Consider the following 57,671-nt stretch of genomic DNA (forward strand, 5'->3'; position numbering starts at 1 on the left):
ACAGCTTAAATGTGAAATTAAACAATACATGACTTATTATAATAACTATAGATATCAGTGGGGATTAAAGAAGATGACTCCTGTCCAATACAGAAATCATCTTCTTAATGTAGCATAGTCTTTTTTAAATTGTCCTTTACAGAGGGTACAGATTAGGTAAATACTATTTTTCATAACTTAAATAAACCAAAAAGAATTTTTTAAGAGTTTTTGTAAATAATAATTGTATGAAAAGGGGGATTTAAGGTGGAAATATATTTAAAACCTAAGAAGGATTTGAAGTTTGAGAAGAATATAAAGGATTTGTATTTGAAGGATTTATTTTATATATATCCTTCACAAAATGAATATTTGGTCAAGGATATAATAGTTGATCATGTAAATGGAGTTAGTAAGGATTATGAGATTATAGAGCTTGGAGATATTATAAGCAGAATAAATAGTCAAAATAGCTATATTAAAGTTAATTTTTTGGAATTTGACGATTTATTAGTACATTTTGAAAATCCCAAAAAAGATAATATGTTGTTTATAAGAGTTTTATTTGTCTGTGTGGTATTGTTTTTAGGATCTGGAATGGCAATAATTAATTTTCATTCAGACGTAGATATGGCTACATCTCATAAGACAATACTCAGAGTATTAACAGGAAGTGAGACTAAGAACTTGTTATTGTTTCAAATAGCATATTCGCTAGGAATAGGATCGGGTGTTGCTGTATTTTACAATAAAATTATACCGAATTTCTCAAAGTCTGAACCAAGTCCACTAGAACTAGAAGTATCTACTTTTAAAAATGAGGTACAATCTTATATCATTGAAAATAATAAGCAATAAGGAGGCAGGTTTGAAGCTAATATTTATAACTGTATTAGGATTTTCAGAAGGTGTAGTTGTTGGATCTGGTATAGTTGCTCTTCTTACTTTACTAGATATAATTCCAAGACTTTGTCAGATAACTAATACTTATGATTATTTAGGAAGATATGAGCACATGTTGATATCAGGAGCTTTCTTTGGAGCTCTATTTTCACTCATAGACATATCTTTTAATTTTGGAATTGTATGTGTAATATTATTTGGGTGTATCTACGGAATTTTTATAGGAATGTTAGCATCTGCTCTTGCAGAAGCAGTAGATGTTATACCAGTTATGGAAAGAAGACTTAATATACAAGGAATGGTGAAATTTATAATAGTAGTTTTATTAATAGGTAAGATGACAGGTTCTATAATCAATTGGACAATATTAAAATAGAGGTGGTTAAATGGATTACAAAAAATACGTTGACGATAAAAGTCCTAAGCCTACATATGTTAAAAATTGTGTATGGGCATTTATTGTAGGCGGTCTGATATGTGATTTAGGTCAATTTATACTAAATAGTTATATAAAGTATGGTCTTGATAAAAAAATGGCATCTACTGCAACATCTATAACTCTTATATTTTTAGGTGCATTTTTTACAGGTATAGGAGTATATGATTTACTTGGAAAAAGAGCTGGAGCAGGTTCGATTGTTCCTATAACTGGCTTTTCTAACGCTATAGTATCTCCAGCTATGGAGTATAAGAGGGAAGGGTATGTACTAGGTGTTGCAGGAAAAATGTTTACAATAGCAGGTCCTGTTCTTGTTTATGGAATAGGAAGCTCTGTAATACTTGGACTAATCTATTATTTCCTAGGTATTAGTTAGAAAGGAGGGTATTATGGCAAAGAAAAGATTAGGAAATCAAACTGTGCAGTTATCAAATAACCCTGTTATAATTTCAACTGGATCTATAGTTGGACCAAAAGAAGGGAAGGGACCACTAAAGGATTATTTTGATATGATTTTAAAGGATGATTTATTTGGAGAAGATAGTTGGGAATTTGGTGAGAGTAAGATGATAACAGAAGTTATAAAAATGGCTGTAGGAAGAACTGATTATGTACTGAATCAGGTTGATTATATAGTAGCAGGAGATTTATTAAATCAACTTATGTCTACATCTTTTGCTGCAAGAGATTTAAAAAGACCATTCTTTGGCGTTTATGGAGCGTGTTCTACAATGTCAGAATCTATGAGTCTTGCTTCTATGATTGTAGATGGAGGCTTTTCTGATTTAGTAGTAGCTGGAACTTCAAGTCATTTTTGCACGGCAGAGAGGCAGTTTAGATTTCCTTTAGAACTTGGAAATCAAAGACCTATGACTGCTCAGTGGACAGTTACAGGAGCAGGAGCAAGTGTTATATCGTCAAAAGGAGAAGGGCCTAAGATAAAAAGAATAACTACTGGTAAGGTTATAGATAAGGGAATAACTGACGTAAATAATATGGGACCAGCGATGGCTCCTGCAGCAGTAGATACAATAAAATCATACTTTGATGATACCAAAGATGATATAGATAGTTTTGACATAATAGCAACAGGTGATTTAGGAATAGTTGGAGGAGAAATTCTTCTAGACTTTATAAATAAAGAAGGTTATGACATATCTAGTGTATATATGGATTGTGGAATAGAAATATTTGACCATAAAAAACAAGACACTCATTCTGGTGGAAGTGGATGTGGATGTTCAGCTAGTGTGTTCAATGGATACATATACAAAAAACTAAAAAGTAAAGAAATAAATAAAGTTATGCTAGTATCAACAGGAGCACTAATGTCTCCTACGAGTACACTTCAAAAGCAAAGCATACCATCCATAGCTCATGCAGTAATTATAGAAAATTAGGAGGTGGAATTGTGGAGTATTTAAGAGCTTTTATAGTTGGAGGAACTATATGTCTTATAGGTCAAATACTTATGGATTTTTTCAAAATGCCATCTCCATATGTACTTGTAAGCTTTGTAACTGTAGGAGTTATATTAACAGGTCTTGGAATATATGAACCAATTGTAAAGTTTGGAGGTGCTGGTGCAACTGTACCTCTTACAGGATTTGGATACGGACTTGGAAAAGGTGTTATAGAAGAGGTGGGTAAAGAAGGTTTGTTAGGTGTATTTATAGGAGGAACAGCTGCAAATGCAGGTGGGATAGCAGCTGCTGTATTATTTGGATACTTAATGCCTGTAATATTCACACCAAAAACAAAACCGTAAGAAAAAAGAGAGCATTAATTGCTCTCTATTATTTCTGATTCATTTTCAGGTTTTGTATTTTGCTCATCTTCCTTTTTAAATAAGGTATTCTCTATATTAGTATTATTTTCAGTTGTATTTTGTGAATCTTTTTTAGAATCAATTACTTTTTCATCAGTTTTATTAGCTTCTTCTTCATTAGTGTTTTTGTCATCTTTTTTATTAGAATCAAATAACCAATCATTTATTATATCCGATGCATCTGGACTTTCTTCTATCTCTATACTTTCATCTTTAGTATGCAACTCACAATATTTTTTAGGTTCTGTACCTGCTACGAATTTTTCAGTTGTAGTTTTTTCGCAAAAATGAGTTGGAAGTTGACCACTTTCTAAACAAATATTTTGCTGTACGATTCCGCTAGGTCTTTTAAATGATTTTCTTGGAAGATCCTTATGAACTTTAGTCATAACTTTTGACCAAAGTGCTGATGACATAGAACTTCCTTTTTTAAGCTTTTGATTCCAGTCATTTCCTATCCATGTTGCTCCAACATAATAAGGAGTATATCCTGCAAACCAAGCATCATTATTATCACTAGTAGTACCTGTTTTTCCTGCTACAGGCATATTAGATATTCTAGCACGACCTCCAGTACCATAATTTACAACAGATGTTAATATATCAGTCAATATATAAGCATTTTGAGGCGTTGTAATTGAATGTTTAACAGTTTTACTATTTAATATTACATTTCCACTTGAATCTTCTATTTTAGTAAATAACATAGGCTTGATATAAGTTCCATCATTCGCTACTGCTCCATATGCGGCAGTCATTTCAAGTGGAGTTATGCCCTTAGTCATACCTCCAAGAGTTAAGGCTGAGAAGTTTTTATCATTATGCCCTGGAGTTTTGACTATAGTAGATATACCCATGTTTTCTAAGAAGTCAACCATAACTTCAACAGAAGAATAAGGGCTTGAAGAAAGCATTTCAGCAGTTTTTACAGCTCCTACATTTGAAGAATGTTGAACAGCTTGTCTTATAGTTATAGGACCTCTATATTTATGACCATAGTTTTTAGGTTTCCATTTTTCATTAGATGAATATTTGTATCCTGTTGGTGAATCATCTACTATAGTACCAGCAGTCATTCCGCTATCAATTGCAGATAAGTATACAGCAAGTGGTTTTATAGAAGAACCAGGCTGTCTAGGGTTAACAGCTCTATTATAGAGCTTTTTACCACCTATCATTCTTCCGCCGACTAAGGCTTTAACTTGACCTGTACGATAATCCATTATAACCATAGCTGATTGAGGCTGTATGTTACCATTTTTATCAGTAAATGTTCCTGGAAAGTTAGAATTCTTTTGATATTCAGTCTCTAGTATCTTTTGAATTTGAACATCCATAGTAGAATATATTCTAAGTCCTCCGTTATAAAGCATATCTCTAGCTTCATCTTCTGTTTTACCTTCTTTAACTAGAGCATCTATTACATCGTCTTTAACTAAATCTACAAAATAAGAAGAAACATTATTTTGAGTCTTACTTCCAACTTTTATAACTATTTCTTCGTTTTTAGCTTGATTATGTTCAGATTGAGATATATGTCCAAGTTCTAGCATCTTGTATAATACAAGTTCTTGTCTTTTTTTTGCGTTAGGATTAATTACAGCTTTTCTACCTACGATTTGTTCTTTTTTTAATTGATCATATTGATAATTATCTATTAGTCCTTTGTTATGTAGTTTTTCAAACATACCTTTTTCTATATCAGAAGCAGGGTCCGTATTAGCTGTTTTAGGATAAAATACTAATAAGTTTTTTAGCTCATCTAAATTCTCAGTTCCATTAAGTCTTTGAGTAGTATACGGAGAATATTTAGATGGATTTTTAGTTATACCCGCTATCATTGAAGATTCTGCTAAAGTTAATTCACCTACATCTTTAGAAAAATAAGTTTGAGCTGCGGCTTGTACTCCAATAGCACCTCTACCTAGATAGAAAGTATTTAAGTAAGTTTCAAGTATTTCGTCTTTAGAAATAGTTTTTTCTAGCTGAAGAGCATAATAAGTATCTTTAATTTTTCTTGTAATTGTTTTTTCATTAGAAGTATACATATTCTTAGCAAGCTGTTGAGTTATTGTACTCGCTCCTTGAGCCTTACTCATAGTTTTTAAGTCGTACCAAAGTGCACCAAATAATCTTTTTATATCTACACCGTGGTGATCTTCAAATCTCTCATCTTCTATAGATATAACTGCATTTTGTAAATTTTTTGGTATTTTATCTAATGTTACTAAACTTCTAAAATTTGATCCATGAACCTTTTCTATTAATTGTCCATTAGAATCGTATATGAAAGAACTTTCATACATTTCAATATTGTGGGGGTCTATAGGTGGTGCGTTTTTTATAACTCCTACTATAAGTCCCATTACACATGCCGTACCAACTATAGATAATATAATAAAAGTAATAAGTATTATTCTAAAAATGCTTATTTTTTTCTTTTTTTCTTTTTCACTAGATTTACTTTTATCATTATTTTTATCACTGCGCATTTATCATTACCTCCTTATTCAATATATTATATCATAGAAAAAAAAGTTCAATCTATATAAATTTATTAACTACAAAAATTATCGTTATTTGTAATAAAAAAATGAATATAATTTTTTGGTAATTATAAAAATGATATATAATTATTGCAAAAAAAGTTATATTTATGATAGAATAGGATATTATATTTAATAATAGGTGTTGAAGGAGATTAGTAATCCTCATGGTTACAAAATTAGAGAGTAAATCGGGTGGTGAAAGATTTATAGTACATGATTAAGATGAAATACACTCTGGAGCTTTGGAACTAAAAATTCCAACGTTTTCCATACGTTACAATGGATAAGAGGCATTTTTATGCAAATTAAGGTGGTACCACGGGTTTTCTCGTCCTTTACAGGATGAGGAAACCCTTTTTTATATAAAGAAGAAATATTAGGAGGATTTTAAATGAACGTATTTGATATTTTAAAACAACGTGGATTTATAAAGCAAACTACACACGAAGATGAAATTCGTGAACTGTTAGGAAAAGAGGCTGTAACTTTTTATATAGGATTTGATGCAACTGCTGATAGTTTACATGTAGGACATTTTCTTCAGTTAATGGCGATGGCTCATCTTCAAAGAGCAGGGCATAGACCAATAGCTCTTTTAGGTGGAGGAACTACTATGGTAGGTGATCCAACAGGAAAGACTGATATGAGAAAAATGTTAACAGTTGAAGCAATACAACATAATGCAGAATGCTTTAAAGGTCAAATGGAAAGATTCTTAGACTTTTCAGATGATAAAGCTATAATGGAAAATAACGCTAATTGGCTTATGAATTTAGAGTATATACCTTTTCTAAGAGAGGTTGGAAGACATTTCTCTGTTAATAGAATGTTAACAGCTGAGTGCTTTAAAAGCCGTATGGAAAAAGGATTATCTTTCCTTGAGTTCAACTATATGATAATGCAGGCATATGACTTTGTAGAGCTTCATAAGAGATATGGATGTAAATTACAATTAGGTGGAGATGATCAATGGTCTAATATAATAGCAGGAGCAGACCTTATAAGACGTGTTGAAGGTGAGGCAGCTTATGGTATGACATTCACACTTTTAACTAACAGTGAAGGAAAGAAAATGGGTAAAACGGAATCAGGAGCAGTTTGGCTTGATGCTGAAAAATTCTCTCCATACGAGTTTTATCAATACTGGAGAAATGTTGCAGATGCAGATGTTAGAAACTGCTTAGCACTTTTAACTTTCATTGAAATGGATGAGGTGGAAAGACTTGGTTCATTAGAAGGTTCAGAAATAAACAAAGCTAAGGAAATTTTAGCTTACGAGGTTACTAAGATAGTTCATGGTGAAGAAGAAGCTAAGAAGGCTGAAGAAGCAGCTAAAGCTTTATTTGGAAAAGGGGCTATGGCTGGATCAATTCCTTGTACTGAAATAGCTAAAGCTGATATAGCTGATGGAATGGATATATTAACTGTACTTACAACTACTAAGCTTGCATCTTCAAGAAGTGAAGCAAGACGATTAGTACAACAAGGTGGAGTATCTATAAATGATGAAAAAATAAAAGAGATAGATTTTAAAATAACTGAAGATAATTTTGAAGATGATACTTTAATGATTAAAAAAGGTAAGAAGGTATATCATCAAGTTAAATTAGGTTAATAAATATATTTAGGTGTTTAAGCAAAAAGATGCTTATTAAAATACCGCTACTTAAATCAACATTTTTATAAAACTAAAGATTACGCCTTATGAAATATACTAAAACTTTTAAACTCCCTTATGGTCAGACAAAAAAGTTTCTTAATGCATATTTCAACGTCGTAATCTAAGTTTTATAGAAAAATGTTAATCAAAAAGTAGCTAACATTTTAATAAGCATATTTTTTAGTTTAGAAATTAATCAATAGGATGAATACAAGAGCATATAAATAGCTAATTTTTCAGATAGATCGAGTAAAATAATGATACAACTATTTACAAAATATGTAATCGGCTGTATTATTATTTTTGAGGAGTTGGTAAAATGAGTTATATGCAGATAATACTTGTTGTGATTATAGTTGGAAGTACTTTAAAGTTAATAGAAAACATGAGGTCATTTGTGGTTGATAACGAGATTTTGTTGAGATTTAGTGGATTTAGTATGTTATGGATAATACCTGCTAGTATTGTGCAAATGCTTATAATATATTTAACTTTAGCTGATGAAAATAATATGGATTATAGGATTAAGGGAGTTATCTTAGGCATTTTGATATGGGATATAGTAGTTTCATTATATTATGAAAAAACTATAACATATAAGGGGATAATAATTAATACTAAATTGTATAAGTGGAAGGAAATAAAATTTTACTCATATGATAAATATAATTCTAATATTATATTAATTAAAACTAAAAAAGATGATGAAGTAGAGCTTAAACTAAAAGAGTCAAATATTAAAGATGTAGAAAAATTGTTGAAAAAGAAGATACAGAAGAAAGAAATCAGTAACCAAATATAAATGCCCCTCATATTATAATATGGGGGGTATTATCTTGAAAAAATTGCTTAAGGTTCATAAAAAAAAGAAAAAGAAAAAAGCATTAACTGCAATGATATTAATATTGATATTTAGTATGTGTTTAGGTTCGTTTATATTTGTAGATAGAAAGATAAAACCCGTAGTTCAAGCAATAGCTGAATCAAAAGCACAAGAGCTTGCAAATAGATCTATAAATAAAGCTGTTGGGGAGATATTAAAGGAAAAGATAAAATATGAGGAACTTATAAGCTTAAAGAGTGATGTAGATGGAAATGTTACCATGATACAAGCAAATACTATACTAATGAATAAAATAGCATCTGATGTTGCTATTGAAGTACAGCAACAACTAAAGCAAATAAAAACTACATCTGCAAATATACCTTTAGGTACTGCATTTAAAAGCTCTATATTAGCTAAATATGGACCAAAATTAAAGATAGGTGTTCAGCCTGTAGGTATAGTTAATGTAGATTTTAAGACAGAGTTTGATTCATCAGGGATAAATCAGACTAGACATAGGATATATTTAATAATAAAGACGAAAGTTAGAGTTATAATTCCATTCACATCATCATATAAAGAAGTTTTAAGTCAAATGCCAGTATGTGAGACTATAGTAGTGGGTAAGGTACCTCAAAACTATGTAAACATTCCTAAGGAAGAGGTTGGGAATATAGTTGATACTAGTGCTGAATAGATAGTTGCTTCTTTTTTGTGATATTAAACAGAAACATGATATAATGAAGAAGTGAGTGAACATATACAAGACGTTTTAAAAAATACTAGTGGCATGGAGGTTGATAATATGACTAGTAATTTAGGAAAAAATATTGAAAAACATTTTAAGGCTGCAAGAGAAGATGGTATAAATAAGGGTATAAAGCAAGGCATAAAACAAGGCATAAAACAAGGCATAAAACAAGAAAAAATAGAAACAGCTAAAAATTTATTAAATTTAGGTATGGATATTGATCTAGTAAAACAAGCTACAAAACTATCTGAAAAAGAGATATACGATTTGAAAGAAGAAATAGATAAAGATAAAAATTAGATTTCAAGATACTTATAGCATTTGATTTACTGGGTTGCGAGAGTATATATGAGTATCATAAGAATGATAATTTAAAAAGATTTATATAAATTAAAAGAGCCGTGGCTATAAGATTAATATCTTGAGCCACGGCTCTTACATTAAGGTTAATTTACAGCATATCTAAAAAAGAGCAAGGAGAATGGATAGAATGAAGATAATTTAACTGAATTAATAAAATTATTAAACTGGAATTTACCGGATGATGAAATAAAAAATTCTATTAATGAATTGCTTTTAATAGATAAAGAAAAAGTTGAACTTTTACTACAGCCAATTGATAAATGTTATTGGGAAAATTCAGCAATAGTTTTAAATAAAATAGGATATCCACATAATAAATTAGCAATATCAGGGTTGTTAGAATGGCTACAAGATATGAATTGGCCAGGAGCTATGACAGCTAGAAAAACACTTATGAATATTGATAAGAAAATACTTATTCCCTATATTGAAGATAGCTTAAGCAAAGCTAAAAATGAAAATGATACAATATGGATAACAGAGATAAAAGAGTTAGTAGAAGATATGAATATATCAGAAATAGATTTCTTAAATGAAAATATATATGAAATAATAAGTTTAAGTGAGTGGTAGTATATATCATTAAAAATAGATGTGTATGGAATTATACTGTATAATATCTTATATAGGGATAGAATAAGTTATATTAGAGATTGGAGGGTGATCTTGTGAGTGAGAATAAGAGAAAAAAGCTTCCAATAGGTGAAGATAATTTTAAGAAATTAATAGAAGGTGGATATTATTTTGTTGATAAGAGTGAATTTATAATAGATATACTAAGAGAGGATAGTTCTGTTGTTTTAATAACTAGACCTAGAAGATTTGGTAAGACTTTAAATATAAGTATGTTGAAGTATTTTCTAGATATAAGTCAAGATTACAGATACTTATTTAAAGACTTAAAAATATCTAAAAGACAAACAAAAGATATAGAAGATATGAGAAATAATACACCTATAATATATTTAACTTTCAAAGATTGTAAATCAATTGATAAAGATGGTTTGATAAATAGTATTCAGAATGAAATAGTAAGGGAATGTACTAAATTATTTACATCAGAAGAAATAAAACTGTATGAATTAGATAAACTTATAAATACAACAAAAGATTTAAAGTATGCAATAGTAAATATGAGTAAAGCTTTATATACAAAGTATAATAAAGAGGTAGTTGTATTAATAGATGAATATGATACACCTATTCTAAGTGCATATGAATACGGATACTATAGAGATTTGTTACCTTTTTTCTCGGTGTTATATGGTTCGGGTTTAAAAGGAAATGAATATTTAAAGAGAGCTCTTTTAACAGGTATAAATAGAGTAGCCAAAAATAATATATTTTCTGGTTTAAATAATTTAACTGTATACACAGTAAATTCATCTAAGTTTTCAAATAGATTTGGATTAGTAGAAAGAGAAGTAAAAAAATTATTTAAGCATTTTGGAATAGATTATTCTTTAGAGATTAAAAAGTATTATAACGGATATAAATTTGGAAGTAATAGAGTATTCAATCCTTGGTCAATATTAAGCTACATTCATAAATCAAGTTTAGATCCTTATTGGGTAAATACTGCTAACCCTGAAATATTAAAAGATAAGATACTAAACTTGGGAGAAGATGCTATAGTTTTATTGAATGATGTTTTATTAAAAGACAGTGTATTAATTAATTATGATGTAGATAATATGATATTTGAAGAATCAAACTTAGACACTTTTATAGGGCTCATGGTCAATTCTGGATATTTAACTGTAGAACAAAAAATTTCTTATAATGAAGGTTATATTAAAATACCAAATGAAGAAGTAAGAATAGCAATAAATAAATTATTAAATTCTTGCTTACTTTCAGATGGTAGAAGTACTATAACTAAAATGAGACAATCTTTAATAAATCAGGATTTTGACATGTTTAATAAAATACTAGAAAAAATGTTAATAGATAACTTTAGTTATCATGATATGAAAGAATATGCCTATCATGTGTTTATGAATACTCTTATGCTAAATATTACAGATATATATGCTCTACATTCAAATTTAGAAATGGGATTAGGTAGAAGTGATATTTATTTAAAACCTAAAATATCTGGATTAAAACCTATAATATTTGAGCTTAAAAAGTCTAAGTATGATAAAGATTTACAAAGAGATGCTCAAGAAGGACTTAATCAAATAAGTAAGAAAAAGTACGATTATGATATTAAGGATTGTGTTCATATAGGTATGGCTTTTTATGGTAAGACTGTATGCATGGCTAGAAAAGTTTAGAAAGTAGATAAATTTAGATTTAATAAGTAATGTACCTTTAAGCTATAGAAAAAATTATATTTTCATTACCAAAATGGATAATACTCAAATAACCTAAAGAAGTAGATTCTTTAGGTTATTTTTTGTGTAGGTTATACATAATCATCTTCTTATCTCCATATATTTTTTCCCAATCATGTATAAATTTATCAACACTCCAATCAGTAAGAGGGTGTTTTAGTAAATCATCTATTAAATCAGGATTAGCTGTGATTGAATGTCCGCCAACTAATGCTACATTATGTATTTGTTGAACATTTTTAAAAGAAGCTGCTAAAACTTTTGTATCTAAATTATAATTATTTAATAATAGTACTATTTCTTTAACAACATTAAATCCATCACAAGATATATTATCTATTCTATTTACATAGGGTGCAACATAATGCGCACCAGCTACAGCTGCCATAAGTGCTTGTTGAGGTGTAAATATTGCTGTGGCAGTAATTTTCATTCCTTTAGATTTTAGAATTTTTATAGCTTTTATACCTTCAGGTATAACGGGAATTTTAATATATAGATTTCCTCCAATAACTTCTTTAAGAAACTCTGCTTCTTTAATCATAGTTTCTGCATTAGTACTAAGCGTTTGTACATGAAGCATAGATTCATCTCCAATTACATTTCTAATATCTCGCAGAATCTCCAAATAATCCCTATTTTCGTTAGAGATAATAGTTGGGTTTGTGGTAACTCCACTTATAGGGTAAAGTTCGTATAATCTAGCAATTGCTTTTATATCTGCAGTGTCTAAGAAATATTTCATTTACATCACTCCTTATTTTTTAATTGAGTTATTTAATTCTACAAATATAGTACTATAGATTAAATATATTTGAAATAGATATATACCAAAGTTGATTATATTTTATGGGAATATAAGGTTAGGATTGATTTTAATGGTTTGAAAGATGTTATTTGACAAAACAAATAATATTTGATAACATTGTTATGAAACATAACGATGTTATCAAAGAGGAGTGAAAGGATGAGTTATAGCTCAAAACTTACGTATAAGTCGATATTAAAATGTGCCAAGGAAGAGTTTTTGGATAAAGGATTTCAGAAAGCTAGTATGAGAAAAATAGCTCAAAGAGCTAATGTAACTACGGGTGCTATGTATAATTATTTTAAAAATAAAGAAATTTTATTTGATGAATTAGTAAAAAAAGAAGCTAATGAGCTTATTGAGCATTTTAAAGAAGAACATGATAAGTGTGATAAAATTAAGTCTTACAAGGATGATAATGCTTATGAAGAGATAAGTAGTAGTACAGACAGTGTGTTGGATTATATTTATGATAACTTTGAAATAATTAAGCTTATAGTTTGCTGTTCTCAAGGAACTAAGTATGAAAACTTTGTTGAAGAACTTATTGATATAGAAGAATTGGCAACAAGAAAAACACTTATTAAATCTGGATTTGAGATAAAACCAAAGGATGATTTTTTTATTCATGTTATGGCTTCATCAGGTATGTATAACACCTTTGAGGCTGTTAAACATGATTTATCAAAAGAAGATGCTATGCATTATATGAATAAAATAAAGCATTTCTATTATGCTGGATGGAATGAAATTTTGGATTTATAGCATAAGAATACGCTTATTTTTTTGGAATACAGCGATAATGATTATTTATATCAAATATAAAAAATTGAATGAGGTGAAATAATGAATCAAAAAAAATCTTTATTATCAAATTTATTTGCTTTTGCAGGAAGACATAAGTATTTGACTATAATGGGTATGATTTTGTCTGGAGTAAGTTCAGTTATAAGTATTTTTCCTATAGTGTGTATATGGCTTTGTGTTTTAGAAATCTTTAAAAGCTGGCCAAATATAACATCAGCTAGTAATATAACTTATTATGCATGGATGTCTTTAGCATATTCTATTCTAAGTATGCTTATTTATTTTGCAGCCCTTTTATGCACACACTTTGCAGCTTTTAGGATTGCCAAGAATATGAGAATAAAGAGTTTAAATCATCTTATGAGATTACCGCTTGGATATTTCAATGCATCAGGAAGTGGTAAACTTAGAAGAGTAGTTGATGAAAGTGCTGGATTGACAGAAACTTATCTTGCTCATCAATTGCCAGACTTGGTTGGAGCGATTATAACGCCTATTGCTACTGTTATTATTTTATTCACATTTAATTGGAAATTAGGAATAATTAGTATTCTTCCAATTGCATTTAGCATCTTATTCTTGATGCAAATGGTAGGACCAAGTCAAGCGGAGGGAATGAAAAATTATCAAAGTGCTTTGGAGAAGATGAATAATGAAGCAGTTGAATATGTAAGAGGTATACCTGTTGTTAAAACTTTTGGACAAAGTATATTTTCATTTAAGAAATTTTATGAGTCTATTGTAACGTATAGAGATTTTGCAGTTAATTATTCAATTCGACTTAGAAATCCTATGTGCTGCTATACAGTTACAATCAATTCAATACCTATATTTTTAGCTTTAGGTGGAGTAGTTCTAATGACAATGACTTCATCTTATAAAGAGCTACTTATAGATTTTATATTCTATTTATTCTTCACACCTATCTGTTTTAACATGATGAATAAAATAATGTGGGTAAGTGAGGAAATAGTTGTAGCATCTGATTCAATTAAAAGAATCAATAACTTGTTAGATGAAAAGCCATTACCTCAAACTAAGCAACCTAAACACATTGATAATTTTGATATTTGTATTGAAAATGTAGATTTTACTTATCCGAATTCAAACTACAAGGCATTAAAAAATGTTTCAATAAATATAAAGCAGGGAACAACAACAGCACTTGTAGGACCATCAGGAGGAGGTAAATCAACAACAGCAGCATTAGTTGCTAGATTCTTTGATGTTAATAAAGGAAGAATTACCATTGGAGGAGTAGATATAAGAGAAATAAGTGAAGATGAATTAATGGACAATATATCATTTGTATTTCAAAATAATCGCTTATTTAAAGCAAGTATATTAGAAAATATAAAAAAAGGTAGACCAAATGCTACAATAGATGAAGTAAATAAGGCTATTGAGGGTGCTCATTGTAAGGATATTATTGATAAGTTTGAAAAAGGGCTAGATACTGTAGTTGGTACAAAAGGTGTGTACTTATCAGGTGGAGAAGCACAAAGAATAGCTCTTGCAAGGGCAATTTTAAAAGATGCCCCTATTATCTTACTAGATGAAGCAACTGCATTTGCAGACCCTGAAAATGAGTATAAAATACAAAAGGCACTTGAGGCTTTAACAAAAAATAAAACGGTACTTATTATAGCTCATAGACTCTCAACTATAAAAAATGCGGATAATATACATGTTTTATCAAGTGGAGAACTTGTAGAAACTGGTAAGCATCAAGAGTTGATTGATAAAAAAGGTGTATATAATGATATGTGGAATGAGTATGAAAAAGCTGCTTCATGGAAATTAAAGGAGGTTGTATATAATGACTAAAACATTTAAAAAAACCTTTGCTTTAAGCGATCAAGGAGCAAAAGATTTAACAAGTGCATCTATAGCTTGCTTTTTGATGAATATAGCTATTATGGGAACTGTAGGTATATTATATATGTTTTTAAAAGAATCAATAATTCCAATACTAGAGGGTAAAACTCCAGAGTATAATTTATTAAGTTACTTTATATACAGTGCTGTTATATTAACTGTTTTGTACATTTGTATATACAGACAATATAATTCAACCTTTATAGCTTCGTATAAGGAAAGTGCTAATAAACGTATAGGATTAGGTGAAAAGTTAAAATTATTGCCATTATCATTCTTTGGAAAGAAAGATCTTTCAGATTTAACAACTACTATTATGACTGATACTGCTGGACTAGAAACTGCATTTTCACACTTTATACCACAATTATTTGGGGCTGTAGCATCTACATGTATTGTAAGTGTAAGCTTGTTGTTTTTTAACTTAAAGATGGCTCTTTCGTTAATCTGGGTTATACCAGTATCGTTTTTACTAGTGATTTTAACAAAGAAATTTCAAGAAAGATTCAATTTGAAGAATAAAGCGATACAACTTGTATATGCGGATGGGATTCAAGAAAGTATTGATAATGTTAAAGATATTAAGGCTAATAATCAGATTGAAGCACATATGAAAATGATGGATGAAAAATTGACTGCATTTGAAAAGCAGGCGATAAAAACAGAGGTTGTTACTGGTATATTTATTACAGCAGCTCAGATGGTTTTAAAAATAGGAGTAACTACATCTGTGATTATGGGAGTAAGTTTAGTATTAAAAAATGAAATGGATATTTTTACTTTTATTGTATTTATGATGGTTGCAACTAGGATATTTGATCCGTTGAATAATGCTTTAATCAATCTAGCTGCCATATACGGTGCTTCAATTAAAGTCAATAGAATGAAGTTAATTGAAAATCATGAAATTCAAAGCGGAAATAAATGTAGTGATTATAAGGGATGGGATATTGAGTTTAATAATGTTAAATTTTCATATAATGAAGATACATCTGTTTTAAATGGGGTATCATTCGTAGCTAAACAAGGAGAAGTTACAGCACTTGTTGGACCATCAGGTGGAGGAAAATCTACAGTAGCAAAATTAGCTTCACGCTTTTGGGATATTGATAAAGGAAGTATAACTCTTGGAGGTATAGATATTAAAGAAGTTGAACCAGAAGATTTGATGAAGCAGTATTCGATTGTTTTCCAAGATGTAATGCTTTTTAATAATACGGTCATGGAAAATATAAGAATTGGGAAAAAAGATGCAACAGACGAGGAAGTTTATGCAGTTGCAAAGGCTGCAAGATGTGATGTTTTCATTAATCAAATGGAAAATGGATATCAAACTCTTATAGGAGAGAATGGTTGTACATTATCAGGAGGCGAAAGACAGAGATTATCTATAGCTAGAGCCCTTTTAAAGGATGCACCTGTAGTACTTCTAGATGAAGCAACAGCTTCACTTGATATTGAGAATGAATCATTAATTCAAGAAGCCATTTCTCGTCTTATAAAAGATAAAACAGTTATTGTTATTGCTCATAGAATGAGAACTATTGCAAGTGCTGATAATATTGTAGTTTTAGAAAATGGCAAGGTTGTTGAGCAAGGAAAGCACAGTAAGTTGATAGATAATAATAAATTGTACAAAAAAATGTTAGACCTACAAGTAAAAAGTAAGGATTGGGTACTGGATTAGGAAAAAATAAGACCTATTGATATAAAATAGGTCTTATTTTTTTCAAGATGATTTGGTACATCTATTGTGCTTAAGTAATTTTTGTAATAAGCTATTTATAGATAAAGCTCTAAATACTTAGACACTGATAAATCAAACTTATTTTAATTCTCATGAACAATTAGGTATTTAATATTATATTTTAAAAGGAGGAAAATATGATTATTAATAACGACATAAGTTTTGAAGAATTTGTAAGTATTGTAGATCAAGCATATGATGAGATTCTTATATATGATAATAATTATAATATTGTATATATTAATAAAGCATGTGAGAGACACTATGGAATATCTCAAGAGGATATGATAAATTTTAGTTTTTATGATTTTTCAGATGAATACTGGTCTACATCGGTACTTCCGTATGTTTATAGAACTAAAAAAGCAGTGCAACAAAAACAAGAAACAGTTTTAGGGGCAAAGTTACTTACTATTGCAGTACCAATCTTTGATGAGAATAATGAAGTTAAGTATGTTGTTATGAGTGTTAGAGATGATACACTAGATGAAACGACTCAAACTCATAAGTTATTAGAAGATGTTATTCCAACAAATATGAAAAATGTTGAAAAAAGAGTTATTTTTAATAGTGAAAAAATGAAAAAACTTATAGGCTTAGTAAATGAAATTACAAATTTAGATTGCCCTATTTTAATAACAGGAGAGTCAGGAGTAGGAAAGACCTTAATAGGAAAATATATTCATGAGAATAGTGAAAGAAAAGAGAAGCCTTTTGTTCATATCAACTGTGCAGCCATTAGTAATACATTGTTTGAATCAGAACTTTACGGATATGAAAAAGGGAGTTTTACAGGTGCTAGGTCTAATGGAAAAAAGGGACTAGCAACACAAGCTCATGGAGGTACATTATTTTTAGATGAAATATCTGAGATACCGTATGAGATGCAGGCTAAATTATTACAATTTATTCAGGAAAAAAAGTTTTATCCTGTAGGAAGTCTAAAACCTGTAGAGGTTGATGTAAGGATAATTACTGCAACTAATAGAAATCTTGAGCAAATGGTTGAAATGGGAACCTTTAGACAAGACTTATATTATAGATTAAATGTATTTGAAATAGACATACCATCTATAAGAGATAGAAAAGAAGATATATTATTAATCTGTGATTATTTCTTGAATATATATTGTCATAAATATAATAAGACACATAGATTATCTAAAGAAGTAAAAGAAATTTTTATGAATTATTCATGGAAAGGCAATGTAAGAGAAATTTCACATATAATAGAGAGACTTGTAGTAGTTACTAAAGAAGTAGTTATAAAGCCTATAAATTTACCAAAGCATTTATATGAACTCACAGTAAACTCTAAACATAATAATGGCATAGACGAATTAATCAAGGAAGGTCAGACTTTGAAAGAAATTTTAGAAAATTATGAAGGTGAAATTATAAAAAAAATATATAATGAATGTAAATCTACACGAAAACTTGGAGAAAAATTAGGTATAAGTCAAACTAAAGCCTCGAAACTATATAGAAAATATGTAAAAAACGAGTTCGATTAAACTCATAGAGTTTGATTGAACTCGTTTTTGTATATTCTAAATTTATAGTATTTTCAGTAATTGGAGTTTAAAAAAATGAGTTAAAATGAACTCGATATATATATATAAATATAGATTAAAAAAGATGAAAAGGTAGTTAAAAACAGCTATTCATATTTTGGCATAATAATTGCTTAATATATAAGTGTCGACATTAAAATCTATTAAAATGAAGGAGGAAAACGTTTTATGAAAATAACAGATATAGAAGTGATATGTTTAAGAGTTCCTAAAATTGGAACAAGATGTGTATGGGGAGAAGATGCAGTTATTGTAAAGGTGCATACAGATGAAGGTATAGTTGGTATAGGAGAAACGGATTCATCACCTTTAGTTGTTAAAAGTATTATAGAAACACCTAATTCAAATTTAGCATGTTTTGGATTAAAAGAGATTTTAATAGGAGAGAATCCTTTAGATATTGAGAGATTATGGAACAAAATGTATAACATGTCTAATTACTTAGGAAGAAGAGGTGCTGGAATTCATGCAATTAGTGCCATAGATATTGCACTTTGGGATATTGCAGGAAAATATCATAATGTACCAGTATATGAGTTGTTGGGTGGAAAGTATAGAGATAAGATAAGAGCTTATGGGACTTTTATTCCGGCTGATACACCTGGTGAAAATAAAAAAATAGTAAAAGATTTAATAAATAAAGGGTTTACTAGCTTAAAGTTCGGAGGAGGAATTTTAGGAGATGACCCTGATACTGATTATGAAATAATAAAAGCTGTTAGAGAAGAAGCAGGCGAAGAATTTGAATTACAAATTGATTTAGCCGCTAAATGGAAAACACCAGAACATACTCTTTATATGGCAGAAAGACTTAAAGATTTAAATTTAAATTGGATTGAAGAGCCTATAGGATCAGATGATTTAATAGGATATAAAAATTTAGTGAATTCTATAAAACCTATGATTGCTGGTGGAGAAACATTAACTACAACTCATGAGTTCATTCAATTTTTAGAAATAGGAGAACCGGATTTAGTTCAGCCAGATGTAACTAGATGCGGAGGTATAACTGAATCTATGAAGATATATGAACTTTCTAAACAATATGGAGTAAAATTAGTTCCTCATGGCTTTAGTACAGGAATATTAATAGCTGCTACAGTACATTTCTTAGCAGCATGTGAGACTACAGATTTAATAGAGTATTCTCAAAGCACTAGTCCACTTTTTAAAGATTTGGTAAAAAATAAAATACCTTTTAAAGATGGTTTTGTTAAAGTTCCTAATGGACCTGGTTTAGGAATAGAACTTGACGAAGAAGTTATAAATAAATATAGAATATTCTAGAAATAAAAATAAACTTTATACAGGAGGAATGTTTAATGAATATTGAAAAAAAACGTGTAAAATACGATAAGCTATTGATATCTATTAGTATGGCTCTAGTTTTAATCATAGTTGCTTTTTTAGCACTTAAGCCAGAGGCATCACAAAATGTTGCTAGTAAGATATTTGGATTATTTACAGATATATTTGGATCAGGAGTATTACTATTTACATTTTTAGGTATATTACTTCTTATAGGAATTACATTGAGTAAATACGGTAGTATAAGGCTCGGAACAGAAAAGCCTGAATACTCAACTTTTAAATGGGTAGCAATGATGATATGCTGTGGACTTGGTGCTGCTACAGTTTATTGGGCCTTTATGGAATGGGCATATTATATTGGAACACCAGGTATAGGAATAGAACCAGGTTCAACTCTTGCTTATGAAATGAGTGTTACTTACACTATGTTTCATTGGGGTGTAAGTGCATGGACATTGTATGCTCTAGCAGCTATACCTGTATGTTATCATTTCTATGTTAGAAAAAATGGTGGACTTAGCTTTAGCTCAGTCGTAAGTTCTATGACAGGAATTAAGGCTGATGGTATTTTAGGAAGAATAATAGACGTTATATTTATATTTACTTGTTTTGGAGGATTAAGTATAACATTAGGAGTTTCAGTTCCTCTAGTTACACAGGTAATTTGTAGTGTTATTGGAATGACACCAACATTTACTATGAATATAATTCTTATAGTTATTATCTCAGTTATTTATTCGTTTAGTTCATATATTGGTATTCAAAAAGGTATGAGTAAGCTAGCTGATTGGAATACAAAACTTGCAATTTTGTTCTGTATTTTAATATTACTTATGGGACCAACTTTATTCATTATGAAAAATTGTGTAAACTCATTTGGATTAATGATACAAAATTTTGTAAGAATGAGCTTATATACAGATCCAGTACAAAATAATGGATTTCCAGAATCTTGGACAATATTCTATTGGTTGTATTGGATTGCGTATGCACCGTTCACGGCTTTATTCATAGCAAAGGTTTCAAAGGGTAGAACAATTCGTTCGGTAATTATAAATACTCTTGTAAGTGGTAGTTGTGGATGCTTTTTCTTCTTTGGGATATTAGGAAGTTTTGCAATGGAAAGACAAGTTTCTTCAGTAATACCTGTAGTGGATATGCTTAGCAATGGACTTGATAAAGAGGCAATTGTTGAGATGTTACAATCATTACCAGGTGGAAATATATTATTGATATTATTTGCGATAATAACAATATTCTTCCTTGCTACAACATTAGATGGAGCAGCATTCACAATGGCATCAACAGCTACTCCAGGACTTAAAAATAATGAAGAACCTCATCCGATACATCGTTTGTTCTGGTGTGCAATGCTTGCTTTAGTTCCTCTTACAATGATTATGATAGGAGCAAACCTAAACACAATTAAAACATGTGCTGTTGCAACAGCAGTACCCCTTGTATTTATAATGATAGTAATGTTGCATGGATGGTTGAAATGGATGATGGAAGATTATGCAAATAAAAATTCTATTGAAATAGCCGAAGAGTTTAAGTTAAAAAAAGATGATTTATAACCCATATTTTGCAACCATAAAATTCCATACAAATAAAACAAGATAATAACTAACAATTGAATAAATCCACCTATTAAATGGAAATATAATAATAATTCCACAAATGAGGAGGTTTTATACATGGATGATATAGCACATAAAGTTAAAATGTATGTAGATGGAGCTCTTCCATTACTTTCTGCGATATTGGATAAAATAAATTTTGTACAAAGAATAGACAATCAAATAAATCAGAACCAAGAAAATCGTATTATCTCAACAGGAAATGCAATAAAATCAATGGGAAAAGAAAAACCTATACACCCACAGGAATTTCAATATTAGAAGCTTTAGAAAATATACAAGTAATAATGTTTTATGATACAGATTTAGGCGTATGGGAAAGAACTTGTAGGCTTAGTGATAATTTAAAAAGATTACTAGTATTGGCAGGGTTTGACGAAAGTATATATACAAATACTTTCAAAGAAATAGCTTAATAAAATAGGGTAAACTAGAAGTAATTAATGGTAAGTTTTACATATAGCTAAATGTGTATACTTAAAATAAAACTTGAGAAAACTATATGATTAATTTCATTTTACTTATTCAACTAAAAAAGATTTATATAATAAATTTATACATTAAACTTTAAGTTTTTAACTCCAAAACTATACAAAAGGTACCAATGAGTATTTTGGATATGTTTGGTAGCGAAATATGGGTTATAATTAAAAGCCTTAGCTTTGCTAAGGCTTATTTTTTTGGTTCTAGACTTTCTCTTAATAAGTTTCCTAAAATATTAAAGCTTAATACCGTTAATAAAATAAACATACCTGGAAAAATACATAAATATGATGCATCTTCAATATATTGCTGTGATTTGCTGAGCATACTTCCCCAAGAAGCACTAGGAGATTTAATACCCATACCTAAAAAGCTTAATGCTGATTCTGTTAAAATAGCACTTGCAATACTTATAGAAGATGCTGTTATTATTGTAGGCATAATATTAGGCATAATATGCTTGATAATTATTTTTCTAGAAGATATTCCTAAGGTTTTTGCATATAATACATATTCTTGCTTTTTTACACTAAGTGTTTGAGCACGAACTAATCTAGCTGTTTGCATCCATCCTAAGCAGCCTATTACAAAGATTATAGTTGATATACCAGGTTTTAGATAGGCGTTTAAAACTAGTATAACAAAGAAACTAGGGATACAAGTTAATATATCAACAATACGCATTAAAATAGAATCTAAATTTCCTTCGTAATATCCACATATAGAACCAATAAAAGAGCCTATTGATGTAGATATAATCATAGAAAGAAAACCGACACTAAGAGAAATTCGTCCTCCATATAATATTCTTGTAAAATAATCTCTACCCATAATATCAGTACCAAAGAAATGTGATAGATTAGGGGGTTGTAATCTATTAGCCATGTCTATTCCATTAGAGTCATATGGAGATAAAAAAGCAAATATAGATAAAATAGAGAATAAACAAACTGTTAATATTGATATTTTTCCTAATTTAGAACTTTTGATTTCATTTTTTAATTTTAAAAATAAATAATTGCTCAAATAAATCACCTCATATTCGAAATTCTAGGGTCTATTATAGAATATAGTATATCTGCAAGTAGATTCCCAACTATTAAAAGTATAGAAGTGAGCATAGTAATTGACATAATTACAGGATAATCATAATTGAATATAGCATTTACACCAAGTCTACCCATACCAGGCCATGCAAAAACAGTTTCGGTTACAAAAGCACCAGTAAGAAGACTAGGAAGATTCATACAAAAAATTGTTATGATAGGAAGAAGAATATTTTTTAGAACATATTTCATCATAATAAATTTGTTAGAAAATCCATAAGCATATGCTGTTCTTACATAGTTCTGCTTAAGCTCGGATATTGTGCTAGAGCGTATGTACCTTGTATAAATAGAAATATTATAAAAACTTAATACAGTACAAGGCATAATCATGTGTTGAAAAATATCCAACAATGAGTTTTCTTTTCCGACTGTATGCATACCAACGCTTGGTAAGAGATGAAGTTTTAATGAAAATATGTATATTAAAATTATTCCAAACCAAAAGCTAGGAATAGAAATACCTATAAAGGAAACTGTACTTATTATATTATCTATTAATGTATTTTTCTTAAATCCTGTAAATAATCCTATAGGAATAGATAAAATAAGAGAAATTAATAAAGACGTTCCCATAAGAGATAATGTTGCAGGAATTCTTTCTATAAGTATTGTAGATACAGGACGAAAGTCTATTAAGGAGAATCCTAAATCACCTTTTAAAACATTTTTAATCCACTTCATATATTGAATGTGAATTGGGGCGTTTAAACCAAGTCTTTCTTTTATTATTTGAATTTGCTCTGCATTCATTTTGGGTGTTATATAAGCAGCAGAAGGATCACCAGGAGCCATTTGCATAAGACAAAACGAAATAATTGAAATAATTATAAGCATTGGAATTGACTGAATAGTTCGCTTGAATATATATTTAACCATAATAAATATCATCCTTTAACATTATAAATTTAAATAATAAAAAGCGGCATTGCCGCTTTTTATCTACTTTGATATATATATTTTTGATAAATCATCAAACATATGAATTGGAGCTGGTTTTGCATCTTCTAATCCTTCAAACTTAGGATTTACGACTACAATAGCATATCCATATGATATTGGGAATATAGGAGCATCATCCATTATTTTCTTTTGTATATCCTTATAAATCAATTCTCTTTTAGAAGAATCTATTTCTGTAGCAGCATTATCCCATAATTTATCAATTTCAGGATTGCTATATTTTAATAAATTATTAGGGCTATCTGTTTTAAATACTTGAGCATAATCAGAAGGATCTTTACCATAAATGTATCCGTTTAAAGCTAAATCAAATACATCATTTGTATCAGGGCTATATAGTGCATTAAAGAAAGCTCCAGCATCCATTGGTTTTAATTCAACTTCAATACCAACGTCATTCAAATATTTTTGAATTAATAGACCTTCAGTATCATTTTTTCCAATAAAAGCTAAATTGAATTTAATATTTTTCAATCCACTATTTTTTATTAATTCTTTTGATTTTTCAGGATTATAAGCATAATCATTAACTTCATCATTTAAATATAAAGCTTTTTCAGCTAAAAACGTTTTTGCTGGATGAGCATATTCAGTAGAAATATATCGAGCTTTTAACAATTCAAGTCTATCAATAGCATAACATATAGCTTGTCTAATTTCTTTGTTCTTTAAAGCTTCATTATTTTGATTCATGAAGATGTATCCAACTCTATCTTCATCAAATGCAAGAATCTTAGCACCATCTTTTTTAAATGTATCAACATCTTCTGGATAAATATATTTCACATCAATCTCTTTATTCTTAAAGGCTGCTGTAGATGTATTTGAATCAGGTAAAACTCTGTAAATAATTTTTTCTAAATGAGGCTGTCCTTTAAAGTAGTCATCAAAGCGAGTTAATGTAATACTTTCACCAGATTTTCTAGAGTCCCATTTATAAGGACCAGATCCGATAGGAGTTTGATTTACATCACTTGTTTGTATATTTTCAATTCCTCCATATATATGCTTAGGGAATATTCTTAAATCTCCTATTTTTCCTAAAAAAGATATGTCAACTTCAGGTAAAGTTAATTTAACTGTTAAATCATCTACTTTCTCAAATTTAACTGGACCAGATGAAGTAACAAAATTGTCTCTACTAAGACTTGCTTGTTTTTCATCTAATATAGTTTCTAATGAAAATATAATATCATCAGAAGTTATTTTTTTATCATCATGCCATTTTAAGTTATCTTTAAGTTTTAAAGTATATTCTAAATAATCATCACTTCTTTCAACCTTTTCAGCTAGATTATATTCAATATTTTCGCCGTTAACATCAAATAAAGTTGAAAAAATATTGTTTATAAGTGTTAATGTAGTTCTATCATCACCGTATAAAGGATGTATTACTCTAGAGTCATCTCTAACACCAATTACCATTGTATTGTTTTCTGTAGATTCTTGGTTAGTTGAATCAGTATTAGCATCTGCATTGTCTTTAGTACTACCACAACCAACGGAAGTAATTATTATTAACATGCATAAAAGTAAAGCTAAAAGTTTTTTTCTGAACATAATATTCCTCCTATTAATAAATTTAATAACAAAAATACAAAAAATGTATTATAATGTGAAATTATATCATAAAAGCATTTTATATATAAAAAAATATATTATGATAAAAAAAAACAATAAGGTATAGAGTTTTCATTGAAAAAATCTATACATAAAACAATGGATTTTTATTGGGTGAAAATCTATAATATTAAGTAATTTTGAATACTACACAATAAAGTATAGAGGTGAACTAATGTCAGAACAATTATTAAAAATTAGAGATTTAGAAACTTCATTTTTTACTAAAGAAGGAGAAATTAAAGCGGTAAGAAAAGTAAACTTTAGTTTAAATGAAGGAGAAATTATTGGCATAGTAGGAGAATCTGGAAGCGGTAAAAGTGTTACTTCAATGTCAATAATGAGATTAATAAAAGAGCCAGGTAAGATTAAGAGTGGAGATATTATTTTTAAAGGAAAGAGTCTTTTAGAAAAGTCTAATAAAGAGATTATGAATATAAGAGGAAATGATATTGCTATGATATTTCAAGATCCTATGACATCGTTAAATCCTGTATATACTATTGGGGAACAAATGATTGATGTTTTGAGAAAACATAAAAAATTAAACAAAAAACTTGCTAGGAAAAAATCGATTGAAATGTTGTCCTTAGTTGGTATACCATCTCCTGAAAAGAGAATTGATTGTTATTCACATGAATTTAGTGGTGGTATGAGGCAAAGAGCTATGATAGCTATGGCATTAAGTTGTGAGCCAGATTTATTAATAGCAGATGAACCAACTACAGCATTGGATGTGACTATTCAAGCTCAAATACTAGACCTTATGAGGAATTTAAATAGAAAAACTAATACATCAATAATTCTTATTACACATGATTTAGGAATTGTAGCTGAGTTATGTTCTAAAGTTATAGTTATGTATGGAGGAATGATTATGGAAGAAGGAAGTACAAGGGATATTTTTTATAATCCAAAACATCCATATACAAAAAGTCTTTTAAAATCAATACCTAGATTAGAACAAGGCAAAAATCAGAAATTAATACCTATAAAAGGAGTACCATTCAATTTGTTAAATCCTCACGATGGATGTCCTTTTTCTGATAGGTGTTCATATTCAGAAAAAATATGTACTGAAAAATGTCCATCTTACAAAAACATACATGAAAATCACAAGGTAATGTGCTGGAAAGCATAAAAAGGAGAGAATAATATGAGTAGTGAGCCTTTAATAGAAGTTAAAAATCTAAAAAAGTATTTTTGGGTTAAGAATAATGTACTTGGTAAAGTAAAGCAGCACCTTAAAGCAGTTGATGATATAAGTTTTCATATTAACAAAGGAGAAACTTTTGGTTTGGTAGGGGAATCAGGATGTGGGAAATCAACAACAGGAAGAACAATAATGAGATTATATGATCCCACTGATGGAGAAATATATTTTGATGGTACAGAAATAGGCAAATTAAATGAGAAAAAGCTGAAGCCATTCAGAAAAAGAATGCAGATAATACTTCAAGATCCTTTTGCATCATTAAATCCACATATGCCTATTAAAGAGATTATCAGTGAACCTTTAAGCACTTTTAAAAATATTGGACTAAAGGAAAAGGATGAATTAGTATATGATATTTTACATAAGGTTGGATTAAATAAAAGCCAAGCTAATAGATATCCACATGAGTTTAGTGGAGGTCAAAGACAGCGTGTTGGAATAGCTAGAGCCTTAGTGGTTAAACCAGAATTTGTTTTATGTGATGAGCCTATTTCAGCATTAGATGTATCTATACAAGCACAAATTATAAATATGCTAGAAGAATTTCAAGATGAGTTTGGGCTTACATACTTATTTATAGCTCATGATTTATCAATGGTTAGACATATTTCTGATAGAATAGGAGTTATGTATTTGGGTGAAATAGTTGAAATAGCTACAAGTGATGAACTATATACTAATCCTCTTCATCCATATACAAAAGCTTTGTTATCTTCAATTCCAATACCTGATCCAGATATAGCTTTATCAAGGGAGAAGTATATAATAACAGGAGATATTCCAAGTCCATTAAATCCACCACCAGGATGTAGATTTAGAACAAGATGTAAATATGTATCAGAAAAATGCTCTAAAACAAAACCTAAAATGAAGGAAGTATCATCAGGTCATGTAGTTAGCTGCCATTTATTTTATTGAAAAAATTACAATTATTAAACATTACCATATTTATTAAAATATTGTGTTTATACACCGATAATTAGATAGAACATTGAATTATAAAAATGACAAAAGGAAGGAGTAAGACAGAATGCATAAAAGAATAGTAACTTTAATTTTAGCAGGAGTACTAATGCTTCCAACTAGTTCTTTTGCTATGGAGAATAATAAACAAGGTTCAACTAATGGAAATGTTAATGTTAAGAAGGTAAGTGCTAGACAAGATACAAAAGAAAAAATGAAAAAAGAAATGCAAGAAAAGTTAAAATACGAATATGAAATGAAAGATAGAATGAAAAAAGAAATGCAAGAAAAGTTAAAATATGAAAATGAAATGAAGGATAAAATGAAAATAGAAGTAAAGAATAGCCTTGAAAAAGAAATAAAAGAAAAAACTAAGCCTGAAATGATTAAAAAAGTAAGAGAAAGAATAAAAACAAGAGAAGAAGTAAAAAAAGAAATAAATGAAAAGATAAAAAAAGAAATGGTTGAAGAAATAAAAAAAGAAATGCAAGAAGAATTAAAGAAAGAAATAAAACAAGAGTTAAGAGAAGAGGAAAAAGAAGCAATTAAAGAAAAAATAAGAAAAAAAATGATTCAAAAAATGAAAGAAGATATGAGAAAAAAGCTAAAACAAGAAGTAAAAAAAGAGAGAAGAGAACAAATAAAAGCTTTAAAAGAAGCAGCTAAAGAAGCTTATGATAAAGAAGAACTTATTAAAATAGAGGAAAGAATTAAGACATTAAAAGAAGAATACCCAAATATGAGAGTTTTACCTGTACAAAATATAATTTCAAAGAAAATGAATTTTAAATTTGATACTCCACCAGTTGTTAAGGAAGGAAGAACTCTACTTCCAGTAAGAGGTATAGCTGAGGGATTAAAAGCTGATATTTCATGGGATGGAGAAACCAATGAAGTTACTATAACAAAAGATGGTAAGAATATAGTATTAAAAATAGATAGTAATGTAGCTATAGTAGATGGAAAAGAAGTTGAACTTGACTCAAAAGCTGAAATAATGAATGGAAGAACTGTTATTCCAGTAAGATTTGTAGCTGAAAATTTAGGTCTTAAAGTTAAATGGGATTCAGAAGAAGAATCAATTGAGATAGAAGAAGAAGGATCTGAAACTATAGATGAGACTATTACTGAAGAAGATATTGAAAAAGAATTAGAAACAGAAATAGAAACTGAAGTAGAAAGTGAAGAAGTAGAGAATAATGAAGTAGAAGCAAATTAATAAGTAAGTTACATTGACAAGAGTGTAAATATAAAAATATTAAAGAGATACCCTATAAGAGTAGATAATAAAAAAGCTTACTCTTATAGGGTATTTTGTATATAATTAAATAATAGATAGTATTAGCAAGAGGATAAATATGGAGGAATTAAATTATGGGAATTTTAAATCGTTTAAATACTATTATAAAAGCGAAGGCTAATAGCTTAATTTCAAAAGCTGAAGACCCAGAGAAAATGCTTAATCAACTGATTATTGATATGACTGATCAATATAATAAAGCAAAGACGCAAGTTGCATCATCGATAGTTTATGAAAAGAAAATAAAGAAAGAATTACAAGAACAAGAAGCTAAATGTGAACAATGGGAAAAAAAAGTAAAAGTAGCTGTACAAAGAGGGGATGATGAAATTGCAATTCAAGCTCTTATTCGAAAGAAAGAATGCGAGAAATTAGCTAAAAAATACAGAAATCAATGGGAATTGCGAAAAAGTGAGATTGATAAAATTAAAGCTAGCTTAAGAGAATTAAGTAATAAAATTGAAGAAATAAAAGATAAAAAAAATCTTTTAGCGGCTAGGATGGAAAGAGCAGAAGCACAAAAGCTTATACAAGAAACAATATCAAGTCTAAATGATAATAGTGTATGCTATATGTTTAATAATATTAATCATAAAGCCGACATAGCTGAAAGTAAAGCTATGGCTCAAGCAGATCTTAATGAAATAAAGGAGAAGGATAAGAAAATAATAGATGAATTGGAAGATTTGAAGAAAAAATTAGATACATAAAAATATTTAATATATAGATATAAGGCTATAGATGTAAATTGGACACCTTTAGCCTTATAATTGAATTGTGCCTAAATAGTATGTACAGTTAATAGCTATCCCAAGCCTTTTGATAATATTGTAGTAGAATAGGGTTGGTTAGAGTATTAATTTCTATTTTTTTTTGAGCGGGTTGTAAGTCTTTAGCAAAGGAAAATAATGATTGAACTATATCTTTATTTAAGTATCGAGTAGGTACTGTAATGTCTATATTTTCTTTTGAAAAGCTATTATTTGACGCAAGTGTAAAACCCCAATCGCCAAAAGAAGGTACATTTAAATGATATCCAGATGTAAAAAAACCTTCTGATTGAACTGTTTTTCTTATACACCAATAGGATTCACTTGCGTAATAAGGGCTAGTAGATTGAATTGCAAGCATTCCGCCTTCGTTTATATGTTGATAGATAAGTCTATAAAAAATATTAGTGTATAGCTTATTTAAAGATTCATTGTTTGGGTCTGGCAAGTCCACAATTATCACATCGAATTTTTGACTAGTATTTTCTAGATATTTAAAAGCATCTTGATTGACAACATGTACTTTATTATTTTTTAAAGAATTGTTATTTAACTTTTTTATAAGAGGATTGGTGCGACAAAAGGAAATAACTTCTGGATCTAAATCAACTAGCACAATATTCTCAACCTCATCGTACTTAAGTATTTCTCTTGCTGCCAGACCATCACCACCTCCTAATATCAATATTTCTTTAGTCTCTTTTGCAAGACTCATTGCAGGATGAATTAGAGCTTCGTGATATCTATATTCATCAAATGAACTAAATTGAATATTACCGTTTAAAAATAATCTCAAATCATCACGATGTTTTGTTACAACCATTTTTTGATATTTTGTCTGCTTACGATATATAATTTTATCTCTATAGATGTTATCTTCAATGAAATTAGAAGCATAATCTCCCATGATAAATCCCATACCTATTAATATAGCAAATAATATGGCAAGGGTTTTCATAATTTTTATATTTTTGATAAAATCTTTGTATTTATAAATAATTAGATTAGCTACAACAATATTTATAAAGCCTATTAGAAAAGCTGTTTTTATTTGACCAAGGTTGGGAAGTAGTATAAGAGGAAAAAACAATGATCCCAATAGAGCACCAATATAGTCAAAACTTAAAACATTAGCAATTGTGATACGTAAATTACTCTGCTTTTCTTCAATAATCCTTGTTATAATAGGGATTTCTAAACCAACTAATATACCAATAATGATAATAGTTGAATACATAACTAAATAATATATTTGGGTAAAAGCATAGGAAGCAAAAAGTATTATTGCAGATAGCCCTCCAAATAGACCTATAGATAATTCAATGGCAACAAAAAAATCAAAAAGGTTATGGCGAAGGCGTTTAGTAGCATAAGATCCAATTCCCATAGCGCTCATAAATAAACCTATTGTAATTGAATACTGCTTAACGCTATCGCCTAATAAATATGAACTGATAGCACCAATAATAAGCTCGTAAACTATCCCACAAATAGCTATTATGAATACTGCAAATAATAGAGGTGAAGCATTTATTTGTTCACAATTGTTATGTTTATTATAATCAGCATTATCGTTCATAAAAGACCTCCAAAATTATATAATAGCAGCACTAACAACAATAGATACGGCTATAAATATACCAGCAACAGATAATCCTGCTGCTAAATTATGATTATCAATTTCATGATTTAAATCAAAAGGTGTAATTATATCAAATACCTTATAGCCTATTGCACAAAAAATCATACCTATTACAAAATAAATAATACTAGAAATAATAGGGTTCATAAAATTAACCTCCTTCTTTATTTTAAGAAATCGCTGCTTTAATTATTATTGCTGTAGCAATAAATATACCAGCAATTACAGCTCCAATAGCAGGATTTTTTTCTTTGATTTCTTCAGCGAAATCGTAGGGAGTTATTAAATCAAAAAATTTATATCCTACAAACATAAGTACTAATGCTAAAACAGCATAAAAAATAGTAGCAACATATTCATTAACTAGTATGTTCATATAACAAACTCCTTTCTAATAATTATATTAAATTAAAATTATTTTCCAAAACTTATACCTCCGCCAAGAGATGATCTTGACTTAGTACTTCCTGAACGTACTGATTTAGAGTTAGGAGAAGAACCAGTTTTTATTTTATTTGAATAGTCACTGTCTGTTCTAATCTTATTCTCATTTTGAAATTGAGTGCTTTTATAATATCCTCCGCTATAACGTTTGCTATCAGCCTTATAATAACCATTTAATCTATAAGAGTCATCATAAAATACTATTATATTTCTACGATAAGGCCTATATAAGCTGTGATAACCGTTTTGGTGAATATACTTTCTTGAAGAAATTTGAACATAAGTTTTTAAATCTTCACCCTTATATATCAATATATAGTAATCATCATATGTAAGTTGTATAGATTCTTTATTGTCTAAGTCAGTATAATAGTCTGGATTTTTTTTAGCAATTATATATAAGGCTGTATCATGTACACTCATATTTGTTGTATAAATATTTGCTTTTTCAGATGAATTATACTTTCCTGTTATGCTTGTAAAATAATTAAATTTAGAGTCTTTTTCAATTGTTTTTGCTATTGATGAAGGGTATAAAAATATTGATATTGCTATTAAAAATATAGCTACAATAAAAATATATTTAATGTGATTTCTATTCATTTGTTATACCTCCTTTCTATTTTAATAAAGCAAAACTTAATTCAGATACAGTTTAACTACGAGGATATATTTCAATGTTATAGTCTTCAATCCATCTACCTATACTCATTTCTATTTCACCATTCCAAATTTCAATGCAAAGAAGATTTTCATCGTCTTCATCACTGTATTCATAATAATCTACTTGTTCTCCTTTTATAGCATTAATATTACCTTGTAGATCCTCTACAATTGCATCACTACCTTCTTGCATATAATATTTAATATTTTTATAAGTATATACTTTAAGAGCTGTGCTAGTAATTGCAACGACTTCTTCATATAAGCTTATTTCAATATCATCATCTTGTTCTATACTCAACCAATAAGTTTTTCTACCATCTTTTAGTTTATATTCAGTCCATCTCCAACCGTGATCATTATACTTAATCAAACCTTGAACCTCATAATCGAGTTCATCAATACTTACAATATCTCCCACATGTATATTCAGTAAATTTCTTGTATCTTGCGGTATATTATTCATATTTTTATTGGCCGTAATCAATCGTTTAAGTCTATTAAATATGCCTATTTTAATCATCTCCCAACATTAATAATAAGGTATATTTAGAATTATATATTTATCTACATATAAAAACAACAAAATACTAAACATAATCAATTATTTATTGATAATAATAAATACGTTTGTTAAAATACTTAATATAAACATTTATTATATTATATGGTTTGTGAAATGTGATAAATGTAATGACATTTAAAAATAAGGGGGATAACAAATGAAAAAATTGTATGTAGTACTAGTATTAATTTTATCATTAGCATTTACTGGATGCAAAAGCACAGATGTAAAAAATGAAAATAATACAGTACAAAATAATGAAAAAATGAAACAAGGAGAGTTAGTAAAATTTGATTATGAAATTTATGGTAATAACTATGAGGTTACATTTGAAGAAGCTCCTAAAAGAGCTGTTACAATGTCCCAATTTATGACAGAAATGCTTTTAGCATTAAATCTTGAAGATAGAATGGTGGGAACTGCTTTTATGGATAATGAGATTTATCCTGAGTTTAAAGATGCTTATGAAAAAATACCTGTACTTTCTGATAAATATCCATCTAAGGAAAAGTTATTTTCTGTAGAACCTGATTTTGTATCAGGATGGACATCTGCGTTTGATGAAAAAAGAGTAGCTTCAGCTGATGAAATGATAGAAAATGGAATAAAACCATTTTTAGCTAAATCGATATCAGGAAATGGTTCTCTTGAAACTGTTTATCAAGATTTTGAAGATTTAGGAAATATATTTAGAGTTGAGCAAAAAGCTAATAAAGTAATTTTAAATATGAAATCACAAATAAAATCAATTCAAGATAAGATAGGAAACATATCAGAAGAAGAAATGGTAAAAGTTTTTGCATACGATTCAGGTGAGAAAGAACCTTTTATTGTAGCTGGTGGAGGTGTAAGTGGAGATATTATAAGGAAGGCAAAAGGTAAAAATATATTTGAAGATATTAAAAAAGGATATGCAACTGTATCTTGGGAAGAAGTAGTTGAAAAAAATCCAGCTATAATAGTAATTGTTGATTATGGAGATACAGATTATGAGACAAAATTAAACTTTCTTAAAAACCATCCTGCTTTAAAAGAGTTAGAAGCTGTAAAAGAAAATAGATTTGTAAAGATAAGTCTTGCAGATATGTCACCGGGTATAAGAAATGCAAAGGCTATAGAAAAATTAGCGAATGGTTTTTATCCGGAAAAGTTCTAGTAATATGAGAATTTTTAATAAGAGAAGATATTTTGTAATATTATGCTCGGTATTGATTATAGGGTTTTTATTATCACTCATAGCTTCTATTAGTTTAGGGTCTGTGAATCTTAATTTTGGTGAGGTTTGGAAAATTATAGTCAATAAACTATTATATAAAGAAGTATTTAAATGTACTTGGAGAAAATCTACAGAAAATATAGTATTGAACTTAAGATTACCAAGAACTTTATTGGCTATGATTGGTGGGGCAGGTCTTTCTCTTTGCGGTATAATGATGCAAGCCTTAACTAAGAATTCTTTAGCTGATCCTTATATTTTAGGAATATCATCTGGAGCATCTACAGGAGCAGTAATAGCGATAGTATTTGGAAGTTTTAGAGTATTTGGAGTAGATAGTGTATCAATAGCAGCCTTTATGGGGGCTCTTCTTACAAGTTTAATAGTATTCGTATTAGCTAGACAAAATGGTACTTTTTCTTCTACACGCCTAGTATTAACAGGAGTATCAATAGCAGCTCTTTTTTCAAGTATAACTAGCTTTATAATATTTACAGCTCAAGACTATTCAAAGGTTCGTGAAGCAATATTTTGGACTACAGGAAGTTTAGGAGGAGCTAAATGGGATAAGCTAATATTACCTTTTCTTGTACTTATTATTTGCTATTTATTTATAGTTGTATTTTCAAGAGGATTAAATAGCTTGCTATTAGGAGATAGCTCAGCAATAACTTTAGGTGTAGATATAAAATTTTTAAAGAATACAATCATGTGTTTAGCTAGTGTATTTACAGGTATTTTAGTATCAATAACAGGTATTATAGGATTTGTAGGTCTTATTGTACCTCATATAGCTAGAAATTTAGTGGGATCAGATCATAAAAAAGTAAGTACAATATCTATTTTAGTAGGGTCAATATTACTTATATGGGCAGATGTTCTTGCTAGAATTATGGCAAGACCGGAAGAAATTCCAATAGGAGTAATTACATCGTTTTTAGGAGCACCTTTTTTCTTGTTTTTAATTAGAAGAAGTTCCTATTCTTTTGGAGGAAAAAATGGCTAGTTTAAAAGTTTGTGATTTAGAATTTTCTATAGAGGATAAAAAAATAATTGATAATATAGATTTATGTGTAAAGGAGAATAAGATTGTTGGCCTTATTGGTCCTAATGGATGTGGAAAGTCAACATTTCTTAAAAATATATATAGACTATACAAGCCAGATACAGGAGTTGTGTATTTAAATGGTGTCAATATACAAAATTTAAATAATAGGGAAATTGCAAGGAATATGTCTGTTGTATTTCAAGAAAGTAATCATCAATTTGATTTTACCGTTAAAGAAATAGTATTAATGGGTAGATACGCTCATAAAGGTTTGCTAGATGCTAATACAAAAAAGGATGAAGAATTAGCTCTTGATTCTTTAGAAAGAGTAGGACTTGAAAATTTCTATAATAGAAGTTTTTTAAGCTTATCTGGAGGGGAAAAGCAGAGGGTTTTAATAGCAAGAGCATTGACTCAAAATGCAAATATGATAGTACTTGATGAGCCTACTAATCATTTGGATATAAAATACCAGCTTCAAATAATGGACATAATAAAATCTTTGCAAATAACAACTCTTGCAGCTATACATGATTTTAATATTGCCGCTAATTACTGTGATTATATATATGTTATGAAAAATGGTAAAATAAAATGTTTTGGAATACCAGAAGAAATACTAACAGAAGATATGTTTAAAGAGGTTTTTGGAGTTAAATCATATATGTTTAAAAATCCTTTTACTGATAAAGTTCAGATATCTTTTTATTCTGATAAAATTTAGTATATAGAGATTTAAAATAAGGATATAGGGAATACCTATATCTTTATTTTAATTAATCTACATAAATCATTTTTTTGGTCATACCACCATCTATAATTATATTTTCACCATTTATAAAATCATTTTTTTCATCAGTTAAAAATAAACATGTTCTAGCTATATCTTCAGGTTTTCCAACTCTTAATGATGGATGTTGTTTATGGTCTATATCTTCTAATTCGCTGTAGTTATTATTTTGAATCCAACCAGGACTTATACAATTAACTGTAATATTATTTTCACTTAAAGAAATTGCAAGAGCATGAGTTAATGATACTATCCCTCCCTTAGAAGCTGCATAAGCTTCAGAATTTGGTTCAGACATAATATATCTTGTAGAAGCAATATTTACTATTCTTCCATAATTAGTGTTTTTATTATATTTTGCAAATTCTTGAGCTGTGATAAATGCACTTCTTAAATTGACGTTTATAATAGTATCCCATTCGTCTATAGTTAATTCATATAATGATTTAAATTTACTTATTCCAGCATTATTAATAATAATATCGATTTTTTTATATTTATCTATGATAAATTTGAACATATCAATTATTTTTTGGGCATTATTCAAATCTATTTTATAAAAGTGTGCATCAAATCCCAAGTTTTTATATTCCTTTTCTAAAATCATACCGTTTTTTTGATCAATATCTGATAATATAACCTTTGCTCCTTTTTTACAGTATTCTTTTGCTATTATTTTTCCTATACCATTTGCTGCTCCTGTTATTAAAACTATTTTATCTGAATAAAACATCATTTCCTCCTATTAAAGTGCATTATTAATATATATTTTTAATATGAAATTATAATCATCTTCGAATTATGGATAAGTATAATTTTCGTTATATACACTTTAATTGTACATACTTATTATTTGAATGTGAAGTATGCACTTTTATGTTATATAGTATACTAAAGTATACTATATAACAATAAAACCACATTTCAAAATCGAAATGTGGTTTTCATTGTTATTGTTCTTCTCTATATTGAGGTTCTTCATTTTTTACATATTCAACTCTGCCTTCAAGTTGTTGTACCATATCTTCAGCAGTTTGTGATAGCTGATTAAACATTTGTTTTGCATTTTGATCATCAGTATCAAGTGCAAAAGTTTTAAATTGTGATGCTAAACCTTTAGTTCCTGCTAATGCTTGTTCTAATTTATTTATTGTACTCATTAAAAAGCCTCCTTTTTTATTTCATTATTAATTAGTGTTTCCTTTTTTTAAAAAATATATAGCAATAATAAAAAGTTAGTTATAGAATATTTGTCCATTTATTAACCTTTAGGCTTAAATATTAATGATGCCATAAATCCGAAAATTATTGCACAAGAAATTCCTGCACTAGTAACTTCAAAAATTCCTGTGAGAACACCTATTACACCCGTTCGCTTTGCTTCTGCTAAAGCGCCTTTAACCAAGGCATTTCCAAAACTTGTTATTGGAACAGAAGCACCTGCTCCTGCAAATTTTATTAAAGGCTCATACCAACCAAGTCCTCCAAGGATTGCTCCTATTACAACTAGCGTACTTGTTGTATGAGCAGGAGTAAGTTTAAATACATCAATCATAATTTGTCCAATAACACATATTGATCCACCTACTAAAAATGCCCAAATGAACTTTTCCAATATTTAAACCTCCTTTTAAGTCATTTCTATAGATACTGCATGAGCTATACAAGGTATACTTTCTTTTTGTTGGTACGAAATAGGAGACAATAAAGCACCTGTTGCTATAATTAATATTCTTTTTAATTCACCTTTTTTCATACGATTAAGAAAGTGTCCATAAGTTACAGTAGCACAACAGCCACATCCACTACCACCTGCCATAACAGGTTGATCTTCTTTATATATCATTCTTCCGCAATCTGTAAAAATTTTAGGTGGGATTTTTAGCCCATGTTTAATTAATAGATCTCCTGCAATTGTATGTCCTATTTTTCCAAGGTCTCCAGTAGCGATAATATCATAATAAGATGGATCAATATTTAAATCTCTAAAATGAGCTTGAATTGTATCAACTGCTGCAGGTGCCATTGCTCCTCCCATATTAAATGGATCAGAAAGTCCCATATCTACAACTCTTCCAATAGTAGCTGATGTAACGCGTGGACCTTTACCTTTATTTGACAATAAACCTGTTCCAGCTCCAGTTACGGTCCATTGAGCTGTTGGAGGTTTTTGAGAACCATACTCTGTTGGATATCTAAATTGTTTTTCTGCTGAGGCGTTATGACTAGATGCACCTGCTAAAACATAGTTTGCAGCTTTACAATCAATCAACAAGCTACCTAAAGCAAGTCCCTCAATAGCACTAGAACAAGCCCCGAATATACCCAGAAATGGTGCTCCTAGAGTACGAGCAGTAAAAGAACTTGAAATAATCTGATTCATTAAGTCGCCACTTATAAAAAATTGAATATCTTCTTTTTTTAATCCTGATTTTTGAATTGTCTTTTCACAAGATTGTTCTAACAGTTTTTTTTCTGCTTTTTCATAACTGTCTTGTCCTAACCATATATTGTCATGAAGAATATCAAAATCCTCAGCTAAATTACCCTGTGCTTCAAAAGGACCGCCAACAGCAGAAGAAGAAATTATAACAGGTTTTGAATCAAATACCCATGACTGATGTCCTTTTAACATTTACATCCCACCTAACCATTTAATAGTAATTTTAATAAGAGCAACTACAAATGCTGAAAAAACCCCATAAACAATTACTGAACCTGATAATTTAAACATATTTCCGCCTACGCCTAAAACATATCCTTCACTACGATGTTCAATAGCAGCAGAAGCCATAGTATTAGCAAAACCTGTAATAGGAATAATAGTACCACCACCAGCCCATTGAGCAATATGATCATATACACCAAATCCAGTAAGCAAAACTGAAACTATAATTAAAACTGCTGTTGCTGGATCTCCTGCTGTTTTTTCTGTAAAATTGAAGTAGTTGACAAATATCCATTGTAGCCCTTGACCTATAGTACAAATAAATCCACCAACAATGAATGCTCTAAAACAATTGCGAAAAACTTTTCTCTTTGGTTCTCTAGCTTTTGCAAAATCTTGATATTCTTGTTGGATAGGAGTTAGTTTTTTCTTTTTTTTATTAGACATTTAATCATCACCCTCTAATGTAATAAATAAGGTTCTAGTTTTTTTACAATACTTTGAAGTTTTTGTGCATCATTTGAATACATATCTTTTGTTTTTGGGTTTTGTGTTTCTAATGCGAAACTAAGAAGGTCAGCTTGAGTTTTTTCAAGGTTAGCATAAATCAATTCTTTTACTTGGGGCTTAGGAATTTGTATAGAGTCCTCAAAAAGATCTACATATAAATCACCAGAAGAATCAACCTGACCAATAAAAACATTATCTAGAGATACACCTAGACTTTCTAATTGTGTATTTAACCACCCGTGGTTTAAGCCTCTATTACTTAGAGCTTCATCAATTATATTTCCATCTAAGATTACTGTTTGAGATTCAGTTTGTGGTGATACTTGTTTGCCTAAATCATGAGGTGTAATCGGGGTTTTGTATGATTTTAGCAACATATTAATTTCACCAGTTGTTTCCATTAGAGCAAATTCAACATCCATTAAATTAAATACATTTTTAGATCTTAATTCTCTTAATAGCTCTTCTCCTGTGAATCTTACTTGACTTAAATTTTCTTCCATAACTTTTCCGTTTTTTATTAAAATTGTCTCTTTTCCATACACCCAATCGTGAATTAATTTGCTTGATAAACATAGATAATCTAACCCTATGGTAAATAAAAGCCAAACCCCTAGAGCAACAAAACCAAATGCTAAATTGTTAATTATATTTGTTGAAATTAAAGCAACTAAAATTGCAATTACAGTATAACTAACAAAATTAAACGATGTCATTCTAGCTAATTGCCTTTTTCCAATGATTCTGATAAAAAGTAAAGTTAAAAAAAATAAACCTACTGATCTAATTAATATTTCAATCCAAGTTTTCATAATTACCTCACCTAATAACCTTTGTATTGTGGTTCCTCAAATTCTAAAACTTTTATCCTTTCTTCTAAGTCATTAATTATTTCATTGGTTATATTCAAAGCTTCTTTATATATTTCTTTTGTTTTTTTATCTTGAGATTGTATTGAATATAATCTTAAAGTACTTTGAGTACCTTTTAAACTAGCTAAAGTTTGCTTTACTTTAGCGCCAACAGACATTAATATCATCCTTTCTAATGTAAATTACTTTATATCTATTTTTTGCAATTATTCATTATTAATACATATATATATAATTTTAATATATTGAAATAATTTCCATATGATGCTTTTCAAAAAATGAATACATTAATTTTTATAAGTATATAATACAAAATAGGATTGAGGTGAAATTATTGAATATATCATATATGCTTAACTCAACAATTGAACTAATCATTGGTTTTTTTGCATTACTTATAATTACTAAAGTTTTAGGAAAAACTCAAATAAATCAAATTACTCCCTTTGAATTTATATCTTCACTAGTATTGGGGGAGTTAGTAGGTAATGCCGTTTATGATAAAGATATTAATACCTTTTATATTTTATATACAGTTTTCTTATGGGCTTTATTGTTATATATAATTGAAATGTTGACAGAAAAATTTAAAATAACAAGAAGTTTTTTCGAAGGAAAACCTTCTATTTTAATTAGAAATGGGCAAATTGATTTTAATGAATTAAAAAAAGAAAAGATAGATATAAATGAATTACAAAGTTTATTAAGGTCAAAAGATACATTTTCCATTCGGGAAATTCAATATGCTATTTTAGAAAGCAATGGCTCAATTAGTATTCTAAAAAAATCCAAATATAATAATCCTACAAATGAAGATTTAAAATTACAGGAAAAACCTGTATATTTACCGATTACTTTTATACTAGATGGAGAAATTTTATGGGATAATATCAAAGCTTGTGGATTTGATGAAAAATGGCTAAAAAAACAGCTTCATGAGAACAAAATAAATAAAATAAAAGAAGTTATTTATGCTGAATGGAAGAAAGATGAAGGGCTTCATATAATACAAAAAAATGATAATAGTGAATAAATAAAAGATTTTTAAAACATGGTAAAAAAAGATTTTTTAAAATTTATAAATAAAACTTCTAAAAAAAGAAAAACTAATATTGATTAAAAAAAGAGGAGGTTTTAATTTTGAAAGTAAGAGATATAATGACAAGTGATGTATCATATGTAACAGTAAATGCAGATATAACACAAGTAGCAGATATTATGAAATCTTTAGATGTTGGAATAGTTCCTGTTTGTGATGAAAATAAAAATCCTATTGGAGTAATAACAGATAGAGATATAGTTTTAAGAAGTATTTCTGACAATAATCCTAATCAACATGTGGGAAATATAATGAGTAGAGACATTATAAGTGTAAATTCTGATACTGATGCTCATGAAGCAGCAGCACTAATGGCACAGAATCAGATAAGAAGATTACCTGTAATTGAAAATAACAAGATTGTTGGAATTCTGTCATTAGGTGATTTAGCAAATGTAAATATACATGTTAATGAAGCTGGTGAAACTTTAAGCTCAATTTCAAAACCAGGTAGTGGAATGAAATAAAAAAATATGAAGGTTAATGAAAGAGAGCATTTGCTCTCTTTTTAATATTCTAAGGTATTATAAATCTTTTGTTCTGTGGATAACTTATTAAAATAATATATAAACTTGAATCTATGAATAATTTGTCGAAATATGACAGTTGTTTTTGAGAAGCACAGAATCATTAAAGACATAAGGAATTGATTTAGCGAGGAGGCAAAAATTTTTACTTTACAGGAAACTAAAAAAAGGATGCCATAATAAAGTAAGGTTTAGAGTGGTCGGAGTACCCATAAATAGTAGGTATAAAGAATGATTTTTTGAAATGAATGAAATTATTATTAAAGAAACTATAAAATTTATACGAAATTAGTATATAATATAAATATATAAAATATAAGTATATAAAAAAATTTAAATCGAAATTAAAATATGTAATTTAAAAAAATAATACACTTAAAAGATTTATGACTACAATTATATCATAAGGATTGTTCTGTTAATAATAGAGGGGTCCTTTTTTATTACATAAGAGAGTAAATATATGGGGTTGATTTATTATAATTATTTACTAGAAATAGGAGTTGAATATATGAAAAAATATATGAAGGTAGTTAAAAGATTAATATTGTGTTTGTTATTTTTTTCGATGATATCATTTACATATGCTGAACCGAAAAATAGAGTATTACCTATGAATTTAAATAATAATGTTTTATTAAAGTACGATATTAGTTCAAAATTTCTACTCAAATACAATATTTTAATTCATAAAAACCTTACTTTTTATAAAAGTCATAAATTGTTAGTATTGATTCTAATTGGAATGTTCATTATAATGGGTTCTTTAATTGTTTTACTGATTATGAATATTGAAAAAAGAAAAATTCAAGAGAAGAAAATAAAGAAATTTGCGTATTACGATATATTAACTGGATTACCTAATAGAACGTATTTAAATGAAACACTAAAAAATGAATTAGAGGTGGCAAAAACTTCTGGAATTGGAGGAGTAGTTTTCTTTATTGATGTTGATAATTTTAAGATACTCAACGATACTTTTGGACATGGATTTGGGGATGAAATTTTAGTAGATATTGGCAAACGTTTTAAAGAATTAGTTGGTGAGGATAAATTTATAGCGAGATTGGGCGGAGATGAATTTATTATTCTTTTAAAGAATATAAATGATAGAACAGTAATAGATAATATACTTAACGAAATTGTAAGTAGCTTTGAAAAGCCTTTCTACATTGAAGAAAAGGAGTTTTATTTAACGATAAGTATAGGAGTAACTCTTTATCCAAAAGATGGAGATAATTTAGATGAATTACTTAAAAATGCTGATACTGCAATGTATAGGGCAAAGGATTCAGGTAGAGCAAGATATGTATATTTTGAAAAAGATATGAACGAAAAATCTTTTGAAAAAATGCAAATGCAAAATAAATTAAGAAATGCTATAGAAAATGATGAACTTGTATTATATTATCAACCTAAAGTTGATTTAAAAAATAATGAAATTATAGAATATGAAGCTCTAATTCGTTGGATTAGTCCTGACTATGGTTTTGTTCCTCCTGACAGATTTATTAGTATAGCTGAAGAAAGTGGATTAATATCAAAACTTGGTGCATGGGTATTTGAAAGAGCGTGTGAATTTAGTAAAAAAATTAATAATAATTCTAAAGAGAATATAATTGTATCTGTCAATGTATCAGTAGTAGAGTTGATGAATGTAAATTATATATCTACTATAAAAAAGATTCTTGAAAAAATCGAAGTTAATCCAAAATCAATTGGAATTGAAATAACGGAAACTGCTTTAATGGAATCTTTTGAAACTAATGAAGCAATTTTAAATGAATTGATTGAACTTGGCATACAAGTATCATTAGATGATTTTGGAACAGGGTATTCCTCACTTAATTATTTGAAGAAAATACCTACTAATATATTAAAAATTGATAAGTCTTTTGTTGATGATATAAAAAATGATGAAATAGATGAGACTATAATAAAAGCAATAATTGAAATAGCCCATAAACTTAATTTAGAAGTTGTAGCTGAAGGGGTAGAAACAGAAGAACAAAAAGATAAGCTTAAAGAATATAAGTGCGATCAAATACAGGGGTACCTGATAAGTAAGCCACTACCTGAAGACGATATATTTAGAGAAGTTTTTTCTGCTTAATAATGGATTAAATAAATGCATAAAAAAGTTAAAAGTAGTTACATAGATTTTGTACAAATAAAATCCATGTAACTACTTTTTTGATTTAGATAGGATACTATACGATTTTAAATACATATAAAGGAAGAATTGACAATATAAATATATAGATGTATAATTAATGAAAGTGATTATTGATATCAATTAGAAGGGGTGATTAAATATGTTTAACAATGAAAAGAAAAAAGTTGAATTAGGAAAATCACAAGAAACGATGATATTACCTCTATGGGGAAGATTTCTTGAGAGCAAAAAAACTGACCCTTTAATATATGATTCAAAAGCTATTGAAATTATAAACAATATTGATTATGATTTTTCAAAAATAGAAAAAAAACTTACAGAATATCATGCTTTGGCTTGGGCTGTTAGATCAAAAACTATGGATTTAGCTATAGAAAATTTTATAAAAAAACATCCAAAAGCTGTGATTGTAAATATTGGTGCAGGTTTAGATACTAGCTTTGAAAGAGCAGATAATGGAAAAATAGTATGGTATGATCTTGATCTTCCAGATGCTATAGAATTTAGAAAAAATTTCATAGATGAAACGGATCGTAGACATTATATTTCAAAATCTGTATTTGATTATAGTTGGTTTGATGATATAAAAGAAATAGATGATAATATATTATTTATTGCATCTGGAGTATTAATGTTTTTTAAGGAAGAATATCTAAAACAGTTATTTTGTGAGTTTACATCTAAATTTCCTAATGGAGAAATTTTCTTTGATACTTTATCTGAAGAAGGATTAAAGTATGCAAATGATATGATGACTAAAGCAGGAATGGAAGAAGGTATGATAGAATGGGGAGTTAATTCTGCAAATGAGATTACAAAATGGAATGATAAAATAGAAGTTGTAGATGAATTTTCATATTATGAGCGTATTCCTAGAAAAAAAGAGTGGAGTAATGATGTAGTTGAGCTTATGAATATTTGTGATAAAATGAAATCTGCAAACTTTTATCATTTAAAATTTAAATAGACCCTAAATAGATTTTTACAAATAAGAGGTAAGATAAATCAAATTTTGTATTCACTATGATAATAAAATAGTATATAATTTTAATAAGAAAAAATAGTTATCGAAAAGGTGGAAAGCAATGTTTGAGACAATACTTAATATTGACTTAGAAATATTAAATTATATTCAAAGTTCTATAGGAAATACAGCTATTGATAAGCTAATGGTTTTTATGACTATGTTAGGTAATAAAGGTATAATATGGATTGCCATTTCATTGTTTTTAATTATTAATAAAAAAACTAGAAAAGTTGGAATTATGGCAATAACAGTGTTTATTATAACAGGAATTTTAGGTGAGGGTTTGATTAAGCCTTTAGTTAAGCGTGCTAGGCCATTTGTAAATTATCCAAGTTTTAATCTAATAATAAAAGCTCCTTTAACATATTCATTTCCTTCAGGTCATACTGCATTATCATTTGCAGTAGCTAGCATTCTATTAAAAGAATTTAAAAAGTATGGAGTTATATTTTTGATATTAGCTATATTAATAGCTTTTTCAAGAGTATATTTATTTGTTCATTATCCATCAGATGTTATTGTAGGTATCATTATGGGAGTAATGTGTGCTTGGATTACCAGTAAGATATTTAATAAAAAAGAAAATTTTAAGGATAGTATAGATTAAAATGAAATAACCCTCTATATAAAGTAAGAAATTTTGGATATAATCTCTTACTTTAATAGAGGGTTAAACTAATATAAAGATAATTTTATGAATCTTGTCTTGTAGTAGCTATTACTATTTCTCTTACACATATATTTTGAGGTTGTGAATAAGCAAAGCTTATCGCATTTGCAATATCTTCTGCTTGTAGTCCTCCGCCTATTGTTTTTTTCCAATCCTTATAGCCATCTTTTATATCATCTGAAGTTGTGTGGCTTAAAAGATTAGTTTCAACAACACCAGGAGCTATAGTAATCATTCTAACATTATGGTTAGCTACTTCTTCTCTTATGTTCTCAGTTATAGCATGTACAGCAAACTTTGTACCACAATAAGCTGAGTGATTAGGGAATGTTTTTCTTCCTGCTATTGAACTTATATTTATAACTGTTCCTTCGTTTCTTTTTATCATATCATCTAATACAACGTGAATACCGTTTAATACACCCATAACATTTACATCAAGCATTCTTTTCCATTCTTCAGGATCTTGATTTTGAGCTTCTCCAAGTAGCATTATTCCTGCACAATTTACTAAACAATCAACTTTACCATATTTTTCTTCAGCTTCAGCCACTGCGTCTTTAATTGATTGAACATTTGTTACATCTACACTTTTAGAAATTGTATTTGGAAGATTTAAATCCATTGGCTCATCTTTATCTAATAATAGTAAAGGATGACCTTCGTTAGATAATTTAATAGCACTAGCTCTTCCTATACCAGAACTTGTTCCTGTAATAACAGCTAATTTTTTCATATTTATAACCTCCAATTTTATGTTATATATTGATATATTAATTTAAGTTTAGTATTCTATAACAGTATTACTTATTAAATCTAAACATTTTGTCAACTTCATGATTTGATTATAATAAATGAAAGAGATTTTGTTAAGTATGCACTTTTTATGAATATAGTAACTAAAAGGTAAGTATTAAGCTGATTTTAGGAGGGGAAAATATTGAAATATAAAGAAGTAGTATGCGAAATAGAAGTAACTTTAGATATGATAAGTGGAAAATGGAAACCACTAATACTATATTTTTTGGGACAAGAGGGTACAAAGCGATTTGGTCAGATAAAAGTATTTATAGATAAAATTTCTCATAAATCTTTAACAAATCAGTTGAGAGAGTTAGAAGAAGATGGATTGGTACAAAGAGTTGTATATCCGGAGGTTCCACCTAAAGTAGAATATAGTTTGACAGAAAAGGGAAAAACACTATTGCCTATTTTAGAATCAATGTGTGAATGGGGAGAAAAAAATATGGCTAAAAGGTATAAGCTTATTAACCCTCTTTGTGATTAGCTTAGACTTTAGTATATTAAATCTGTTAGAAAAGGAGTTATAGTATGAATAAAATTTCTAGGATATCAAGTAGCATATTTTTAGTAATGTATGTAACCTATCTATTGTATTTAGTTTTTTTTAGTAAATATTATGGAAGAGGGTACTTTCATAGAAGCTATAACTTAATTCCTTTTAAAACAATTATAGAATACATGTTCTTCTCAAATAATTTAAATGCTACAGTTGTAAATATAGTTGGAAATATATTAGCTTTTGTACCAATGGGATTTTTAGTTCCAATTGTATTTAATAGAATTAATAAATTTAAAAATATAGCTATATTAGTTTTGATGGTAACAATTTCTATTGAGGTAACACAATTTATAATTGGAGTAGGTACTTGTGATGTTGATGATGTGATTTTAAATTGGATAGGTGGAATGATAGGATTTTACATATATAATTTTACTTTATCAAAGAAAATTTTCAAATAATCCCTAATTAGTAGGGATTATTTGATTTCTCGGGAAATAAAGGTCTGTTAAAGTATTCCTGTAAGGTATGGTAAATGCACTTTTATACATAGTAGAGCATATAAAAACAATCTATTATAAGAAACTACAGTATAAAATAATACAATTGGACTAAAACTATGGTAAATATTAGAATTATAAAGTGTGATTATAATATTTATAGGAGGAGTCAGAAGATGAGTAAAACAAGAAATTTAACTTTTGTTGCTATGGGGATAGTTATAAACATAGTGTTTGGGACAGTAGTAAGTATGATAAAAATACCTTTATTATTTTTAGATACTATAGGAACAGTATTTATAGCAGCTATACTTGGACCGTGGTATGGTGCTGTGGCTGGCGGTCTTACTAACATTATTCAAGGCATAATAACTAATCCTAAAACTATGCCTTTTGCTTTGGTTAATATAGTCATTGGTTTGATTGTGGGATGTATATGTAAAAAAAGAGAGTTTAATTTTCAAACTGCATTTATAACAGGAATGATACTAGCTGTAGTAGCTCCTCTAATAGGAACTCCAATTGCAATTTATTTATTTGGAGGTATTACAGGAGATGGAAATGATTTAATATTTACATGGCTTTTAACATCTGGAAAAACTATATTTTCAGCTGCATTTATACCTAGAATAACTGGAAATATATTAGACAAAATTGCAACATGTATATTCGTATCCTTTTTATTAAAGAGATTACCAAGAGAATACATAAGAAAACAAGGTAATATTTAAGGAGATGAAATAGTGCATAGACAAGGTAAAGTGGTATTTTTATCACACTGTATATTAAATCAAAACTCAGTTGTAAAGCCTTTGGCTAGAGCAAAAGGAGCTTACAATAAGGTAGCTGAAGAAATAATAAAAAGAGATATAGGTATATATCAAATAATGTGTCCAGAAAATAAATATCTAGGACTAAATAGATTACCTCAAACTAAAGAAGAGTATGACAATAAAGATTATAGAAATATATGTAGAGATATAGCATACGAAGTTGTAGATGATATTGAAAAATACATAAACAATTCAAATAAAGTATTGGGAATAATAGGAATAAGCAATAGCCCTACATGTAGCTATAATGAAAACAAAGGTATATTATTTGAAGAAATATTTTATTTATTAAATGAAAGAAGTATTTCAATACCTGTATTAAATATACCAACAAATTATATAGAAGAAAAAGAAAACAAAGAATTTATAGATAAACTAATAGGTTTTTTGAATAATAAAGAGACTTTGTATAGATAAAATCAATAAGAAGGAGAAAATTGATATGTTATACTGTAATAGTAAAAAATACAAAATATGAAAAAAGGGGTCGAAAAAATGAAGAGAATATTAAATATTTTTGCTATTATAGTATTGTGTTTGAGTATGATACTTACTGGATGTAGTACTACATCAGACACAAATGAAGAAAGTTCAAATAATACAGATGGATTCAAATCACAAATTTTATTTAAAGGGTCATCTACATTGGCTCCTGTGATTGCAAAGATTTCTACGAATTTTATTGAAGAATATAAAACATGGGATAAAGTAAATAAAGATTTCCCAAATAAAAGCTTAGATATTTTTGTTTCAGCAGGAGGTTCTTCGGCAGGGGTTAAGTCAGTTATAGATGGAAGTAGTGATTTTGGAATGGTTTCAAGATCTGTTTCTGATGAAGAAAAAGCTAAAGTAGACGGATATAAAGAATTTAAATTAGGATTAGATGCATTAACTGTATCTGTAAACCCAGAAAATAAAATATATGAAGTTAAAAATGGTTTAACTTCAGAAGAAATTCAAAAAGTTTTTTCAGGAGAATATAAGTATTGGGATGAAGTAGAAGCGAGTCTTCCTCATGAAGAAATAGTTATTGTTACAAGGGATTTAGGTGGTGGAGCTCATAAGGTATTCCAAAAGAAGGTTATGGGGGATAAAAAAGTAAGAGACGATGCAATTCAAGCTCCTTCAATGGGTGCATTAGTTACAAAGATTATGGAAAACAAAAACGCGATTGGGTATGCTTCTTATGGAATGGTAAATCAAAATAATGGAAAGATTATTCCTTTAGATGTTGATGGAGTATCTCCTACAAAAGAAAATATAGTAAGTGGTGATTATAAAATATCTAGACCACTTTTAGTAATTAAAAAAGGTGAATTATTAGAACAAGAAAAATCTTTTATAGATGTTCTTACTTCAGAAGAAGGTATGAAAATAATTGAAAAAATGGGATTTGTTCCAGCAAAATAAATAAAATTCAGAAGGAATTCCTTCTGAATTTTATTTTTTAAAGGAAGTGAAAAATGTATAAAAAACTTGATGACATATTTACTTTTATTATAAAATGTTTTACTTTTTTTTCCATTGTAATGCTTAGTTTTATTATTATATTTATTACAAGAGAAAGTATAGTTGTTTTTGAAAAGGTTTCATTAATAGATTTTTTATTTAAAGGTGAATGGAATCCTTTAGGACAAATTCCGATTATATCGATATTTCCAATGATATTGGCAACTATATATGTCTCTTTATTGGCTGTTATTATAGCACTCCCTATTGGGGTAGGGGCAGCAATATTTTTGACAAGTGTATTAAATTTAAAGGTTAGAAAAATATTAAAACCATCTATAGCTATTCTAGCAGGAATTCCATCTGTAGTATATGGATTAATTGGACTATTAGTAATTGTTAAATTTTTTGAAGATAGTTTGAATTTTTCGTCTGGAGAATCTGTTTTAGCAGGTGGAATATTACTTTCTATTATGATTCTTCCATATATTATATCTACATGTGATGAATCAATGATTAAAATTATAAATCAATATAAACTTACATCACAAGGGCTAGGTGTATCCAAATGGCATATGATCAGGTATTTGATTTTACCTGCATCTAAAAAAAGTATCTTTGCTGGAGTTATTTTAGCTCTAGCAAGGTCAATGGGGGAGACTATGGCAGTTATGATGGTTACTGGAAATAGTCCGATTTTTCCAAAACTTTTAGGAAAAGCTCAAACAATACCTGCTCTTATCGCACTTGAAATGGGAGGGGCTGGAGTAGGGAGTCTTCATTATCATGCTTTGTTTGCAGCTGGTTTTGTATTAATGATGATTCTTTTTTTAGTTAATATTATTTTTTATTATATAAAGAATAATATAGACATTTAATTTTATACAATTTAGGAAGTGAAAAAGTTATGGGAAAATACATAAAAATAAAATTATGGAGCTTTATGAGTGGAATAATAGTTATATTTTTAGTTTTATATATCAATGTATATATTTTTTCTAAGGGAGTACATGGATTGAATTACAATTTTTTATTTTCTAAACCATTGGGGTTTCCCCTTGGAACAGAAGGGGGAATATTCCCAGCTATCATAGGAAGTATTTATTTTACAGGAATTGCTTGTTGTTTTGCTAGCACAATTGCAATATCAACAGCCTTATATCTTAATTTTTATTGCAAAAACAAGTACATACATGGGATTATTAGTATTGTAATACAATCTATAGCAGGTATTCCATCTATTGTTTTGGGATTGTTCGGATATACTTTTTTAGTGGTTTACTTGAAGTTGGGAATATCATTATTATCTGGAGGAATTATTTTAGGTATTATGATTTTTCCATTTATAGAAGTTAGAATCCAAAAAGCCTTAGAAGAGATTGATAAAGATATAATATATGCTTCTTATGCTTTAGGCATTTCTAAATCTTATACTTTTTTTAAACTTATATTACCAATGTGCTTTAGTGAAATGATATCTATAGTAGCATTAGCAGGAGGATTTGCTATGGGTGCAACAGCACCTATAATGTTTACAGGTGGGGTTGTTAATGCACCAGTTCCTAATAGTATACTATCTCCTGCTATGGCTTTGCCATATCACTTGTATATATTAATTGGCGAAGGAATATCAGTAGAAAATGCATATAAAACAGCTTCTGTATTATTGTTATTTCTTCTGATTTTAAATAGCATTTCTATATTTACAGAGTTATTTAGGAAGGTGAAATAAAGTGAGCGAGATACTTGAAATTAAAAAATTATCAGTAGCTTTTGATAATAAGAAAATTCTTAAAAACATAAATATGGCGATTAAAGAAAAAAAAATCACAGCAATCATAGGACCATCAGGATGTGGAAAGTCTACATTTATTAAATGTTTAAATCGAATGGTAGATGAAGAAAAAAATGCAGTAATTAACGGAGAAATATTATTTGAAAGAAAGAACATAAGAGATATAGAAAAAGAATATGTACGTGAAAATATAGGAATGGTATTTCAAAGTCCTACTCCTTTTCCGCTCTCCATATATGATAACATGGCTTATGCTCCGTTATATTATGGAGTAAAAGATAAGAAAAAACTAAAATCCATCGTAGAAGAAAAACTAAAACTTACAAATCTCTATGAAGAAGTAAAAGACAACTTAAATATGAAGGCCACAAAACTCTCAGGAGGGCAACAACAGCGTCTTTGTATTGCTAGAACATTAACTGTTGAACCAAAAATAATATTATTAGATGAACCGTGTTCAGCTTTAGATATAAAAAATACTGAAAATATAGAGAATATGCTTAAGAAACTCTCGGATAAATATACTATTGTAATTGTTACACATAACCTTTCTCAGGCAAAGAGGATTGCTGGTTATACAGCTTTTATATTAAATGGAGAAATTGTGGAATATAAAGAAACTGATGATTTATTTAATAATCCTGATGATTTAAGAACAAAACAATATATAGAAGGTGTATTTGGATAAGAATTAATTTACACGGTTAAACTAAGGATATATTAAAATTGAGAATTAGAGGTGGAATTTGTGCAAGGATATGTAAAAGGAAAACCATTATTTACGAGTATAAATAATACTAATAACCAATATTCTTATTTAACTGAGGATTTAGAGACAGACGTAGTAATTATAGGGGGTGGAGTTACTGGAAGTATATGCTCTTATTATATGTCTAAAAGTAATATAAAATCTGTATTAATTGAAAAGGGAAGAATAGCTCATGGAAGTACAAGCGTTACAACATCTCTTTTGCAGTATGAATTAGATGAAAATGCATCGGAACTTATAGAAAGTATAAGTTCTAAGGATATTGTAAGATTATATGAACTTGGATTATATGCACTAAAAGAGATAGAAAAATTTGTAGATGAATATGGCAATAAGTGTGATTACATAAAGAGAGATACATTGCTTTATACATCTAAAAATCTTGAAAAAAACAGCATAAAGGAAGAATATAAATTTAGAAAAGAAAATGGATTGGATGTTGAATATATAGATGAATCAAATAATTTATATGGCTTTGATTTAAAAGCTGGACTTTTAGCAAAGAAGGGTGGGGCTGAAATTGATCCATATAAATTTACCAATCATCTTCTTGAGGTAAGTATTAAAGAAGGTGGTCTTGTATATGAAAATACTGAGGCTAAAAAAATAGAGTATATAAATGAAGGAGCAATTGTTCATACATCTTATGGATATAAAATAAAAGCAAAAAAAGTAATTGTTGCTACAGGATATAATACTAGTTTGTTTACTAACAAAAATTTTGGAAGCAAATACACAACATTTAATATAGCTACTAAGCCAGTTAAAGAAATTAGAGGCTGGAAAGAAGGAGTATTAATAAGAGATAACTCAGACCCATACAATTACATTAGAACTACAAAAGACAATAGATTAATTATAGGTGGAGAAGATATAGATTTTAAAGAAATAGAAAGTGAAGAGATTGCTTTTGAAAAATATTCTATTTTAGAACAAAGAATTAAATCTATGTTTAAAGAAATAGATGATATAGAAGTAGAGTACAAATACTGCGGATGTTTTGAAACAACTAAAGATAATGTGGGGTATATTGGTCCTGATAAAAAACATAATGATCTATGGTATTGTTTAGGATATGGAGCTAATGGAATATTATTTGCTATATTAGGAGGAATGATGCTGAGTAAATTATACTATAATGAAAAAGATGATGATATGAAATTATTTGATGTTAATCGATTTGATAATTGACAAAAAATACATATATTAAAAGGGAAATGAAAAGATATATCGTATTATGTTTAGGTAGGTAATTAGAATGTATACTAGAAAGGACGTGAACATATGTTGTATAGAAAATTTGGAAAGACTAATGAGAAGGTGTCTGCACTGGGATTTGGTTGTATGAGATTTCCTATAATAGACGGAAAAAGTAATCAAATAAATGAAGAGGAAGCCATTAAGCAGATAAGATATGCTATAGATAATGGGGTTAACTATATTGATACAGCATATCCTTATCATGAAGGTATGAGTGAAATTGTTACAGGTAAGGCACTTAAGGATGGCTATAGAGAAAAAGTATTTTTAGCAACTAAGCTTCCATCTTGGCTTATAAAAAGCAGAGAGGATATGGATAAATACTTAAATGAACAACTTAAAAAGTTAGACACAGAATATATAGATTTTTATTTGGTACATACTTTAACTAAAAATTTATGGTCCAGCTTAAAGGAACATGACATATTTGATTTCTTAGATACTATAGTTAAGGATGGAAGAGTTAAGCATGTTGGATTTTCATTTCATGATGAACTTCCTCTTTTTAAAGAAATAGTAGATGCTTATAACTGGGAGTTTTGTCAGATACAATATAATTTTATGGATGAAAATTATCAAGCTGGAAAAGAAGGGCTTAAATATGCAAGTGATAAGGGATTAGGGGTTGCTATAATGGAGCCTTTAAGAGGAGGAAGTCTTGCTGGCAATGTTCCAGATGATATACAAGAGGTCTGGAACAAGGCTGATACTAAAAGAACTCCTGCTGAGTGGGCATTAAAATTTTTATGGAATCAACCCGAGGTAAGTGTTGTACTTAGTGGTATGAATGATATGAATCATATAAATGAGAATATAAAGACTGCAAATGATACTCATGAAAATTCACTTACTCAAAAAGAGGAAGAACTAATAGATGAAGCTAAAAATATATATTTGAATAGAATGGTAGTCAATTGTACTGATTGTAAGTATTGTATGCCATGTCCAGCTGGTGTTAATATACCTAGAAATTTTGAAGTTCTAAATGGAGCATCTATGTATAATAATGTAGAGCACTTCAAATGGATATATAATAATTTTGTTGGTGGCAAGGAAAAAGCTTTAAATTGTGTAGAATGTGGTAAGTGTGAAAAGGCATGTCCACAACATATAAAGATAATAGATAATCTTAAGCGTACTACAGAACTATTTGAATAATAAAATAACCTCTCAAATTTGAGAGGTTATTTTATTATGCTTAAGGAAATTATATCATTTTTGTTTTGACAGATAACTTGTTAAGAAAGTTACACTTGAGACTATTTTTAAGCAACAGAGTCGTTAGACTTGTTGGCGATATGAGTCATCGTGTTACGTTAGCGAGTAGATGATTTTTTTTAGCGTATAAGTGGATTTTATGATAAAATAAAACTTGGTTTGTTTAATTTGATGTATGGAAATAACAAATGGAAAATTTAAGGTAATTTTAAGATTTAATTAAGTATAAATCAAGATTTATGAGTTATATTTAATGAGAGCAAGTAGCTATAGCATAAATTGAATTTAGAATGGAGATATACAAAATGAACAGTTATAATTTAACCAGTAAATTTAAAAAGACGTTTATTAAGAATTCTATATTTGTAATAGTATTATTAGGAATACTTAATATTGGATTATTATTATCAAAAAATATAAAAATACTACACTTTAAATCGATTTTAAATAATAAGAACTTATATATTTTAAGCGGACTTATACTAGTTTCTCTATGCAATAGATATTATAAAAAAAATAATTTTACACAATCAATTGTATCAAATGAAGATAGAGCTAAAGTAAGAGAATATATAAAAAAGTATGGTTATAATCCAGTATCATATTTGTCTTTAGAAAAAGATAAAGAATACTTTTTTTCTAAAAATATAGAAGGTGCTGTTGCTTATGTTATAAGTTCTGGTGTTGCTGTTTGTTCAGGAGATCCTATATGTGATGAAGAGGATGTTATTCAGCTTTTATCTGAATTTATTTCACATTGCAAAGAAAAAGAACTTCGTATTTGCTTTTGTCAGACAAGTTCAAAATTTATGAATGAATTTAGTAAGTTAGGATTTGGATTTATTAAATATGGAGAAGAAGCTATGTTTGATTTAGAAACATATACTACACGTGGGAAAAAAGCTGCAAAAACAAGACAGGCTATTAACAATGCTAATAGATTAGGAGTTGAAGTATTTGAGTATAAGCCTTTGAGAAATAAAGATATTAGTATAGAAAAAGAAATCCTAGAAGTTTCAAATGAATGGCTTTCTTTCAAGAAAAGCGGAGAGTTATCTTTTATGTTAGGAAGTATTAGTCTAGACCAACCTATGGATAGAAAGTACTTTATAGCAGTTGATGCAGATAAAAAAATATTAGGATTTGTCGTTTTTGTACCATTTTTAGATGGAAGAGGTTACTATGCAGATGTTACGAGAAGAAGAAAAGATGCTCCAATAGGAGTAATGGAAAAGATTATTATTAATGCTTTTGACAAAATGAAAACTGAAGGGGTTAAGTGGGGAAGTTTAGGAGTTGCTCCTCTTGCTAATGTAAGAGAGGATAAACAAAAAATACAAATAACTTCATTTGTACTTGAGTTTATTTATAAAAATATAAATAACTTTTATGGATTTAAGAGTCTTCATCAATATAAGAAAAAATATGGACCAACAACGTGGGAATCTAGATTTTTAGTGTATTATCCTAAGATTTTTACTCCTAAAATTGCTTATTCTATAGTAAAAGTAAAAAATCCTGGTGGAATTAAGGATTTTTTAATAAATCAAATAAAGAGAAAATAATTTAGTTGATAAAAAGGACGGTTTATGAATTCATAAACCGTCCTTTTTAAAGTATACAATCTTAATAATTGCTTAAATCAGTTTTTGTAATCATTATTTTTTGATTTGATAATAGTATTTACTTAAGATGAGACATAATATATAATGAGATTGGAATAATATGTAAAGGTATATGGGAATGAATTATAACAGAATGATTATAAGGATAGCAGAAGTTATTAAAATGCATGAATATATTTTAAGTAGTATACATATAAATTAAAAAATCTAAAAATATTAATTGATGGATTATGCAATTGAATAGAATGTAATTTATATCAGAAAGAGGTGTTTGTTATTCATACCATCATAACTATTTTTATTTTATGCATTATTATATCTTATTTTATAGTTTTTCTAAATACGAGATATGAAATTATAAATAATAAACTAGTGATAAAGTATGCATTTTCAAAAATAATAATACCAATAGAAGATATAAAAGAAATTTTAGAATCAAGTTATTATGTATGTGAAGAAAATAGTCACTATACTATAGGGATGCAGAATGTGCAACTGGATAGAATAATAATAAAGACGAAGGATAATAAGATTTACTGTATAAGTCTGAATAACTCTTATATTTTGGTAAGTGAAATAAAAAAGATAAAGCCTAATATTAGTATTAAAGGAATATTCATATGAAAAATATTTAGCTATCTGAGTTTTATGCAAATGAAACTTAGATAGTTAGATATTTTTGTTTTGTGAATAAGTATAATTTTCGTTATGAGTTTTAAAAAAGTTTACATTGAAAATTTTTATAAGGAAAACTTTTTTATTGAATACTTTTTTAAGTATTGATTTTATTAATTAAATAATATATTATTAATGAGGAATTGTGTGAAAATGCATAAAAACGTAATAAAAGGGATAATAATGTAGAGATATGAAGTTGTAAAAAACAAATATAAATCAGATATAAAGGATTATTATATTTATATAAGGGTATACATTTTTTAAAAGGATTAATAAGGAGGAAATTAAATTGAAGCTTAGAACAAGGTTAGTATTTTTAAATTTAGCGTTTTTATTAATTGTATCAGGGACAACAATGTCTTATCTGATTGCTAGTACATACACTAGTGTAAAGGAAAATAGCATTGAAAATATTGAAATGAAGACAGAAAATATTTCGAATGAAATGGAGACGATTCTTAATGATGCTATAAATGATATAAAAGATATTACAAATACAGT

63 protein-coding genes and 1 other annotated feature (1 of these 64 running past the window's edge) are annotated in these 57,671 nt (G+C 28.4%); of the genes, 45 read left to right on the forward strand and 18 right to left on the reverse strand.

Features of this window, described 5'->3' with window-relative positions; genetic code table 11:
- From N4A48_RS12610 to spoVAE (N4A48_RS12635), 6 genes are all read left to right on the forward strand, one after another.
- On the forward strand, positions 1 to 118 hold a 118-nt coding region (locus N4A48_RS12610; protein WP_293664495.1), incomplete at its 5' end, for an IS3 family transposase.
- Between the two features lie 128 nt (positions 119 to 246).
- Positions 247 to 837 carry a hypothetical protein gene (locus N4A48_RS12615; protein WP_293666523.1) on the forward strand — a complete coding sequence of 197 codons (591 nt, stop codon included), beginning with the start codon at positions 247 to 249 and terminating at the stop codon, positions 835 to 837.
- A gap of 10 nt (positions 838 to 847) precedes the next feature.
- Complete coding sequence (locus N4A48_RS12620; RefSeq protein WP_293666524.1) at positions 848 to 1,258, forward strand: stage V sporulation protein AB; 411 nt, start codon at positions 848 to 850, stop codon at positions 1,256 to 1,258.
- 10 nt (positions 1,259 to 1,268) lie between these two features.
- The gene (gene spoVAC, locus N4A48_RS12625; protein WP_293666525.1) at positions 1,269 to 1,697 is read left to right on the forward strand and encodes a stage V sporulation protein AC; all 429 of its coding nucleotides are present in this window, start codon (positions 1,269 to 1,271) and stop codon (positions 1,695 to 1,697) included.
- A gap of 13 nt (positions 1,698 to 1,710) precedes the next feature.
- Positions 1,711 to 2,721: a stage V sporulation protein AD gene (gene spoVAD / locus N4A48_RS12630; protein ID WP_293666526.1), complete on the forward strand. Its 1,011-nt coding sequence runs from the start codon at positions 1,711 to 1,713 to the stop codon at positions 2,719 to 2,721.
- Between the two features lie 11 nt (positions 2,722 to 2,732).
- A complete protein-coding gene (gene spoVAE, locus N4A48_RS12635; protein ID WP_330665130.1) occupies positions 2,733 to 3,089 on the forward strand; it encodes a stage V sporulation protein AE in 357 nt (118 codons plus the stop codon).
- A gap of 14 nt (positions 3,090 to 3,103) precedes the next feature.
- Here the strand turns inward: spoVAE (N4A48_RS12635) and N4A48_RS12640 are convergent, their stop codons facing one another.
- On the reverse strand, positions 3,104 to 5,641 hold the full coding sequence (locus N4A48_RS12640; protein ID WP_293666528.1) for a transglycosylase domain-containing protein: 2,538 nt from the start codon (positions 5,639 to 5,641) through the stop codon (positions 3,104 to 3,106).
- A 190-nt stretch (positions 5,642 to 5,831) separates the two neighbouring features.
- Positions 5,832 to 6,037: a binding site (T-box leader), on the forward strand.
- A 52-nt stretch (positions 6,038 to 6,089) separates the two neighbouring features.
- Between N4A48_RS12640 and tyrS the strand changes: the two genes are divergently transcribed.
- The 6 genes from tyrS to N4A48_RS12670 all read left to right on the forward strand — a co-directional run bounded on the left by tyrS (position 6,090) and on the right by N4A48_RS12670 (position 11,577).
- Positions 6,090 to 7,313 carry a tyrosine--tRNA ligase gene (tyrS, locus tag N4A48_RS12645; protein ID WP_293666530.1) on the forward strand — a complete coding sequence of 408 codons (1,224 nt, stop codon included), beginning with the start codon at positions 6,090 to 6,092 and terminating at the stop codon, positions 7,311 to 7,313.
- 364 nt (positions 7,314 to 7,677) lie between these two features.
- Positions 7,678 to 8,160, forward strand: a complete 483-nt coding sequence (locus N4A48_RS12650) for a DUF5673 domain-containing protein (RefSeq protein WP_293666531.1) — start codon at positions 7,678 to 7,680, stop codon at positions 8,158 to 8,160.
- 34 nt (positions 8,161 to 8,194) lie between these two features.
- Positions 8,195 to 8,881: a sporulation protein YunB gene (gene yunB, locus N4A48_RS12655; protein ID WP_293666532.1), complete on the forward strand. Its 687-nt coding sequence runs from the start codon at positions 8,195 to 8,197 to the stop codon at positions 8,879 to 8,881.
- A gap of 51 nt (positions 8,882 to 8,932) precedes the next feature.
- Positions 8,933 to 9,235, forward strand: coding sequence for a hypothetical protein (locus N4A48_RS12660; RefSeq protein ID WP_293666533.1), 303 nt, complete (start codon positions 8,933 to 8,935; stop codon positions 9,233 to 9,235).
- Between the two features lie 270 nt (positions 9,236 to 9,505).
- Positions 9,506 to 9,871 carry a DUF5071 domain-containing protein gene (locus N4A48_RS12665; RefSeq protein ID WP_293666535.1) on the forward strand — a complete coding sequence of 122 codons (366 nt, stop codon included), beginning with the start codon at positions 9,506 to 9,508 and terminating at the stop codon, positions 9,869 to 9,871.
- Positions 9,872 to 9,966: 95 nt separating this feature from the next.
- The gene (locus tag N4A48_RS12670) at positions 9,967 to 11,577 is read left to right on the forward strand and encodes an AAA family ATPase (protein ID WP_293666536.1); all 1,611 of its coding nucleotides are present in this window, start codon (positions 9,967 to 9,969) and stop codon (positions 11,575 to 11,577) included.
- A 115-nt stretch (positions 11,578 to 11,692) separates the two neighbouring features.
- Here N4A48_RS12670 and fsa read toward each other — a convergent pair whose 3' ends face one another.
- Entirely contained in the window at positions 11,693 to 12,382 is a 690-nt protein-coding gene (gene fsa, locus N4A48_RS12675) for a fructose-6-phosphate aldolase (RefSeq protein WP_293666537.1), read from the reverse strand.
- Positions 12,383 to 12,604: 222 nt separating this feature from the next.
- Here fsa and N4A48_RS12680 point away from each other — a divergent pair, with 222 nt between their 5' ends.
- The 8 genes from N4A48_RS12680 to N4A48_RS12715 all read left to right on the forward strand — a co-directional run bounded on the left by N4A48_RS12680 (position 12,605) and on the right by N4A48_RS12715 (position 21,818).
- Positions 12,605 to 13,210 carry a TetR/AcrR family transcriptional regulator gene (locus tag N4A48_RS12680; protein ID WP_293666538.1) on the forward strand — a complete coding sequence of 202 codons (606 nt, stop codon included), beginning with the start codon at positions 12,605 to 12,607 and terminating at the stop codon, positions 13,208 to 13,210.
- Positions 13,211 to 13,291: 81 nt separating this feature from the next.
- A complete protein-coding gene (locus N4A48_RS12685) occupies positions 13,292 to 15,079 on the forward strand; it encodes an ABC transporter ATP-binding protein (protein WP_293666539.1) in 1,788 nt (595 codons plus the stop codon).
- Complete coding sequence (locus N4A48_RS12690) at positions 15,072 to 16,817, forward strand: ABC transporter ATP-binding protein (protein ID WP_293666540.1); 1,746 nt, start codon at positions 15,072 to 15,074, stop codon at positions 16,815 to 16,817. Before N4A48_RS12685 ends, N4A48_RS12690 begins: the two co-directional genes overlap by 8 nt.
- 197 nt (positions 16,818 to 17,014) lie before the next feature.
- The gene (locus N4A48_RS12695; RefSeq protein ID WP_293666542.1) at positions 17,015 to 18,391 is read left to right on the forward strand and encodes a sigma-54 interaction domain-containing protein; all 1,377 of its coding nucleotides are present in this window, start codon (positions 17,015 to 17,017) and stop codon (positions 18,389 to 18,391) included.
- Between the two features lie 228 nt (positions 18,392 to 18,619).
- Positions 18,620 to 19,738: a mandelate racemase/muconate lactonizing enzyme family protein gene (locus tag N4A48_RS12700; RefSeq protein ID WP_293666544.1), complete on the forward strand. Its 1,119-nt coding sequence runs from the start codon at positions 18,620 to 18,622 to the stop codon at positions 19,736 to 19,738.
- 35 nt (positions 19,739 to 19,773) lie between these two features.
- Positions 19,774 to 21,339, forward strand: coding sequence for a BCCT family transporter (locus N4A48_RS12705; protein WP_293666546.1), 1,566 nt, complete (start codon positions 19,774 to 19,776; stop codon positions 21,337 to 21,339).
- A 120-nt stretch (positions 21,340 to 21,459) separates the two neighbouring features.
- Positions 21,460 to 21,663 (forward strand): hypothetical protein, encoded by a 204-nt coding sequence (locus N4A48_RS12710; protein ID WP_293666548.1) that lies wholly within the window; start codon positions 21,460 to 21,462, stop codon positions 21,661 to 21,663.
- 26 nt (positions 21,664 to 21,689) lie between these two features.
- Positions 21,690 to 21,818 (forward strand): hypothetical protein, encoded by a 129-nt coding sequence (locus tag N4A48_RS12715; protein ID WP_293666549.1) that lies wholly within the window; start codon positions 21,690 to 21,692, stop codon positions 21,816 to 21,818.
- Positions 21,819 to 22,074: 256 nt separating this feature from the next.
- Here N4A48_RS12715 and N4A48_RS12720 read toward each other — a convergent pair whose 3' ends face one another.
- The 3 genes from N4A48_RS12720 to N4A48_RS12730 all read right to left on the reverse strand — a co-directional run bounded on the left by N4A48_RS12720 (position 22,075) and on the right by N4A48_RS12730 (position 25,514).
- Complete coding sequence (locus N4A48_RS12720) at positions 22,075 to 22,911, reverse strand: ABC transporter permease (RefSeq protein WP_330665131.1); 837 nt, start codon at positions 22,909 to 22,911, stop codon at positions 22,075 to 22,077.
- A 5-nt stretch (positions 22,912 to 22,916) separates the two neighbouring features.
- Complete coding sequence (locus N4A48_RS12725; protein WP_293666550.1) at positions 22,917 to 23,870, reverse strand: ABC transporter permease; 954 nt, start codon at positions 23,868 to 23,870, stop codon at positions 22,917 to 22,919.
- A gap of 63 nt (positions 23,871 to 23,933) precedes the next feature.
- Positions 23,934 to 25,514: an ABC transporter substrate-binding protein gene (locus tag N4A48_RS12730; protein ID WP_293666552.1), complete on the reverse strand. Its 1,581-nt coding sequence runs from the start codon at positions 25,512 to 25,514 to the stop codon at positions 23,934 to 23,936.
- Between the two features lie 235 nt (positions 25,515 to 25,749).
- On the opposite strand from N4A48_RS12730, the gene N4A48_RS12735 reads away from it, so the two are divergent.
- The 4 genes from N4A48_RS12735 to N4A48_RS12750 all read left to right on the forward strand — a co-directional run bounded on the left by N4A48_RS12735 (position 25,750) and on the right by N4A48_RS12750 (position 29,763).
- Positions 25,750 to 26,715: an ABC transporter ATP-binding protein gene (locus N4A48_RS12735; protein WP_293666554.1), complete on the forward strand. Its 966-nt coding sequence runs from the start codon at positions 25,750 to 25,752 to the stop codon at positions 26,713 to 26,715.
- A gap of 15 nt (positions 26,716 to 26,730) precedes the next feature.
- Positions 26,731 to 27,708, forward strand: coding sequence for an ABC transporter ATP-binding protein (locus N4A48_RS12740; RefSeq protein ID WP_293666556.1), 978 nt, complete (start codon positions 26,731 to 26,733; stop codon positions 27,706 to 27,708).
- A 112-nt stretch (positions 27,709 to 27,820) separates the two neighbouring features.
- Positions 27,821 to 28,972 carry a copper amine oxidase N-terminal domain-containing protein gene (locus N4A48_RS12745; RefSeq protein ID WP_293666558.1) on the forward strand — a complete coding sequence of 384 codons (1,152 nt, stop codon included), beginning with the start codon at positions 27,821 to 27,823 and terminating at the stop codon, positions 28,970 to 28,972.
- A gap of 155 nt (positions 28,973 to 29,127) precedes the next feature.
- Positions 29,128 to 29,763 (forward strand): PspA/IM30 family protein, encoded by a 636-nt coding sequence (locus tag N4A48_RS12750; RefSeq protein ID WP_293666560.1) that lies wholly within the window; start codon positions 29,128 to 29,130, stop codon positions 29,761 to 29,763.
- Between the two features lie 88 nt (positions 29,764 to 29,851).
- On the opposite strand, the gene N4A48_RS12755 is transcribed toward N4A48_RS12750, so the two are convergent.
- The 5 genes from N4A48_RS12755 to N4A48_RS12775 are packed head-to-tail and all read right to left on the reverse strand — an operon-like array spanning position 29,852 to position 33,038.
- Entirely contained in the window at positions 29,852 to 31,402 is a 1,551-nt protein-coding gene (locus N4A48_RS12755; protein WP_293666561.1) for a polyamine aminopropyltransferase, read from the reverse strand.
- 15 nt (positions 31,403 to 31,417) lie between these two features.
- Positions 31,418 to 31,612: a DUF350 domain-containing protein gene (locus N4A48_RS12760; RefSeq protein ID WP_293666562.1), complete on the reverse strand. Its 195-nt coding sequence runs from the start codon at positions 31,610 to 31,612 to the stop codon at positions 31,418 to 31,420.
- A gap of 22 nt (positions 31,613 to 31,634) precedes the next feature.
- Positions 31,635 to 31,841: a DUF350 domain-containing protein gene (locus tag N4A48_RS12765; RefSeq protein WP_293666563.1), complete on the reverse strand. Its 207-nt coding sequence runs from the start codon at positions 31,839 to 31,841 to the stop codon at positions 31,635 to 31,637.
- A 38-nt stretch (positions 31,842 to 31,879) separates the two neighbouring features.
- Entirely contained in the window at positions 31,880 to 32,512 is a 633-nt protein-coding gene (locus N4A48_RS12770) for a hypothetical protein (protein ID WP_293666565.1), read from the reverse strand.
- Positions 32,513 to 32,564: 52 nt separating this feature from the next.
- On the reverse strand, positions 32,565 to 33,038 hold the full coding sequence (locus N4A48_RS12775) for a DUF4178 domain-containing protein (RefSeq protein ID WP_293666567.1): 474 nt from the start codon (positions 33,036 to 33,038) through the stop codon (positions 32,565 to 32,567).
- A 256-nt stretch (positions 33,039 to 33,294) separates the two neighbouring features.
- Here N4A48_RS12775 and N4A48_RS12780 point away from each other — a divergent pair, with 256 nt between their 5' ends.
- Genes N4A48_RS12780 through N4A48_RS12790 form a run of 3 tightly spaced genes read left to right on the forward strand, consistent with a single transcriptional unit; the run spans position 33,295 to position 36,125 of the window.
- Positions 33,295 to 34,293, forward strand: coding sequence for an ABC transporter substrate-binding protein (locus N4A48_RS12780; protein WP_293666569.1), 999 nt, complete (start codon positions 33,295 to 33,297; stop codon positions 34,291 to 34,293).
- A gap of 4 nt (positions 34,294 to 34,297) precedes the next feature.
- A complete protein-coding gene (locus N4A48_RS12785; protein ID WP_293666571.1) occupies positions 34,298 to 35,359 on the forward strand; it encodes a FecCD family ABC transporter permease in 1,062 nt (353 codons plus the stop codon).
- Positions 35,352 to 36,125, forward strand: a complete 774-nt coding sequence (locus tag N4A48_RS12790; protein WP_293666573.1) for an ABC transporter ATP-binding protein — start codon at positions 35,352 to 35,354, stop codon at positions 36,123 to 36,125. The genes N4A48_RS12785 and N4A48_RS12790 overlap by 8 nt, the downstream gene beginning before the upstream one ends.
- 52 nt (positions 36,126 to 36,177) lie before the next feature.
- On the opposite strand, the gene N4A48_RS12795 is transcribed toward N4A48_RS12790, so the two are convergent.
- The 7 genes from N4A48_RS12795 to N4A48_RS12825 form a co-directional block, all read right to left on the reverse strand.
- Positions 36,178 to 36,924, reverse strand: coding sequence for an SDR family oxidoreductase (locus tag N4A48_RS12795; protein WP_293666575.1), 747 nt, complete (start codon positions 36,922 to 36,924; stop codon positions 36,178 to 36,180).
- 217 nt (positions 36,925 to 37,141) lie between these two features.
- The gene (locus tag N4A48_RS12800; protein WP_293666576.1) at positions 37,142 to 37,351 is read right to left on the reverse strand and encodes a DUF1657 domain-containing protein; all 210 of its coding nucleotides are present in this window, start codon (positions 37,349 to 37,351) and stop codon (positions 37,142 to 37,144) included.
- Positions 37,352 to 37,452: 101 nt separating this feature from the next.
- The gene (gene spoVAE / locus N4A48_RS12805; protein WP_293666577.1) at positions 37,453 to 37,806 is read right to left on the reverse strand and encodes a stage V sporulation protein AE; all 354 of its coding nucleotides are present in this window, start codon (positions 37,804 to 37,806) and stop codon (positions 37,453 to 37,455) included.
- 15 nt (positions 37,807 to 37,821) lie between these two features.
- The gene (gene spoVAD / locus N4A48_RS12810) at positions 37,822 to 38,826 is read right to left on the reverse strand and encodes a stage V sporulation protein AD (RefSeq protein WP_293666578.1); all 1,005 of its coding nucleotides are present in this window, start codon (positions 38,824 to 38,826) and stop codon (positions 37,822 to 37,824) included.
- Complete coding sequence (gene spoVAC / locus N4A48_RS12815; protein WP_293666579.1) at positions 38,827 to 39,306, reverse strand: stage V sporulation protein AC; 480 nt, start codon at positions 39,304 to 39,306, stop codon at positions 38,827 to 38,829.
- Between the two features lie 14 nt (positions 39,307 to 39,320).
- Positions 39,321 to 40,181 carry a DUF421 domain-containing protein gene (locus tag N4A48_RS12820; RefSeq protein WP_293666580.1) on the reverse strand — a complete coding sequence of 287 codons (861 nt, stop codon included), beginning with the start codon at positions 40,179 to 40,181 and terminating at the stop codon, positions 39,321 to 39,323.
- A gap of 11 nt (positions 40,182 to 40,192) precedes the next feature.
- The gene (locus tag N4A48_RS12825) at positions 40,193 to 40,399 is read right to left on the reverse strand and encodes a DUF1657 domain-containing protein (RefSeq protein ID WP_293666581.1); all 207 of its coding nucleotides are present in this window, start codon (positions 40,397 to 40,399) and stop codon (positions 40,193 to 40,195) included.
- 176 nt (positions 40,400 to 40,575) lie between these two features.
- Here N4A48_RS12825 and N4A48_RS12830 point away from each other — a divergent pair, with 176 nt between their 5' ends.
- The 5 genes from N4A48_RS12830 to N4A48_RS12850 all read left to right on the forward strand — a co-directional run bounded on the left by N4A48_RS12830 (position 40,576) and on the right by N4A48_RS12850 (position 45,677).
- A complete protein-coding gene (locus N4A48_RS12830) occupies positions 40,576 to 41,274 on the forward strand; it encodes a DUF421 domain-containing protein (protein ID WP_293666582.1) in 699 nt (232 codons plus the stop codon).
- Positions 41,275 to 41,381: 107 nt separating this feature from the next.
- Complete coding sequence (locus N4A48_RS12835; RefSeq protein WP_293666583.1) at positions 41,382 to 41,807, forward strand: CBS domain-containing protein; 426 nt, start codon at positions 41,382 to 41,384, stop codon at positions 41,805 to 41,807.
- Between the two features lie 571 nt (positions 41,808 to 42,378).
- Positions 42,379 to 43,980 carry a putative bifunctional diguanylate cyclase/phosphodiesterase gene (locus N4A48_RS12840; protein ID WP_293666584.1) on the forward strand — a complete coding sequence of 534 codons (1,602 nt, stop codon included), beginning with the start codon at positions 42,379 to 42,381 and terminating at the stop codon, positions 43,978 to 43,980.
- Between the two features lie 202 nt (positions 43,981 to 44,182).
- A complete protein-coding gene (locus N4A48_RS12845) occupies positions 44,183 to 45,010 on the forward strand; it encodes a class I SAM-dependent methyltransferase (protein WP_293666585.1) in 828 nt (275 codons plus the stop codon).
- 118 nt (positions 45,011 to 45,128) lie between these two features.
- The gene (locus tag N4A48_RS12850; RefSeq protein ID WP_293666586.1) at positions 45,129 to 45,677 is read left to right on the forward strand and encodes a phosphatase PAP2 family protein; all 549 of its coding nucleotides are present in this window, start codon (positions 45,129 to 45,131) and stop codon (positions 45,675 to 45,677) included.
- An 85-nt stretch (positions 45,678 to 45,762) separates the two neighbouring features.
- Here the strand turns inward: N4A48_RS12850 and N4A48_RS12855 are convergent, their stop codons facing one another.
- Positions 45,763 to 46,476: an SDR family oxidoreductase gene (locus N4A48_RS12855; RefSeq protein WP_293666587.1), complete on the reverse strand. Its 714-nt coding sequence runs from the start codon at positions 46,474 to 46,476 to the stop codon at positions 45,763 to 45,765.
- Positions 46,477 to 46,680: 204 nt separating this feature from the next.
- On the opposite strand from N4A48_RS12855, the gene N4A48_RS12860 reads away from it, so the two are divergent.
- The 13 genes from N4A48_RS12860 to N4A48_RS12920 all read left to right on the forward strand — a co-directional run.
- Positions 46,681 to 47,028 carry a winged helix-turn-helix transcriptional regulator gene (locus N4A48_RS12860; protein ID WP_443081760.1) on the forward strand — a complete coding sequence of 116 codons (348 nt, stop codon included), beginning with the start codon at positions 46,681 to 46,683 and terminating at the stop codon, positions 47,026 to 47,028.
- A gap of 44 nt (positions 47,029 to 47,072) precedes the next feature.
- Entirely contained in the window at positions 47,073 to 47,504 is a 432-nt protein-coding gene (locus tag N4A48_RS12865; protein ID WP_293666588.1) for a VanZ family protein, read from the forward strand.
- A gap of 215 nt (positions 47,505 to 47,719) precedes the next feature.
- Positions 47,720 to 48,274 carry a CD3073 family putative ECF transporter S component gene (locus N4A48_RS12870; RefSeq protein WP_293666589.1) on the forward strand — a complete coding sequence of 185 codons (555 nt, stop codon included), beginning with the start codon at positions 47,720 to 47,722 and terminating at the stop codon, positions 48,272 to 48,274.
- A gap of 12 nt (positions 48,275 to 48,286) precedes the next feature.
- Complete coding sequence (locus N4A48_RS12875; protein WP_293666591.1) at positions 48,287 to 48,793, forward strand: CD3072 family TudS-related putative desulfidase; 507 nt, start codon at positions 48,287 to 48,289, stop codon at positions 48,791 to 48,793.
- A 78-nt stretch (positions 48,794 to 48,871) separates the two neighbouring features.
- Positions 48,872 to 49,786: a phosphate ABC transporter substrate-binding protein gene (locus N4A48_RS12880; protein WP_293666592.1), complete on the forward strand. Its 915-nt coding sequence runs from the start codon at positions 48,872 to 48,874 to the stop codon at positions 49,784 to 49,786.
- Positions 49,787 to 49,839: 53 nt separating this feature from the next.
- Positions 49,840 to 50,703, forward strand: a complete 864-nt coding sequence (gene pstC / locus N4A48_RS12885; RefSeq protein ID WP_293666594.1) for a phosphate ABC transporter permease subunit PstC — start codon at positions 49,840 to 49,842, stop codon at positions 50,701 to 50,703.
- A 137-nt stretch (positions 50,704 to 50,840) separates the two neighbouring features.
- Positions 50,841 to 51,557: a PstA family ABC transporter permease gene (locus tag N4A48_RS12890; protein ID WP_330665132.1), complete on the forward strand. Its 717-nt coding sequence runs from the start codon at positions 50,841 to 50,843 to the stop codon at positions 51,555 to 51,557.
- Position 51,558: 1 nt separating this feature from the next.
- Positions 51,559 to 52,308 (forward strand): phosphate ABC transporter ATP-binding protein, encoded by a 750-nt coding sequence (locus tag N4A48_RS12895; protein ID WP_293666598.1) that lies wholly within the window; start codon positions 51,559 to 51,561, stop codon positions 52,306 to 52,308.
- A gap of 60 nt (positions 52,309 to 52,368) precedes the next feature.
- On the forward strand, positions 52,369 to 53,580 hold the full coding sequence (locus N4A48_RS12900) for an NAD(P)/FAD-dependent oxidoreductase (RefSeq protein ID WP_293666600.1): 1,212 nt from the start codon (positions 52,369 to 52,371) through the stop codon (positions 53,578 to 53,580).
- Between the two features lie 93 nt (positions 53,581 to 53,673).
- The gene (locus N4A48_RS12905) at positions 53,674 to 54,807 is read left to right on the forward strand and encodes an aldo/keto reductase (RefSeq protein WP_293666602.1); all 1,134 of its coding nucleotides are present in this window, start codon (positions 53,674 to 53,676) and stop codon (positions 54,805 to 54,807) included.
- A 365-nt stretch (positions 54,808 to 55,172) separates the two neighbouring features.
- On the forward strand, positions 55,173 to 56,432 hold the full coding sequence (locus tag N4A48_RS12910; RefSeq protein ID WP_293666604.1) for a bifunctional lysylphosphatidylglycerol flippase/synthetase MprF: 1,260 nt from the start codon (positions 55,173 to 55,175) through the stop codon (positions 56,430 to 56,432).
- Positions 56,433 to 56,759: 327 nt separating this feature from the next.
- Positions 56,760 to 57,116, forward strand: coding sequence for a SunI/YnzG family protein (locus N4A48_RS12915; RefSeq protein ID WP_443081761.1), 357 nt, complete (start codon positions 56,760 to 56,762; stop codon positions 57,114 to 57,116).
- A gap of 343 nt (positions 57,117 to 57,459) precedes the next feature.
- Positions 57,460 to 57,671: the 5' portion of a methyl-accepting chemotaxis protein gene (locus N4A48_RS12920; RefSeq protein WP_293666606.1), read on the forward strand. 1,888 nt of this gene lie beyond the right edge of the window; only the first 212 of its 2,100 coding nucleotides appear in the window; the start codon lies at positions 57,460 to 57,462; its stop codon lies off the right edge, out of view.

The organism is Tepidibacter sp. (genome assembly GCF_025210165.1).
In the GTDB taxonomy this organism is placed as follows: domain Bacteria; phylum Bacillota; class Clostridia; order Peptostreptococcales; family Peptostreptococcaceae; genus Tepidibacter_A.

Coding starts and splice junctions, on each gene's coding strand:
- spoVAC (WP_293666525.1), top strand. CDS start 1,269: ATGGATTACAAAAAATACGTTGACGATAAAAGTCCTAAGCCTACATAT.
- spoVAD (WP_293666526.1), top strand. CDS start 1,711: ATGGCAAAGAAAAGATTAGGAAATCAAACTGTGCAGTTATCAAATAAC.
- N4A48_RS12640 (WP_293666528.1), bottom strand. CDS start 5,641: ATGCGCAGTGATAAAAATAATGATAAAAGTAAATCTAGTGAAAAAGAA.
- tyrS (WP_293666530.1), top strand. CDS start 6,090: ATGAACGTATTTGATATTTTAAAACAACGTGGATTTATAAAGCAAACT.
- N4A48_RS12650 (WP_293666531.1), top strand. CDS start 7,678: ATGAGTTATATGCAGATAATACTTGTTGTGATTATAGTTGGAAGTACT.
- fsa (WP_293666537.1), bottom strand. CDS start 12,382: ATGAAATATTTCTTAGACACTGCAGATATAAAAGCAATTGCTAGATTA.
- N4A48_RS12680 (WP_293666538.1), top strand. CDS start 12,605: ATGAGTTATAGCTCAAAACTTACGTATAAGTCGATATTAAAATGTGCC.
- N4A48_RS12685 (WP_293666539.1), top strand. CDS start 13,292: ATGAATCAAAAAAAATCTTTATTATCAAATTTATTTGCTTTTGCAGGA.
- N4A48_RS12690 (WP_293666540.1), top strand. CDS start 15,072: ATGACTAAAACATTTAAAAAAACCTTTGCTTTAAGCGATCAAGGAGCA.
- N4A48_RS12695 (WP_293666542.1), top strand. CDS start 17,015: ATGATTATTAATAACGACATAAGTTTTGAAGAATTTGTAAGTATTGTA.
- N4A48_RS12700 (WP_293666544.1), top strand. CDS start 18,620: ATGAAAATAACAGATATAGAAGTGATATGTTTAAGAGTTCCTAAAATT.
- N4A48_RS12705 (WP_293666546.1), top strand. CDS start 19,774: ATGAATATTGAAAAAAAACGTGTAAAATACGATAAGCTATTGATATCT.
- N4A48_RS12710 (WP_293666548.1), top strand. CDS start 21,460: ATGGATGATATAGCACATAAAGTTAAAATGTATGTAGATGGAGCTCTT.
- N4A48_RS12715 (WP_293666549.1), top strand. CDS start 21,690: ATGTTTTATGATACAGATTTAGGCGTATGGGAAAGAACTTGTAGGCTT.
- N4A48_RS12725 (WP_293666550.1), bottom strand. CDS start 23,870: ATGGTTAAATATATATTCAAGCGAACTATTCAGTCAATTCCAATGCTT.
- N4A48_RS12730 (WP_293666552.1), bottom strand. CDS start 25,514: ATGTTCAGAAAAAAACTTTTAGCTTTACTTTTATGCATGTTAATAATA.
- N4A48_RS12735 (WP_293666554.1), top strand. CDS start 25,750: ATGTCAGAACAATTATTAAAAATTAGAGATTTAGAAACTTCATTTTTT.
- N4A48_RS12740 (WP_293666556.1), top strand. CDS start 26,731: ATGAGTAGTGAGCCTTTAATAGAAGTTAAAAATCTAAAAAAGTATTTT.
- N4A48_RS12745 (WP_293666558.1), top strand. CDS start 27,821: ATGCATAAAAGAATAGTAACTTTAATTTTAGCAGGAGTACTAATGCTT.
- N4A48_RS12750 (WP_293666560.1), top strand. CDS start 29,128: ATGGGAATTTTAAATCGTTTAAATACTATTATAAAAGCGAAGGCTAAT.
- N4A48_RS12755 (WP_293666561.1), bottom strand. CDS start 31,402: ATGAACGATAATGCTGATTATAATAAACATAACAATTGTGAACAAATA.
- N4A48_RS12760 (WP_293666562.1), bottom strand. CDS start 31,612: ATGAACCCTATTATTTCTAGTATTATTTATTTTGTAATAGGTATGATT.
- N4A48_RS12765 (WP_293666563.1), bottom strand. CDS start 31,841: ATGAACATACTAGTTAATGAATATGTTGCTACTATTTTTTATGCTGTT.
- N4A48_RS12770 (WP_293666565.1), bottom strand. CDS start 32,512: ATGAATAGAAATCACATTAAATATATTTTTATTGTAGCTATATTTTTA.
- N4A48_RS12775 (WP_293666567.1), bottom strand. CDS start 33,038: ATGAATAATATACCGCAAGATACAAGAAATTTACTGAATATACATGTG.
- N4A48_RS12780 (WP_293666569.1), top strand. CDS start 33,295: ATGAAAAAATTGTATGTAGTACTAGTATTAATTTTATCATTAGCATTT.
- N4A48_RS12785 (WP_293666571.1), top strand. CDS start 34,298: ATGAGAATTTTTAATAAGAGAAGATATTTTGTAATATTATGCTCGGTA.
- N4A48_RS12790 (WP_293666573.1), top strand. CDS start 35,352: ATGGCTAGTTTAAAAGTTTGTGATTTAGAATTTTCTATAGAGGATAAA.
- N4A48_RS12795 (WP_293666575.1), bottom strand. CDS start 36,924: ATGTTTTATTCAGATAAAATAGTTTTAATAACAGGAGCAGCAAATGGT.
- N4A48_RS12800 (WP_293666576.1), bottom strand. CDS start 37,351: ATGAGTACAATAAATAAATTAGAACAAGCATTAGCAGGAACTAAAGGT.
- spoVAD (WP_293666578.1), bottom strand. CDS start 38,826: ATGTTAAAAGGACATCAGTCATGGGTATTTGATTCAAAACCTGTTATA.
- spoVAC (WP_293666579.1), bottom strand. CDS start 39,306: ATGTCTAATAAAAAAAAGAAAAAACTAACTCCTATCCAACAAGAATAT.
- N4A48_RS12820 (WP_293666580.1), bottom strand. CDS start 40,181: ATGAAAACTTGGATTGAAATATTAATTAGATCAGTAGGTTTATTTTTT.
- N4A48_RS12825 (WP_293666581.1), bottom strand. CDS start 40,399: ATGTCTGTTGGCGCTAAAGTAAAGCAAACTTTAGCTAGTTTAAAAGGT.
- N4A48_RS12840 (WP_293666584.1), top strand. CDS start 42,379: ATGAAAAAATATATGAAGGTAGTTAAAAGATTAATATTGTGTTTGTTA.
- N4A48_RS12845 (WP_293666585.1), top strand. CDS start 44,183: ATGTTTAACAATGAAAAGAAAAAAGTTGAATTAGGAAAATCACAAGAA.
- N4A48_RS12850 (WP_293666586.1), top strand. CDS start 45,129: ATGTTTGAGACAATACTTAATATTGACTTAGAAATATTAAATTATATT.
- N4A48_RS12855 (WP_293666587.1), bottom strand. CDS start 46,476: ATGAAAAAATTAGCTGTTATTACAGGAACAAGTTCTGGTATAGGAAGA.
- N4A48_RS12865 (WP_293666588.1), top strand. CDS start 47,073: ATGAATAAAATTTCTAGGATATCAAGTAGCATATTTTTAGTAATGTAT.
- N4A48_RS12870 (WP_293666589.1), top strand. CDS start 47,720: ATGAGTAAAACAAGAAATTTAACTTTTGTTGCTATGGGGATAGTTATA.
- N4A48_RS12880 (WP_293666592.1), top strand. CDS start 48,872: ATGAAGAGAATATTAAATATTTTTGCTATTATAGTATTGTGTTTGAGT.
- pstC (WP_293666594.1), top strand. CDS start 49,840: ATGTATAAAAAACTTGATGACATATTTACTTTTATTATAAAATGTTTT.
- N4A48_RS12905 (WP_293666602.1), top strand. CDS start 53,674: ATGTTGTATAGAAAATTTGGAAAGACTAATGAGAAGGTGTCTGCACTG.
- N4A48_RS12910 (WP_293666604.1), top strand. CDS start 55,173: ATGAACAGTTATAATTTAACCAGTAAATTTAAAAAGACGTTTATTAAG.